This window comes from Kutzneria sp. NPDC052558 (assembly GCF_044547355.1).
Lineage (GTDB): Bacteria > Actinomycetota > Actinomycetes > Mycobacteriales > Pseudonocardiaceae > Kutzneria.
In genome coordinates this window covers 1-56329 of the sequence record NZ_JBIUAG010000018.1, presented here as the reverse complement: position 1 = coordinate 56329, position 56329 = coordinate 1, and the positions used below count along the sequence as shown (strand labels likewise).

The window sequence follows — 56329 nt, the reverse complement described above, 5'->3', positions numbered from 1 at the left end:
CCGACGGAAGTCGATCAGGCGGTAAGCCCGCTTGTGACCGCCGCCCTTGTGCCGAGTGGTGATCTTGCCGTGCGCGTTGCGGCCGCCACGACCGTGCAGCGGACGCACGAGCGACTTCTCCGGCGTCGACCGAGTGATCTCGGCGAAGTCGGACACGCTCGCACCGCGACGGCCTGGCGTCGTCGGCTTGTACTTGCGAATGCCCATGTCAGATCAGCAGTCCTCAGTCATCAGGCGGTCGGGCCGCCGAAGATCTCGATCGCCTTGCTCTCCGCGGAGAGGGTGACGATCGCGCGCTTCGTGTCCTTGCGCTTGCCGAAGCCGGACCGGGTCCGCTTCCGCTTGCCCTGGCGGTTGATCGTGTTGACGCTCAGGACCTTGACGCCGAAGACCTTCTCGACCGCGATCTTGATCTGCGTCTTGTTGGCGTCCGGGGCCACCAGGAAGGTGTACTTGTTCTCCTCGAGAAGGCCGTAGCTCTTCTCGGAGATCACCGGCGAGAGCAGGATGTCCCTGTGGTCGGGGATCATGGGTCAGACCTCCTCGGTCAGCTCGGACGAGCGGGCCGTGGCCTTGACCGAACGACCCTTGGCCGGGCCGGCGATGAACAGCTCGTACGCGTCCTTGGTGAACACGACGTCGTCGTTGACCAGCACGTCGTAGGTGTTCAACTGGTCCGGCGCGATCGGGTGCACGTTGGCCAGGTTGCGCACGCTCAGCCAGTCCTGCTCCTCGAAGCGGCCCAGCACGACCAGCGTGCGGCGCGACTCGGTGATCGCGGCCAGCGCGACGCGAGCGGACTTGGTGGACGGCTTGTCGCCCTCGACCAGCGAGCTGACCACGTGCAGCCGGCCGGCACGAGCCCGGTCGGACAGCGCGCCCCGCAGCGCGGCGGCCTTCATCTTCTTCGGCGTCCGCTGCGAGTAGTCCCGCGGCTGCGGGCCGTGCGCGGTGCCACCGCCGGCGAACTGCGGCGACCGGGTCGAACCCTGGCGGGCGCGGCCGGTGCCCTTCTGGCGGTACGGCTTCTTGCCACCGCCGCGGACGTCGCCGCGGGTCTTGGTGGCGTGCGTGCCCTGGCGGGCCGCGGCCAGCTGGGCCACGACGACCTGGTGCATCAGCGGGATGTTCGCCTGCACGTCGAAGATCTCGGCGGGCAGCTCGACGCTGCCGGCGGCCTCACCCGAGGCGTTGCGAATGTCCAGCGAGGTCATCTCAGGCACCGCCCTTCGCGGCCGTCTTGACGAACACCAGGCCGCCCTTGGGGCCGGGGATGGCGCCCTTGATGAGCAGCAGGCCGGACTCGGCCTCCACCTGGTGCACGGTCAGGTTCTGGGTGGTGACGCGGGCGTGGCCCATGCGGCCGGCCATGCGCACACCCTTGAACACGCGGCCCGGGGTGGCGCAGCCGCCGATGGAGCCCGGCGAGCGGTGCTTGCGCTGCACGCCGTGGCCGGCGCCCAACCCCTTGAAGCCGTGGCGCTTCATGACACCGGCGTAGCCCTTGCCCTTGCTGGTGCCGACCACGTCGACGACGGAGCCAGCCGGGAACACCTCGGCGGTGATCTCCTGGCCGACCTCGTAGCTGTCGGCGTCGGTGGTGCGCAGCTCGGCGATGTGGCGACGCGGGGTCACGCCGGCCTTGGCGAAGTGCCCGGCGCGCGGCTTGTTCACCTTGCGCGGGTCGATGGCGCCGAAGGCCAGCTGGACGGCGGTGTAGCCGTCCTTCTCGTCGGTCCGGATCTGGGTGACGACATTGGGCCCGGCCTTGACGACCGTGACCGGCACAACCCGGTTCTTGTCGTCGAAGACCTGGGTCATGCCGAGCTTGGTGCCCAGGATCCCCTTGATCTGCTTGTCAGACATGAGTTCGTTACTCTCCGCCGCCGCGCGCTTACTGGATGTTGACGTCGACGCTGGCCGGCAGGTCGATGCGCATGAGCGCGTCCACCGTCTTCGGCGTCGGGTCAAGGATGTCGATCAGGCGCTTGTGCGTGCGCATCTCGAAGTGCTCGCGCGAGTCCTTGTACTTGTGCGGCGAGCGGATGACGCAGTAGACGTTCTTCTCGGTCGGCAGCGGCACCGGCCCGACGACCCGAGCGCCGGTGCGCGTCACGGTCTCGACGATCTTGCGCGCGGACGCGTCGATCGCCTCGTGGTCGTAGGCCTTGAGCCGAATGCGGATCTTTTGTCCCGCCATGATGGCTTGCCGTTCCTCTTCTCGTACCGCTGCGGGCTGACTCGTGACGGGCCGGGGCCCAACTGCGCCGCTCCCCTATTCACGAGTCAAATGTCATCAGGTGCCGGGGCCCTCCGGTCCACGCGGTCGGGCGTGTCGCCGTTTCAGGGACACCGCGCCAACGCGCACACCAGCCCTACTGGTCCTTGCTCAGTCCTCAGTAGGCGGGGTCCGGTCAGACCCAGTACACCCAGGCCATCTCAGGCCCGTGTGGGTGCCGGCTTCTCGCAGCGGGGCGGCTGGTACGCGAACGAGCCAGCCGCCCCTGCAACGAGCAACCCGTTAAGGATGCCACACGTGCGTACGGCGTCCAAATCGGGGCCGACAAAGTGAGGGCCAGGTAACAAGTGAATGTCACCTGGCCCTCACCGGAAATTACTTGATGATCTTCTCGACGGTGCCGGCGCCGACGGTGCGGCCACCCTCGCGGATGGCGAACCGCAGGCCCTCGTCCATGGCGATCGGCTGGATCAGCTTGACGCTCATGTGCGTGGTGTCGCCCGGCATGACCATCTCGGTGCCCTCGGGGAGGGTCACGACGCCGGTCACGTCGGTGGTGCGGAAGTAGAACTGCGGCCGGTAGTTGTTGAAGAACGGCGTGTGGCGGCCGCCCTCGTCCTTGGACAGGATGTAGACGTTGCCCTCGAACTCGGTGTGCACCGTGGTGGTGCCCGGCTTGATCACGACCATGCCGCGCTCGACGTCCTCGCGCTTGACACCGCGCAGCAGCAGCGCGGCGTTGTCACCGGCGCGACCCTCGTCGAGGAACTTCTTGAACATCTCGATGCTGGTGCAGGTCGTCTTGAAGCCCTTCTCGCGAATGCCCACGACCTCCACCTCCTCGTTCACCTTGACCACACCGCGCTCGATGCGGCCGGTGACGACGGTGCCACGACCGGTGATGGTGAAGACGTCCTCGACCGGCATGAGGAACGGCTTGTCGGTCTCACGGACCGGCTCCGGGACGTTCTCGTCCACGGCGTCCATGAGCTCCAGCACCGACTGGGCCCACTTCTCGTCGCCCTCGAGGGCCTTGAGGCCGGACACGCGCACGACCGGAGCGTCGTCGCCGGGGAACTCCTGGTCCGAGAGCAGCTCACGGACCTCGAGCTCGACGAGCTCCAGGATCTCCTCGTCGTCCACCATGTCGGCCTTGTTCAGGGCCACCACGATGTAGGGCACGCCGACCTGACGGGCCAGCAGCACGTGCTCACGGGTCTGCGGCATCGGGCCGTCGGTCGCGGCGACCACCAGGATCGCGCCGTCCATCTGGGCGGCACCGGTGATCATGTTCTTGATGTAGTCCGCGTGACCGGGGGCGTCGACGTGCGCGTAGTGGCGCTTCTCGGTCTGGTACTCGACGTGCGAGATGTTGATCGTGATGCCGCGCTGCTTCTCTTCCGGCGCCTTGTCGATCTGGTCGAACGCGAACGCGGCGTTCAGGTCCGGGTACTTGTCGGCCAGAACCTTGGTGATCGCCGCCGTCAGCGTGGTCTTGCCGTGGTCGACGTGACCGATGGTGCCGATGTTGACGTGCGGCTTGGTCCGCTCGAACTTCGCCTTCGCCACTGGATTGTCCTCCTGGACTTGTGTTGCTTCCGCCGGGCCGGATTGTGGTTGGTCGTCCCGGCGGTTACGTCAGGGTCGGTTGGTCGGTGGCCCGGGACCGTACAGCCCCGGACAACCGGTGAAGACTTGCGGGGCTGACTACTCCCCGGTCGCCTTCGCGATGATTTCCTTCGCCACGTTGGTCGGAACCTCGGCGTAGGAGTCGAACAGCATCGTGTAGTTCGCCCGACCCTGGGTCTTGGACCGCAGGTCGCCGACATACCCGAACATCTCCGACAGCGGAACCAGTGCCTTCACGACACGGGCGCCGCTGCGCTCCTCCATCGCCTGGATCTGACCACGGCGGGAGTTCAAGTCGCCGATGACGTCGCCCATGTAGTCCTCGGGCGTGGTCACCTCGACAGCCATCACCGGTTCCAACAGCACCGGGCCGGCCTTCCGGGCGGCTTCCTTGAGCGCCATCGAACCGGCGATCTTGAAGGCCATTTCGGAGGAGTCGACCTCGTGGTAGGCACCGTCCAGCAGCGTGACCTTGATGCCGACCAGCGGGTAGCCGGCCAACACGCCGTACTGCATCGCGTCCTGGGCGCCGGCGTCGACCGAGGGGATGTACTCCCGCGGGATGCGGCCACCCGTGACCTTGTTGTCGAACTCGTAGAGCGCACCGTCGGTGCTCTCCAGCGGCTCGACGTCGATGAGCACCTTGGCGAACTGGCCAGAACCGCCGGTCTGCTTCTTGTGCGTGTAGGAGTACTTCTCGACCTTCTTGCGAATGGTCTCGCGGTAGGCCACCTGGGGCTTACCGATGTTCGCCTCGACCTTGTAGTCGGACTTCATCCGGTTGACGAGCACCTCGAGGTGCAGCTCGCCCATGCCGGCGATGATCGTCTGACCGGTCTCCTCGTCCAGCTTGACCTGGAAGGTGGGGTCCTCCTCGGCCAGCTTCTGGATCGCGGTGCCCAGCTTCTCCTGGTCGGCCTTCGTCTTCGGCTCGATGGCCACCGAGATGACCGGGTCCGGGAAGGTCATCGACTCCAGGACGATCGGGTTCTGCGGGTCGCACAGCGTGTCACCGGTCGTGGTGTCCTTCAGACCGATGGCGGCGTAGATGTGACCGGCGCTCGCGACCTCGACCGGGTTCTCCTTGTTGGAGTGCATCTGGAAGAGCTTGCCGATGCGCTCCTTGCGGTCCTTGGTCGAGTTGATGACCTGGGAACCGGCGTTGAGCTTGCCCGAGTAGACCCGGATGTAGGTCAGCTTGCCGAAGAACGGGTGCGCGGCGATCTTGAACGCCAGCGCCGCGAACGGCTCGTCGGCAGAGGGCTTGCGGGTGGCCGGCGTCTCGCCGTCCTGCAGCGTGCCCTCGACCGGCGGCACGTCCAGCGGGGACGGCAGGTAGTCGATGACGGCGTCGAGCATGGGCTGCACGCCCTTGTTCTTGAACGCCGAGCCACACAGCACCGGGTAGGCGATGCGGTCGGTCACGATCTTGCGGATGCCCCGCTTGATCTCCTCGACCGTCAGCTCCTCGCCGCCGAGGTAGCGCTCCATGAGCTCGTCGTCGGTCTCGGCGACGGCCTCGATCAGCGCCTCGCGGTACTCCGCCGCCTTCTCGGCCAGGTCGGCCGGGATCTCCTCGACGGTGTAGTCGTCGCCCTTCTGGACCTCGCCGTGCCAGGTCAGCGCGCGCATCTGCACCAGGTCGACGACGCCGATGAAGTCGTTCTCGGCGCCGATCGGCAGCTGGATGGGCAGCGGCTTGGCGCCAAGGCGCTCCTGGATGGTGCGGACGGTGAAGTAGAAGTCCGCGCCCAGCTTGTCCATCTTGTTGACGAAGCAGATACGCGGGACGTCGTACTTGGTCGCCTGCCGCCAGACCTGCTCGGACTGGGGCTCGACGCCCTCCTTGCCGTCGAAGACGGCCACCGCGCCGTCAAGGACCCGCAGCGAGCGCTCGACCTCGACGGTGAAGTCGACGTGCCCCGGCGTGTCGATGATGTTGATCTGGTGGTCGTTCCAGAAGCAGGTGGTCGCGGCGGACGTGATGGTGATGCCGCGCTTCTGCTCCTCCTCCATCCAGTCCATCGTCGCCGCGCCGTCGTGGACCTCACCGATCTTGTAGTTGATCCCGGTGTAGAACAGGATCCGCTCGGTGGTGGTGGTCTTTCCCGCGTCGATGTGGGCCATGATCCCGATGTTGCGGACCTTGGCCAGGTCAGTGAGCACTTCCTGTGCCACGGGTGTCTTCCTTGCTGTTCGTGCGGCTGTGGTCGGTGCGGGTGGCGCCGATCCGTTGCGGCCGGCTCACGAAGGGGCCGGCCGCGCCCGAATCACCAGCGGTAGTGCGCGAAGGCCTTGTTGGACTCGGCCATCTTGTGGGTGTCCTCACGGCGCTTGACGCTGGCGCCCAGGCCGTTGCTGGCGTCCAGCAGCTCGTTCATGAGGCGCTCGACCATGGTCTTCTCGCGGCGCTGCCGGGAGAAGGTGATCAGCCAGCGCAGCGCCAGGGTGGTGGAGCGGCCGGGCTTGACCTCGATCGGCACCTGGTAGGTGGCGCCACCGACGCGGCGGCTCTTCACCTCGATGGCCGGCTTCACGTTGTCCAGCGCGCGCTTGAGCGTCACGACCGGGTCGGTGCCGGTCTTCTCGCGAGCACCCTCGAGCGCCTTGTAGACGATCGCCTCGGCGACCGAGCGCTTGCCGTCCACGAGCACCTTGTTGATGAGCTGCGTCACCAGCGGGGAGCTGTAGACCGGGTCAGAGATCAGCGGCCGCTTCGGGGCCGGGCCCTTGCGGGGCATCAGCTCTTCTCCTTCTTCGCGCCGTAGCGGCTACGAGCCTGCTTGCGGTTCTTGACGCCCTGCGTGTCCAGCGAGCCGCGGATGATCTTGTAACGCACACCCGGCAGGTCCTTAACACGGCCACCGCGAACGAGCACCATCGAGTGCTCCTGCAGGTTGTGGCCCTCACCCGGGATGTAGGCCGTGACCTCGATGCCGCTGGTCAGCTTCACGCGGGCGACCTTGCGCAGCGCCGAGTTCGGCTTCTTGGGCGTAGTGGTGTAGACGCGGGTGCACACGCCGCGCCGCTGCGGGCTCCCCTTGAGAGCCGCGGTCTTGGTCTTCGCGACCTTGTCCTGGCGGCCCTTGCGGACCAGCTGCTGGATCGTGGGCATAGACCGGCTGCTTCTTCCGTTCGCGTCTTGGCGTCCTCGCGGGCGCCGTGGACTCTGTGTACTTGGCCCCTCCGTCCCCCGAGGTCGGGCGTGTCGCCCGCTCACGGGACCCGCGAGAGACCAACTAGCTGTCCCAACGGTTTCCGGAGGACTTCCGTCGCCCTGAGGTCGACGCAGCCAGAGACTGCCATCCACAGGCACGCGGAGCGGCCCGACATGGGTCGGGCACGGATAACAAAGATACCTTCCCCGTGCCCCGAGGGTCAAAACGGGGGCCGGGTACGCACCGGACACGCGTGTCGCACGTGGCGTGTCGCACTCCCGGCAAGATCAGGAAGTCGTCCCGGCGACCCCATGGGCAATCGTCGCGGACAGCATAGTCGACCGCGTGTTCGATCCCGTTCCGGGTCATTTCGCGCACGGTGACCACAGCGATGCGGTATGTGTTGTCGGACGATCGCCGACCATGGGGAGAACCGGGGTATGAATCAGGACACCGCCGCACGCCTGGCGGCGTTTCAGCGCAATGTGGCGCAGGCGGAAAAAGACGCCGACCGCTTCACGCTGATGCAGCAGGAGATCGTCGCGATCGAAACGACGGAGACCTCCAGGGACGGCGGGGTCACCGTGGTCGCCGGCCCGGCTGGGGCGGTGCGGTCGATCACCATCAGCCCGTCGGCGATGGGCCTGTCCGCGCAGGCCCTGTCCCGTCTGGTCACCACCACGTTCCAGCAGGCCGTGGCCAAGGCGGCCCGCCAGCAGGCCGAGATCGTGCAGCGCTACGCCGGCGACCGCACCGACATCGCCGCCCGGGTGAACAAGGTGCAGGAGGAGCTGGCCAACCCGCCGCAGCCGCCGGCCGACGCCTGGCACGACGCCCCGGCGCCGGCCCAGTCCCCGGCCCAGCCGCAGGTCCAGGCCCCGATCCAGCCCCAACACCAGCCCCCGGCGCACACCGCGCCCGCGCACCACGCGCGGCCCGAGCCCCGGGACCACCCCGACGACTCGATGCCCGACAGCATCCTGGCCGACGAGCGCCGGCCGGCCCCGCGACCGGCCCCGCCGGCCCGGCCCCGGCCGGCCGATGACGACGAGGAGTTCCGCTTCGGCTCGGAGGACTCGTTCTGATGGGCGAGGGATTCAGCGTCGTCACCGAGGAACTGGCCCAATGCGGCAAGCGCGTGTCGTCGATGTCCGGCCAGGCCCAGTCGCTGCACGGAAGGGCCACCGCGGCCGAGGTTCCGTCCCGGTCGTGGGGGCTGCTCGGTGAATTGACGACCCACGGCAAGTACGTGGAATTGCAGAACCAGCTCACCGACCACCTGTCGTCGATGACGACCGGGTTGGACAACGCCGGGCAGCGCATTTCCAACACCGCCGATCTGTACCGGGAGACCGACGAGCGGCACAAGAAGGAGATCACCGACGCCGGCGGCGACAAGGGCGATCCCGGCAAGGTCGATCCCGGTCAGTCGGGCGGCCCGCGCCAAGGCAGTCCGGTCGACGGGGGCCCGGGCGGTGGCGGCGGCCCCCGTGGTCGGGTGCCCGACATCCCCGACATGCACGGCGGCGACAGCCGCGGCCCCGGCGCGGGCGGCAGCGGCCCGGTCGGCGGTCCCGGCGGCGGCGCTCCGGTGGGCGGGGTGCAGCCCGGCTTGCCGCCGGAGAAGCCGTTGAAGCCGGTCGACCCGGGCATGACCAGCGGGGACGGCCACCAGAACGTGCACGGCAAGATCACCGTAGTGGTCGAGGGCGGCGGCCCCGTCACGGTCGAGGTGACCGGCGATGCCCAGGAGGACGTCGAGGTCAAGGGCGACATCCAGCAGGCCGACGGCCACACCGAGCACGTCGACGTGCACGCCCAGACCGACAACGCCGGCCACGCCAAGGTGGCGCTGAAGGACCCGGCCTACGAGCACATGAGCGGCACGCTGCTCCCCGACACCCCGCAGGAGCAGGCATGAGTTCGCTGCCGGTCGGCCAGACCGACGTCCTGGACGAGATCTACGGCACGGGCTCCGACGTGCACGCCACCGTCACCGAGATCGAGCAGTACTCCTCGGAGGCCGACGACTCCGGCGGCGGCGACCCGCTGAACGCGCTGATCAGCAAGGGCCTCGGCTTCGTCATCGACTACATCGAGCCGGTCAAGGAGGCGCTGGAGTTCGTCACCGGCAGCCCGGACGCGCTGAACGCGGCCGCCGACACGTACTCGCAGCTGTCGGCCGACATCGACCAGCTCGGCTCCCAGCTGCACGACGAGCTGATCAGCGGCTTCGCCAACTGGAAGGGTGACGCGTCCGACACCGCCCACCAGGAGATGGCCCACTTCCTGGACGGCATCCACGGCACCGCCACGTTGGCCGGCTACATCGTGCAGCTGCTCAAGGCCAGCGCGTCGATGATGCAGGCGGCCAAGGACATCATCATCGGCATCATCGCCGACTTCGTGGAGCAGATGCTGATCACCTGGGCCGCCGCCCTGGCCACCACCATCTTCACCCTCGGCCTGTCCGACGCCGCCGCCACCGCGGCCACCGTCACCGAGGCCGGCGTGGCCGTCAGCAAGGCCGGGGCCGAGGTGTCCAAGGTCAGCAAACTGATCGAGAAGGTCGGCAAGCTGATCGAGAAGATCATGCAGATGATCCGCAAGATCGCCGAGCTGCTGAAGAAGTTCGCCGCGAAGATCCAGTCCATGGGCGGCAAGCTGGCCAAGATCGGCGAGGACATGGCCGAGGGCGCCGGCAAGGTGGGCAAGATCGTCGGCAAGGGCATCGGCAAGGCCGGCGACAAGGTGACCGAGATCGGCTCGAACGTGGGCAAGGTCGGCTCGCGGGTGAACGAGGCCGGCACCACCGTCGGCCGCATGGGCGAGCACGTGGTCGCCCGCGACGGCAAGGGCCTGGTCGACGACGCCAAGCAGCTCGGCGAGGACTGGGACCGCATCACCGGCACCGGCAAGCAGGTCTTCGGCAGCAGCGAGAAGGCGGCCGAGGCCGGCTCGTCCGGTGAGAAGGAGGACGAGGGCTTCGACTGGAAGGGCGAGCTCAAGGATGGCGCCAAGGAGCTGTACGGCAAGGTCAAGGACACCATGGACGACCTGCCCGAGCCCGAGCAGTCCGCTCAGGACATCGACAACAACCTGACCGTCGGCAGCGGCCGCTCCAACTACGAGCGCGAGTCCTGGGAGAACCGCCCGGTCTACTGAGGACGGACAAGCGAATGGCCCGCCTCCCCGATGGGGAAGGCGGGCCATTGCTTTGCAGCTGGGGGTCCGGGGGCTTGCCCCCGGCGTGGGGGTCTGGAGGCTCGGCCCCCAGAAGGCGCTAAGGGCGATCCATGCCTGGGTTCTTCCCAGGCATGGATCGCCCCGATCGCACTTACCGGTAGTCGCGACCGAAGTCGTAGTCGTCCAGCGGAACCGCCGCACCCGTGCCGGTGCCGAAGACGTCCGGCGTGTAGTAGCCGTCGTCGTAGGACGGGATCGCGTAGGCCGCGGCCCGCGCCTCCTCCGTCGGCTGCACCTGGATGTTGCGGTAGCGGTTGATACCGGTGCCGGCCGGGATCAACTTACCGATGATGACGTTCTCCTTCAGGCCGATGAGCTTGTCGCTCTTGCCGTTGATGGCGGCGTCGGTGAGCACCCGGGTGGTCTCCTGGAAGGAGGCCGCCGAGAGCCACGACTCCGTCGCCAGCGAGGCCTTGGTGATACCCATCAGCACCGGACGGCCCGAGGCCGGCTCGTTGCCCTCGGCGACGACGCGACGGTTGGACGTCTCGAAGTCGCTGCGCTCGATCGGGGCTCCCGGCAGGAACTCCGTCGCGCCCGAGTCGATGATGATCACGCGGCGGAGCATCTGCCGCACGATCACCTCGATGTGCTTGTCGTGGATGGACACACCCTGCGACCGGTACACCTTCTGCACCTCGTTGACCAGGTGCAGCTGGGCCTCGCGGGGACCCATCACGCGCAGCACCTCGTGCGGGTCCGGGGTGCCCTCCAGCAGCTGCTGGCCGACGGCCACGTGGTCGCCGTCCTGCAGCGGGCCGTCCGGGGTGATCGCCAGGCGCTGGCGCTTGGACAGCTTGTCGAAGATGATCTCCTCGCTGCCGTCGTCCGGCACCAGGGTGATCTTCCAGAACCGGTCGCCGTCCTCGATCCGCACCCGGCCGTCGACGTCGGCGATCGGCGCCTTGCCCTTGGGCACGCGGGCCTCGAACAGCTCCTGCACACGCGGCAGACCCTGGGTGATGTCGTCCGCGCCGGTGGCGCCACCCTGGTGGAAGGTACGCATGGTCAGCTGGGTGCCGGGCTCACCGATCGACTGGGCGGCCACGATGCCCACCGCCTCGCCGACGTCCACCAGCTTGCCGGTGGCCATCGAGCGGCCGTAGCAGCTGGCGCACACGCCGACGGCCGACTCGCAGGTCAGCACCGAGCGGACCTTGACCCGGATGGTGCCCACCCGGATCAGCGTGTCCAGGGCGGGGTCGCCCAGGTCGGCGCCGCGGTTGAGCACCACGTTGCCGTCCGCGTCGGTGATGTCCTCGGCCAGCGAGCGCGCGTACACGCTGGTGCGCGCGTACTCGTGCATGACGACCTTGTCGCCGACCTTCTCGCCGACGGTCATCGTGACGCCGCGGTTGGTGCCGCAGTCGATCTCACGGATGATCACGTCCTGCGAGACGTCGACCAGACGACGGGTCAGGTAACCCGAGTCGGCCGTCTTCAGGGCGGTGTCGGCCAGACCCTTGCGGGCGCCGTGCGTGGCGATGAAGTACTCCAGCACCGACAGGCCCTCACGGAACGAGTTCTTGATCGGCCGCGGGATGTACTCGCCCTTCGGGTTGGTCACCAGACCACGCATGCCGGCCAGCGACCGGACCTGCGTCATGTTGCCGGCCGCGCCGGACTTGACGATGACCCGGATGGAGTTGTCCTCGGGGAAGGCCGTCTCCATCAGCTTGGCGACCTCGTCGGTCGCCGACTGCCACACCTTGACCAGCTCGTTGTTGCGCTCGGCGTGGGAGAGCTGACCGCGCTGGTAGCGCTTCTCCACGGCCTCGGCCTTGCCCTCGTACTCGTTGAGGATGGCCTTCTTCTCCTCGGGCACGAGCACGTCGGAGATGGCGACCGTCACGCCCGAGCGGGTGGCCCAGTAGAAGCCGGCGTCCTTGAGCTTGTCCAGCGTCCGCGCCACGGCGACCATCGGGTACCGCTCGGCGAGGTCGTTGACGATCTCACCCTGCCGCTTCTTGGGCATCTCCTCGTTCATGAACGGGTAGTCCGCCGGCAGCAGCTCGTTGAACAGCACCCGACCCAGGGTGGTCTCGGCCAGCCACGGCTGGCCGGGCTCCCACTCCTCCGGCTCCTGCCCGCGCGGCGGCACCTGGTCGTTCAGGCGCACCTTGATCGGCGCCTGCAGGCCGATCACCTTGCGGTCGAACGCCATGATCGCCTCGGCCACCGAGGAGAAGGCGCGGCCCGCGCCCTCGGCGTCCGGCTTGATCCGGGTCAGGTGGAACAGACCCGTGACCATGTCCAGACGCGGCATCGCCAGCGGCCGCCCGGAGGCGGGCGACAGGATGTTGTTGCTGGACAGCATCAGGATCCGGGCCTCGGCCTGGGCCTCGGCCGACAGCGGCAGGTGCACCGCCATCTGGTCGCCGTCGAAGTCGGCGTTGAAGGCCTCACAGACCAGCGGGTGCAGCTGGATGGCCTTGCCCTCGACCAGCTGCGGCTCGAAGGCCTGGATGCCGAGGCGGTGCAGCGTGGGCGCGCGGTTGAGCATCACCGGGTGCTCGGTGATGACCTCTTCCAGCACGTCCCACACGGCCGGCCGGGCCCGCTCCACCATGCGCTTGGCGGACTTGATGTTCTGCGCGTGGTTGAGGTCGACCAGCCGCTTCATCACGAACGGCTTGAACAGCTCCAGGGCCATCGCCTTGGGCAGGCCGCACTGGTGCAGCTTGAGCTGCGGGCCGACCACGATGACCGAACGGCCGGAGTAGTCGACGCGCTTGCCCAGCAGGTTCTGGCGGAACCGGCCCTGCTTGCCCTTGAGCAGGTCGGACAGCGACTTGAGCGGGCGGTTGCCCGGGCCGGTCACCGGCCGGCCGCGGCGGCCGTTGTCGAACAGCGCGTCGACGGCCTCCTGCAGCATCCGCTTCTCGTTGTTGACGATGATCTCGGGCGCGCCGAGGTCGATCAGTCGCTTCAACCGGTTGTTGCGGTTGATCACCCGGCGGTACAGGTCGTTCAGGTCGGAGGTGGCGAACCGGCCACCGTCGAGCTGGACCATCGGCCGCAGGTCCGGCGGGATCACCGGGATGCAGTCGAGCACCATGCCCATGGGCGAGTTGCGGGTCTGCTGGAACGCCGCCACGACCTTGAGCCGCTTGAGCGCGCGCAGCTTCTTCTGGCCCTTGCCGCTGCGGATGGTCTCCCGCAGGATGTCGGCCTCGGCGTCGACGTCGAAGTCCTTGGCCAGCTGCTGGATGGACTCCGCGCCCATCGAGCCGGTGAAGTAGTCGCCGTAGCGGTCGATCAGCTCGCGGTAGAGCAGCTCGTCGGCGATGAGCTGCTTGGTGTCGAGCTTGGTGAAGGTGCTCCAGATCTCGTCGAGCCGGTCCAGCTCGCGCTGGGCCCGGTCGCGGAGCTGGCGCATCTCTCGCTCGCCGCCCTCCTTGACCTTGCGGCGCACGTCGCTCTTGGCGCCCTCGGCCTCGAGCTCGGCCAGGTCGGCCTCGAGCTTCTGGGCGCGCGCCTCGACGTCGGCGTCGCGGCGGTTCTCCACGCGCTTGCGCTCGACCTGCATCTCGCTCTCGAGCGTGGGCAGGTCGTTGTGGCGCAGCTCGGTGTTCACCGCGGTGATCACGTACGCGGCGAAGTAGATGATCTTCTCGAGGTCCTTCGGCGCCAGGTCGAGCAGGTAGCCCAGCCGGCTGGGGACGCCCTTGAAGTACCAGATGTGGGTGACCGGAGCGGCCAGTTCGATGTGGCCCATCCGCTCCCGGCGCACCTCGGCGCGGGTCACCTCGACGCCGCAGCGCTCACAGATGATGCCCTTGAAGCGGACGCGCTTGTACTTGCCGCAGTAGCACTCCCAGTCCCGGGTCGGACCGAAGATCTTCTCGCAGAAGAGTCCGTCCTTCTCGGGCTTGAGGGTGCGGTAGTTGATGGTCTCGGGCTTCTTGACCTCGCCGTAGGACCACTGGCGGATGTCGTCGGCCGTGGCGAGGCCGATGCGGAGCTCATCGAAGAAGTTGACGTCGAGCACGTCGGCTCTTCTCCCCTTCGGGTTGATTGCTGCCTGGGGGTCGGGACGCTGACCGCGGCGTTTCGGGGACGGCCGCGGTCAGCGCGGGCGAGGTCAGTTGACGACGTCGTCGACGGACGGCGACTCGTTCCGGGACAGGTTGATGCCGAGGTTGGCAGCCGCCCTCTCCAGATCCTCGTCGTCGCCGTCGCGCATCTCGATCGCGGCGCCGTCGCTGGAGAGCACCTCCACGTTGAGGCAGAGGGACTGCAACTCCTTGAGCAGCACCTTGAACGACTCCGGCACCCCGGGCTCGGGGACGTTCTGGCCCTTGACGATGGCCTCGTACACCTTCACGCGGCCCAACTTGTCGTCGGACTTGATGGTGAGCAGCTCCTGCAGGGTGTAGGCGGCGCCATAGGCCTGCATCGCCCAGCACTCCATCTCACCGAAGCGCTGGCCACCGAACTGCGCCTTACCACCCAGCGGCTGCTGCGTGATCATCGAGTACGGGCCGGTCGACCGGGCGTGGATCTTGTCGTCGACCAGGTGGAGCAGCTTGAGGATGTACATGTAGCCGACCGCGACCGGGAACGGGTACGGCTCGCCGCTGCGGCCGTCGAGCAGCGTGGCCTTGCCGTTCTGGCCGACCATGCGCTCACCGTCGCGGTTCGGGGTGGTCGCCCCGAGCAGGCCGATGATCTCGTCCTCGCGGGCGCCGTCGAACACCGGCGTGGCGGTGTTCGTGTTCGGCGGCACGTTGTACAGCTCCTCGGGCAGCTTGGACGCCCAGTCCGGGTCGCCCTCGATGCTCCAGCCCTGCTTGGCGATCCACCCGAGGTGGGTCTCCAGCACCTGGCCGATGTTCATACGACGGGGCACGCCGTGCGTGTTCAGCACGATGTCGACCGGCGTGCCGTCCGGCATGAACGGCATGTCCTCGACCGGCAGGATCTTGCCGATGACGCCCTTGTTGCCGTGGCGGCCGGCGAGCTTGTCGCCGTCCTGGATCCGGCGCTTCTGGGCGACGTAGACGCGGACCAGCTCGTTCACGCCCGGGGGCAGCTCGTCGTCGTCCTCCCGGCTGAACACCCGGATGCCGATGACCTTGCCGGTCTCGCCGTGCGGCACCTTCAGCGAGGTGTCGCGGACCTCACGGGCCTTCTCGCCGAAGATCGCGCGCAGCAGCCGCTCCTCCGGGGTCAGCTCGGTCTCGCCCTTGGGCGTGACCTTGCCGACCAGGATGTCGCCGTCGCGGACCTCGGCGCCGATCCGGATGATGCCGCGCTCGTCGAGGTCGGCCAGGACCTCCTCGGAGACGTTCGGGATGTCCCGGGTGATCTCCTCGGCGCCGAGCTTGGTGTCCCGGGCGTCGATCTCGTGCTCTTCGATGTGGATCGAGGTCAGCACGTCGTCCTGCACCAGGCGCTGGCTCAGGATGATCGCGTCCTCGTAGTTGTGCCCCTCCCACGGCATGATCGCGACGAGCAGGTTCTTGCCCAGCGCCATCTCGCCGTTCTGGGTGCACGGGCCGTCGGCGATGACCTGGCCGTGCTCAACCCGGTCGCCCTCGTTGACGATGGGCTTCTGGTTGATGCAGGTGCCCTGGTTGGACCGGCGGAACTTGTGCATCGCGTAGGTCTGGCGGCTGCCGTCGTCGGCCATCACCGTGATGAAGTCGGCCGACAGCTCCTCGACCACGCCGGACTTCTTGGCGATCACCACGTCGCCCGCGTCCACCGCGGCGCGCAGCTCCATGCCGGTGCCGACCAGCGGGGACTCGCTGCGCAGCAGCGGCACCGCCTGGCGCTGCATGTTGGCGCCCATCAGCGCGCGGTTGGCGTCGTCGTGCTCGAGGAACGGCACCATGGCGGTCGCCACCGACACCATCTGGCGCGGCGAGACGTCCATGTAGTCGACGTCGGCGGTGTCGGCGAGGTCGGTCTCGCCGCCCTTGCGTCGCACCATCACGCGCGGCTCGAGGAAGTTGCCATCGTCGTCGATCGGCGTGTTGGCCTGGGCCTTGACGTACCGGTCCTCCTCGTCCGCGGTCAGGTAGTCGATCTGGTCGGTGACCCGGCCGTCGACGACCTTGCGGTAGGGGGACTCGATGAAGCCGAACGGGTTGACCCGCGCGAACGAGGACAGCGAGCCGATCAGGCCGATGTTCGGGCCTTCCGGCGTCTCGATCGGGCACATCCGGCCGTAGTGGGACGGGTGCACGTCGCGCACGTCCATGCTGGCGCGCTCACGGGAGATACCGCCCGGGCCGAGCGCGGACAGCCGGCGCTTGTGGGTCAGACCGGCCAGCGGGTTGGTCTGGTCCATGAACTGCGACAGCTGCGAGGTGCCGAAGAACTCCTTGATCGCGGCCACCACCGGCCGGATGTTGATCAGGGTCTGCGGCGTGATCGCCTCGACGTCCTGGGTGGTCATGCGCTCGCGCACGACCCGCTCCATGCGGGACAGGCCGACCCGGATCTGGTTCTGGATCAGCTCGCCCACGGTGCGCAGGCGGCGGTTGCCGAAGTGGTCGATGTCGTCGACCTCGACCGGCACCGTGGTGTCGTTGACCGTCATCTCGGTCTCGCCCGCGTGCAGGCGCACCAGGTACTCGATCGTGGTGACGATGTCGTCCTCGGTCAGCACGCCGGTGGACACCGGGAAGCCCAGGCCCAGCTTCTTGTTGACCTTGTACCGGCCGACCTTGGCCAGGTCGTAGCGCTTCTCCTTGAAGAACAGGTTCTCCAGCAGAGCCTGCGCGCTCTCCTTGGTCGGCGGCTCGCCCGGACGCAGCTTGCGGTAGATGTCCAGCAGCGCCTCGTCCGGCCCGGCGGTGTGGTCCTTCTCCAGCGTGGCCAGCAGCGTCTCGCTGAAGTGGAACCGCTCGCGGATCTGCTCCGTGGTCCAGCCGAGAGCCTTGAGCAGCACGGTGACCGGCTGGCGGCGCTTGCGGTCGATGCGCACGCCGACGGTGTCGCGCTTGTCGACGTCGAACTCCAGCCAGGCGCCCCGGCTCGGGATGATCTTGACGTTGAAGACGTCCTTGTCGGTCGTCTTGTCGATCGCGGTGTCGTAGTAGACGCCGGGCGAACGCACGAGCTGGGAGACCACCACCCGCTCGGTGCCGTTGATGATGAACGTGCCCTTGTCCGTCATCATCGGGAAGTCACCCATGAACACCGTCTGGCTCTTGATCTCGCCAGTGGTGTGGTTGGTGAACTCCGCGGTGACGAACAGCGGGGCCGCGTACGTCATGTCCTTGTCCTTGCAGTCCTCGACCGAGGCCTTGACCTCGTCGAAGCGCGGGTCGGAGAAGGACAACGACATGGAGCCCGAGAAGTCCTCGATCGGGGAGATCTCGTTGAGGACCTCTTCGAGACCACCGGTCGGGGCCTCGTCACCGGCGTCCACCCGGCGCTGGAACCACGCCTCATTGCCGGTGAGCCACTCGAACGAGTGAGTCTGAAGTTCGAGGAGGTTGGGAGCGGCCAGCGGCTCGCGGATCTTCGCGAACGAGACGCGCCGGGGTGCTCCGGGAATTCCGGTGGAGTTGGTCGCAGCAGTGGCCTTGGTCGCGCGGGAGACTGCCAAGATGCGTCCTTCCAGGGACTGATGTACTGGCGGCAGCCGCGTCAGCAGGGACTAACGCGTCTGTCAAGGGTGCGTGGCTCCCCGAATCCCGTGCTCTCGGCGAAGGGCATACGGACAGAGGGCAGCGCAAAGGGGCAGTCTAGCCCGGAGAATGGCGACTGTCGAGGGGTCCCTGGAAGGCCCACGGCGGTGCTCACCGACAGAGTGACCCCGCCCAGCCTCGCAGTCAAGGTGTCACCGGCCGATCACTCCAGTGGCGGACAGCAAATCCACCCGCCTGGACGGCGCTGACCAGCGGCGACGATCGCGGCGACTGATGATCACACTCGAAAGAGGTTGGCACACCCTGGCGACTCACCAGACTTACCACCGCCGAAACAGTGTGGCGAACGTCACTTCCGAACGGGGTGGTGAAGATCGTGCGCGGGGGTATCGCGAGCCGGTCGAGGACCTCGGCCAGCGCCCGGTCGAACAGCCGCTCCCCGTACCCGACCGGGGCGGCCGGCCGCACGTGCAGCACCGCCGCGTAGCCGGCCGCCGCGCCCGCCGCCGGGCCCTCCAGCCAGCCGCGGATCGACGCGTCGCAGTCCTCGCGGCGCAGCGCCAGGCCGACCCGGTAGCGCGCCAGCGCCCGCAGGGCGGCCCCGCTCACCAGCAGCACGCCCGCCGCCACCCGCGTGCGGGCGTGCCGCTCGCGGTCGCACGCCCCCAGCACGGTGTCGAACGCGGTCACCCAGTCCGCCCGGCGGAGCTGGGCCACGGTCGGGCTCCGGCCCGCCGTCGCGCCGCCGGGGCCTGGGTCGGCGAGTCCAAGGGAGTCGAGCCCAAGGGAGTCGAGCGCAGAGGAATCAACCACAGAGGAGTCGAGCACCGGGGGATCAAGCACCGGGTCGTCCGGCACCGGGACCGGGCGCAGGCCCGCGGCGGCGAGCCCGGCCGCCAGGATGCGCAGTGCCGCGGTGCGCTCGGTGGGGCGCACGCCGAGCACCGCGATGGTCTTCGTGGGCGAGATGTCGGTCATGGGACAAGCCTGGCGCTGGAAGCCCCCGCTCGACCCCGTATGGGTCTCCAATCTTTTCTTGGCCCGCTCTACCCCCTGTGAGCTGCGGATTCACCTCGAAAACGGGTCAGAAGTTCGGTTCAGGCTCCGGGTTTTCTGGCCGTGAGGGCGAATTGTCGGGGTGCGGGGCTAGCTTCGAACCGGAAAGGGGGTGTGTGCGCGGCGGTCGGCGAAGAAGGGGAACGTGGATGGTGAGCAAGGCGGAGCGGGACGAGGTGCGGGCGTGGATGCTCGAACTCGGCTGCCCGGTCGAGCGGATCGCCACCGAGATGGCCCAGCGCTTCGGCGCCCGGCCCCGGCTGGCCTGGCGGTACGCGCTCGGCTGGACGCAGGTGCAGCTCGCGCACCGCTACAACCGGGCCAATCCCGGCCGGGCGGTCAGCGCCGAGCGGGTCAGCGAGTGCGAGAACTGGCCCGCCTCCCGCGGCCGGCCCAGCCTCCAGTACCTGCTCGGGCTCGCGCGGGCGTACGGCAACGGGTGCAGCGCGCTCAAGCTCGCCGATCTCGCCGACCTGCGGGCCATGCCCGAGCACGAGCGCGAGCTGCTGCTGGCCGGGCCCGCGGGCGCGACGCCGCGGCGGCCGCCGCTGCCGCTCGGTCAGCCCCTGGACGCGCCCAGTCCGGTGAACTCGCCGAGCGTGTCCACCACCGCGCGCAGCCAGCAGGCCCGGTCGTACCGGCGGCGCTGGTCGGCGGGGGCGTCCTCGGGCAGCGGCGCGGACAGCGCCTCGGGCACCCAGGTGGCCAGGTAGGCGATGCGCAGGCTGAGCAGCACCCGGGTCCAGGCGCGCAGCCGCTGCGGATCGTCGGCCAGCCGCACCACGCCGCCCTCGGTCGGCAGGTTGCGCCATGCGTCGGCCACCGCGGCGCGCAGTCCGCCGATCAGCTCCGGCTCCCACCACAGGCGGACCTCGGCCGGCTCGCTGTCCGGCACGTGCATGCGCAGCACGGCCTGCAGCGGCGGGTGGTCGGTCGGCTCGGTGGGCAGCGCGATGCCGAGCACCTCGCCCAGCGGGTAGTCCGTCGTGTACTGGCTCAGCCGCCAGTCGAGCAGCGCGTGGAACTCCGCCAGCCTGCTGCGCAGCCAGGCCACGCGCTCGGGCTCCAGGGTGCCGACCACGACGCCGTCATCCCGATGCCACTTGATCACGGACCCGACCTCCCCAGCCACCCGAACGGTTGATCAATATTTACCAGCTCACCGAGTGTGCGGGTGTGAAAGGGAGGAGTAATGGCGACCCGCCGGCCGTACTCGTGGCATTTGCGAACACGCCACCCGCCCCCTCACCTCGGCGTGAGCTTGCTGATCAGCCATTTTCCACCCGACCGGGTGGCGTCGACGGTGTAGACGAGGCCGACCGAGTTGGACTGGTTGTTGTCGGCGCGTGTCGTGGTCTGGGTCAGGAACACCAGCAGCTCGGCGTTGTCGCCCTGCAGCTGCCGGACGCCGATCTTGGCGACCTGGCCGGTCACCACCGCCTTCTGGGCCGGGGCCTGGGCCTTGACCTGCTCGAACAGCTTGTTGTAGTCGCCGAGGAAGCTGCCGGTGCTCACCGCCTGGCCGGCCTTCTGGGCCCCGGCCAGGTCGGTGTACTTGTACGAGGACACCGTCTCCATGTCCCGGGTGACCTGCGTGATCACGTCCGTGGTGGCCCCCGTGTCGGTCAGCGCGGAGTTGGCCGCCGCGCCGCCGTCGAGCACCAGGCCGGCCTGGCCGCGGAACAGGAACCCGGCCGCCATCAGCACCGCGGCGATCAGGATCATCACGATCGGGCCAAGAATTGTTCGGGGCCGCAGCCGGTCCAGCGCGCGGCCGACCGGGGCCAGCCGCTCGCCGACCGGCTTGCGCTCCCGGGCCGGCGCCTCGGCCGGCTCGACGTCCGGGAAGACCCGCGCGAACTCGCGCTGCGCGACCCGCTCGTCCTCGACGGTCTCGGCGCCGATCACCTCGGGCGCGACGACCTCGACCGAGGCGGGGGTGTCGGCCGGGGCGGGGGTATCGGCCGGGGCGGGGGTGTCCGCCGGGGTGTCGTCGACCGGCAGCCGGCCGGACACGCGCTCGTCCGCCGGCGGCGTGGTCTCCGGCCGGGCCGGCCGGCGCAGGCCGGCGACCCGGGGCCGGCGGACCGGCGGCTGGGCGTTGGCGTTACGACGGGGAGGTGGCACCTGCTGGTCCTTCCGCGGCCGGCTACTGCGAGCCCAGGACGATGGAACCGGCCTGGCTGAGCTTCCAGCCCTGGTCCGTCCGGGACAGCTGGATCTGCATGGGCAGCCGGTTGGCCGGCTTGCCGTTGTCGGGGGTGACGTCGACCTCCACGATGGCCACCACTGTGGCGGTGCCGGCGCGGTCGTCCAGCTCGGTCACCGCGGCGTCCAGGACCTTCGCGGTCGAGCTGGTCTTCTGGTCGGTCAGCTGCTTCTTCCAGGTGGCCTCGCCCTGCTTGATCGCGGTGGCCAGGTCGCCGGTGGAGGACTGCACGAGCCGGTTGAACGAGGCGTCCGGGTCCTTGTAGTCCAGGGTGTAGAAGTTGACCAGCTCCCCCTTGCCGATCCTGAGCACCTCGTCCCGGGTGCCGGCGAACTTCACGGACTCGTCGCCCGACGCGCCGAGCCAGCTCGCCAGCGACACCCCGCAGAAGATCAGCGCCGCGAGCAGCACCACCGCCGCGACCGCGGACAGCGCGCCCTGCCACCGGCTGGTTCCGGTTGTCTGCTGGTTCGCCATGCCTCTCCAGGTTCGACTTCTCGGTCAGGGTAGGCCCGCGCCGGCCGGCCGTCAGCCCGGCAGGCCGAGCAGCTGGGCCAGGCCCGCCGGCCCGAGGCCCCCGCCACCCAGGCCGGGCAGCAGCCCGGCCAGCGGGTTGGCCGCCGTCGACTGCGCCTGCTGGCCCGAGCCGCCGGCCCCGGCCACCGGCGTGGCCGGCTTGCCGCCGTACGGGGCGTTCTGCGCGCCGCGCACGTCGATCGGGCTGCCCGTCGGCTCGGCGCAGTAGGCCTGTGTGTTCGGCGCGACCGGGGTAGTCACGTCGCCGGCCCGCCGCTGCGTGCCCTCGTAGCCCTTGGTGCACGGCGGCGGGTCGAACAGGTTCACCGCCAGCCCGAAGTGGGCCGTGCCGTCGCCGGGGATCACCGTGTACGAGCCGCCGATCACCGCCGGGTAGGTGACCAGGATCTGCTCGAGGCCGTCCCTGCGGGGCAGCAGGATCTGCGAGGTGGTCAGCAGGTTGGCGGTCAGGTTGCCCAGCGACACGCCGCTGTCGCGCAGCACGCCGTCGACCTGGTCGGCCGCCCCCGGCGTGGTGGCGATCAGCTTGCGCAGGTCCCCGTCCGAGCTCTTCAGCTGGGCGGCGAGCTGGGCCAGGCTGTGGCTGAACGACAGGATGTCCGAGGACTTGTCCAGCTGGGTTTGCAGCACCGTGTTGCCGTCGGCCAGCAGCCTGGTGGTCTGCGGCAGGTTCTGGGCCGCGGCCTGGGTGAAGCTGCTGGTGGTGTCGAGCAGGGTCTGCAGGTTCGGGCCGGCGCCCTGGAAGGCCGTGTCCAGCTCGTCGACGACGGTCTGCAGCGACTGCGTCGGCACCGAGCCGGCCAGGTCGTCCAGGTTGGTGAGCAGCCCCTGCACCGGCGGCGGGGTGGCGGTGCGGGCCTGCGGGATGGTCGCGCCGGCGGCCAGGTAGGGACCGCTGTCGGAGCTGGGCCTCAGGTCCATGTACTGCTCGCCGACCGCGGACCGGTCGGCCACGACCGCCTGGGAGCTGGCCGGGATCCGGGTGTCGTCGGAGTCGATGTCCAGCTCGACGCTGACGCCGTCCTTGGTCAGCGTGAGCGGCCCGACCCGGCCGATGGTCACGCCGCGGTAGGTCACCTCGCCGCCGGTGAAGATGCCGCCGGAGTCGGCCAGCGCCACGTTGATCGCGTAGCCACGTGGGCCGAACAGCCGGTCAAGGCCGGCGTAGCGGAAGCCGGCGTAGCTCACGCCGACCAGGGCGATCACCACGAACGCGATGATCTGGAGACGGACCCTGCGGGTCAGCATCAGTGCCCACCCCCACCCAGGAGTCCGCCGAGCAGGCCGCCGAGACCGCCGGAGTTGTTGGCGCCGGAGCCGGACGAGGAGCCGCCGGGCAGCGTGGGCAGCGGCAGCGGCACGCCGTTGCCGGAGCCGCCGGTCAGGCCGGGAATGCTGGGCAGGATGCTCTGCCGGGACCGGCCCAGGTTGGACACCACGTCGCCGAGGTTGAGGTCGAGGTCGGCGTACAGGTTGGTGTAGTCGCCCTTCACGCCGTTGAGCGTCGAGTCCGGGAACGGGAAGGTCAGCAGCAGCTGGAGCGACTTGGGCAGGTTCTGCCCGGTCGCGGCCAGCTGGGTCAGCGTGGGCTGCAGGTCCTTGAGGTCGGCGATCAGGTCGGCCTGGCTCTTGTTGACGGTGTCCACGGCCACGCCGGACAGCGTGCTCAGCGAGTTCAGCATGGTCACCAGCTGGTCGCGCTGCTGGGTCAGCACGGCCAGGCCGGGGCCGAGGTTGTCGATCGCCCCGGCCAGCTCGTCACGCTGGGTGTTGAGCGTGCCGGACAGCCGGTTGAGGCCGTCCAGGGCCTGGGTGATGTCGCCCTTGTGCGCGTCCAGGTTGGACACCAGCGTGTTGACGTTGGTCAGCAGCTGGCGGATCTGCGGCTCGTTGCCGGACAGCGCGCTGTTGAGCTCCTTGGAGATGTCCTGGAGCTGGCCGATGCCGCCGCCGTTGAGCAGCAGGGACAGCGCCCCGAACACCTCCTCGACCTCGGGGTTGCGGTTGGTGCGGTCCAGCGGGATGGTCGCCCCGTCGGCCAGCTGCCCGGTCGGGTTGGCCGGGGCAACCAGCTCCACGTACTTCTCGCCGAGCAGGCTGGACTGGCGCAGCTGGGCGGAGGCGTTGGCCGGCAGCTTCACGTCGCCGTTGACCTCGACGGTGACCTCGGCGGTCCAGCCGTCGCGGCCGAGGCCGATCGCGGCGACCTTGCCGATGGCCACGTCGTTGACCTTGACGCCGGCCTGCGGCACCAGGTCCAGCACGTCCTTGAACTCGACGTGCACGGTGTACGGGTGGCTGCCGAGGTCGGCGCCGCCGGGCAGCGGCAGGTCGTAGACGCCGCCGAACTCACCGCCGCCGCACCCGCCGGCGACGGTCGCGACGGTCACGGCGAGCACCGCCAGCGCGGGGACGCGGCGCTTCACTTCTCACCCCCGACGATGGACTGGCCCAGCAGCGGCACCGGCAGCGGCGGCAGCTTGCCCTGCTGGAGCGAGGAGATCACCTGCGCCACCGACGGCAGCGGCAGCGTCTGGTTGAGCACGCCGGCCAGCTGCCCGCACGCGTCGGTCAGCGCCGCCGGGATGTTCTTCGGGGCGAGCTGCTTGACCAGGTTGCACACCATGGTCAGCGGCGGCTGGGTCAGCTCGTTGATGTCGGCCCTGGTGTCCAGCGTGCCGGAGGCGGCGTTGTAGCTGTTCTGCAGGTTGCCCAGGGCCAGCGGGGCCACGTCGAGCGACTCGGCCAGGGCGTTGCGCTGGTCGACGAGCACCTTGGTCACCTCGGCAAGTTTGTCCACATTGGACTTGATCTCGGCCCGGTTGTCCTTGATGAAGCCCTGCACCTGGCCAAGGGCGGTGGCCAGCTGGCTCAGCGCGTCGGCCAGGTCGGTCCGCTCGCCGGCCAGATAGCCCGACACCTGCGACAGCTGGTCGTTGAAGGTCCGCACCTGCTGGTCGCTCTGGGCCAGCGTGGTGACGAACTTCTGCAGGTTGTCCACGGTGCCGAACAGGTCGTCCTTGGAGCCGGCCAGGGTCTGCGTGGCCTGCCCGAGCTGCTTGATGGTGTCGTTGATGTTCTGCCCGTTGCCGTCCAGGTTGGCCGCGGCGGTGTTGAGCAGATCCGACAGCGCGCCGTTCTTGTTGGCGCCGTTGGGTCCCAGCGTCGTGGTCAGCTTGTCCAGGCTCTGGTAGAGCTGGTCCAGCTCGACCGGGGTGGCCGTGCGCTCGCGGGGAATGCTGGCGTTGTCGGCCAGCTTCGCGCCGCCGGTGTAGACCGGAGTCAGCTGGACGTACCGGTCGCTGACCACGCTGGGCGCGACCACGACCGCCTGGGCGTCGGCCGGCACCGACACCGACTTGTCCACGGACATGTCGACCTTGACGGTCGCGCCCTGCGGCGTCACGGCGTCGATGCTGCCGACCCGCACGCCGAGCACCCGCACGTCGGAGCCCGGGTAGAGGCCGACCGCGGCCGAGAAGTACGCGGTGACCCGGTTCTGGTTGGTGGCCGACAGCAGCCACCACACGGCGGTCGCGACGACCAGCGCCAGCACGCACACGATGGCGATCGCCTGCGCCAGGCCGAGTCGGGTCCTGGTGGCCATCATGGCGAGCACCCCTCGGGATTGACCGGGCCGATGGACGGCGGCAGCAGCCCGCAGATGTAGGTGTCGAACCAGCGGCCGCTGCCCAGGGTGTTGGCGAACACCCGGTAGAACGGCGCCAGGTCGGCGATGCTCTTGGACAGGTTGGCCTGGTTGCGTTCCAGCACCGTGGTGACCTTGTCCAGCTGCTGCAGCGCCGGCTGGAGCTGGGCCTGGTTGTCGTTGACCAGGCCGGACAGCTGGGTCGACAGGCTCTTGGTGCCCGACAGCAGCTGGCTGATCGCGCTCTCCCGGCTCTTGAGCTCGCCCAGCAGCAGGTTGCCGTCCGAGAGCAGGGTCTGGAACTCCTTGTCCCGGTCGGAGATGGTCTTGGTGATCTGGTTGGTGTTGCTGAGCAGCTGGGCCAGCTGCTGGTCGCGGGAGGAGATCGTCTTGGACAGCGAGGACAGGCCGTCCAGCGCGGTCTTCACGTCCTGCGGGGTGTTGGCGAAGGTCTGCGACAGCACCTCGAAGCTCTGCGCCAGCTGGTTGGTGTCCACCTGGTCGACGGTGGCGGCCAGGCCGTTGAAGGCCTCGTTCACGTCGTAGGGGGCCAGCGTGTGGTTGCGCGGGATGGCGGTGCCGGGGTCGAGGGCCTTGCTGCCCTGCGGATCCAGCGACAGGTACTTCTGGCCCAGCAACGTCTTGATCTTGATGGCGGCCGTGGTCTGGTCGCCGACCCAGGCGTTGTCCACCCGGAAGTCGACCTTCACGTGGTCGCCGTCCAGGCCGACCGAGCGGACCTTGCCCACCTTCACGCCGGCGATGCGCACCTCGTTGCCCGGCACCAGCCCGGCGGCCTCGCTGAAGTCGGCCGAGTAGGTGGTGCCGCCGCCGATGATCGGCAGGTCGTCGGAGAAGAAGGCGGCCAGCATCAGCAGCGCGATGACGGTCAGCCCGACCGCGCCGATGACGATCGGGTTGCGCTCACGGAAGGGCTTCACGCCTTGCACCTCGCCTGGGTCACCGGCTCGACGGGCAGCGTCACCGGGGCGATGATCGGCGGCACCGCGACCGTTCCGCTGGCGCTGCACAGGAAGAAGTTGAACCAGGAGCCGTAGGTGGCGGTCCGGGTGATCGTCTCCACCTTGCCCGGCAGCCTCTGCAGGAACTGGTTGAGCAGGTCGTTGTCGCCCAGGTTCTTCGACAGCGTGCCCAGCTGGGCGATGTCGTCCTTGAGCGGGCCGCGCCCCTGCTGGAGCAGGCCCGCGGTGCTGTCGGCCAGGTCGCCCAGCGCGCTGATGGAGTCGCCGATCGGCTTGCGCTCGGCGGCGAAGCCGCTGACCAGCTGCTGGAGCTGGGTGATCAGCGTGGACAGCTGGTCGCCGTGCGCGTTGACCGTGCTCAGCACCGAGTTGAGATTGTCGATGACCTGCCCGATCACCTGGTCCTTGTCGGCGATGGTCGAGGTCAGCGAGGCGGTGTGCACGAGCAGGCTGTCGATGGTGCCGCCCTCGCCCTGCAACACCTGGATGATCTCGTAGGACAGCTTGTTCACGTCGTCCGGGGACAGCGCCTGGAACAGCGGCTTGAAGCCGTTGAACAGCACGGTCAGGTCCAGCGCCGGCTTGGTGTGGTCCAACGGGATGGTGGCGCCCGGGGACAGCACCGCGTTCGGGTCGCCGACGCCGGGCTCCAGCGCGATGTAGCGCTGGCCGACCAGGTTGCGGTACTTGATGGTGGCGGTCACCGAGGCCGGCAGCTTGCGCTGGCCGTCGAGCGAGAACGACACCTGGGCCTGTCGGCGGTCGACCACCTGGATGCTCTCCACCGAGCCGACCCGGACCCCGGCGATGCGCACGTCGTCGCCGACGTTGAGCGAGGTGACGTCGCTGAAGCGGGCCGAGTAGTCGGCGGCCGAGCGCAGGTCCACGTTGGCGATGGTGAGCGCGAGCAGGCTGGTGGCCAGCACGGTGATCACCATGAAGACGATCAGTTTGGTCAGCGGTCCGGCGAGGCCCCTCACTTGAGCGTCACCTCCGCGCCCCGGTAGAGCGGGCCGACCAGCAGGCCGCTGGCGCCGGGCACGTCGTTGGGGGGCAGCCCCAACGACGGTCCGAGCAGCAGGGAGAGCATGTCCAGCTCCTGGGGCGAGTTGGGCAGGCCGAGCGTGGCCGACTGGGTCAGGGTGGAGGTCGCCGTGCCGGCGGGCAGGATGCCGTCGTTGGTGCTGCGGGCCGGCGTCGGCGGCTTGGAGCCGTCCTTGATCGGGCCGTCCGGCGGGTACTGCGGGAACGGGTCCGGGCTCGGGTTCAGGTCGTAGCAGCGCGGGCCACGGGTGTCGGAGTAGCGCGGCTCGTCCTGGTTGGGCACGTACTTGCCGCGGTTGGCGGTGATCTCCAGCGTGATGTGCAGGCCGGGATTGTCGGTGCCCTTGCCGAAGGCCTGGTCCACGCGCGGCACGAAGCCGGCGATCTGCTTGAACAGGCACTGGTACTCGGGCGCGTACTTGGCCAACACGTCCAGCGTCGGCTTGGCCGTGGCGGCCAGGTTGATCAGGTTGTTCTTGTTGGCGTACAGGAAGTTCGTCAGGTCGCCGCTGGCCGTGGTCACCGACGCGTACAGGTTGGCCAGGTTCTGCTTCTGGTCGACCAGGGTCCTGCTGGTGGTGGTCAGGTCGGACAGCGCGTTGATCAGGTCCGGCGCGGCCTTGCTGTAGGTGTCCGACAGCGAGGCCAGCTTCTTGATGTCGGCGTCCAGGTTGGGCAGCGACGGATTGAGCTGACCCAGGTAGGAGTCCAGCTGCACCAGGGTCTGCCCCAGCTGCTCGCCCCGCCCGGACAGGGCCTGGTCGATCGCGGTCAGCGTGGTCGCCAGCTTCTCCGGCTGCACCGCCTGCAACACCGGCATCAGGTCGTCGAGCACCCGCTCCAGCTCGATCGCCGAACTGCTGCGGTCCTGCGGGATCACGTCGCCGGCGGCGATGGGCCGCGACGAGGGATCGCTGGGCAGCACCAGATCCACGTAGCGCTCGCCGAACAGCGTCTTGGGCAGCAGCTGCGCCGAGACGTTGGCGGGGATCAGGTTCACCTTGTCCGGCTGCAGCGCCAGGGCGAGCTGCGCGCCGTCGCCGGTGGAGGTGATCGACGAGACCTCGCCGACGATCAGCCCGCGCACCTTCACGTCCGACTGGGTCATCAGCTGGTTGCCGACGTGGTCGGTGCGCAGCAGCACGGTGACCGAGCGGGTGAAGGCCCCGGCGTAGGTGGCGATGCAGAACCACACGATCAACGCGATGACCGCGATGAACGCGACGCCCATGAGCCTGCGCCTGGCGACCCTCATCCGGCGATCCTCACCGTCGTGGTCGTGCCCCAGATGGCCAGGCTCAGGAAGAAGTCCAGCAGGCTGGTGGTGACGATCGCGGTCCGCACCGCGCGGCCGACCGCCACGCCCACGCCGGCCGGGCCGCCGCTGGCCCGATAGCCGTAGAAGCAGTGCACCAGGATGATCACCACGCTGAAGACGAGGACCTTGCCGAACGACCACAGCACGTCGACCGGTGGCAGGAACAGGTTGAAGTAGTGGTCGTAGGTGCCGGCGGACTGCCCGTACACCTCGACGGTGATCGTGCGAGCGGCCACATAGGACGTCAGCAGGCCGATCACGTACAGCGGGATGACCGCGATGAAGCCGGCGATGATCCGGGTGGTGACCAGGAACGGCAGGCTGGGCACGCCCATCACCTCGAGCGCGTCGATCTCCTCGGAGATGCGCATCGCGCCCAGCTGCGCGGTGAAACCGGAGCCGACCGTCGCCGACAGCGCCAGGCCGGCGACCAGCGGCGCGATCTCCCGGGTGTTGAAGTACGCGGAGACGAAGCCGGCGAAGGCCGAGGTGCCGATCTGGTTCAGCGCGGCGTAACCCTGAAGGCCGACAACGGTTCCGGTGAACACCGACAGGCCGACCATGACGCCGATGGTGCCGCCGATGACCGCCAGCGCGCCGCTGCCGAAGCTGACTTCGGCCAGCAGCCGCAGCAGTTCCTTGAAGTAGCGGGTGAGCGTGCGCGGCGTCCAGGCCAATGCCTTGAGGTAGAAGGCAAGTTGGTCCCCGAAGTTGTCGAGGATCTCAAGTGGACGGTTCACCGCGCGTCGCATCGAGGCCACGTCACATCCCCTTCGCCGGAACCAGCTGGAGATAGATCGTGGTGAGCACGAAGTTCACGAAGAACAGCAGCAGGAAGGTGATGACCACGGACTGGTTCACCGCGTCGCCGACGCCCTTGGGGCCGCTGCCCGGGTTCAGGCCGCGGTAGGCGGCCACGATGCCGGCCAGGAAACCGAAGATGACCGCCTTGATCTCGCTGATCCACAGGTCCGGCAGCTGGGCCAGCGCGGAGAAGCTGGCCAGGTAGGCGCCGGGCGTGCCGCCTTGCAGGATCACGTTGAAGAAGTAGCCGCCGAGCACGCCGACCACGCTGACCATTCCGTTGAGCAGCAAGGAGATCAGCATCGAGGCGAGCACCCGCGGCACCACGAGGCGCTGGATCGGCGAGACGCCAAGCACCTCCATCGCGTCGATCTCGTCGCGGATCTTGCGGGAGCCGAGGTCGGCGCAGATCGCCGAACCGCCGGCCCCGGCGATCAGCAGCGCCGTCACGATCGGGCTGGCCTGCTGGATGATCGCCAGCACCGATGCCGCGCCGGTGAACGACTGCGCGCCGATCTGGCGGGTCAGCGAACCGAGCTGGAGCGCGATCACCGCGCCGAACGGGATGGACACCAGCGCCGTGGGCAGGATGGTGACGCTGGCGATGAACCAGCACTGCTGGATGAACTCCCGCAGCTGGAACGGCCGGCGGAACACCATGCGGACGGTGTCCAGGCCGAGCGCGAACAGCTTGCCGGTCTCCCGCAGCGCCCCGGCGCCGGGGAAGTTGGCGGTTGGTGCGGTCACTTCTCACCGCCCCGGCGCAGCCAGCCCCGCTTGCGCCCCGGTTCGGGGGCGGGGCCCGGCGCGTCGTCGGAGGTCAGTGCGCCCGACTGGGGCTGCCACTCGCTCTGCGGCAGGTCCGCGGTGCGCGGGTACGGGGTGGGTCGCGGCGTCGGACTCGGCGCCTGGTTCGCGGTGGCGGTCTGCACCGGGGGCTGGACCTGGGTGGCGGCCGTCGCCCCGGCGAACACGCCGTAGTGCTGCTGCTCCTGCGGGGTCAGGCTGTTGACGATCGCGTCCTGGGCCGAGGGCGGCAGCGTGTGCAGGATCTGCATCACCCGGTCCTTGCGCCGCTCCACGGCCCGGCGGACCGGCAGGCCCGGGGTCGGCTCCAGCTGCGGCACGATGCCGGTGCCGCCACCGCCCTTGGGTCCGCCCAGCGTGCCGGAGGAGCCGCCGGCGCGCAGCGCGGCCAGCTCGGCCGCGGCCTGGCCGGCGTCCTTCTCCTCGCTCATGCCGATCGGGCCCTCGCGGCGGCCGAGCAGGAACTGCTCGACGGCCGGCTCGGTCGAGGTCAGCAGCACCTCGCGGGGGCCGAACATGACCAGCTCGCGGCGGAACAGCATGCCGATGTTGTCCGGCACGGTGCGGGCGGTGCCGATGTCGTGCGTGACGATCAGGAAGGTGGCGTCGATCTGCGCGTTCAGGTCGACGATGAGCTGGTTGAGGTAGGCCACGCGGACCGGGTCGAGCCCGGAGTCCGGCTCGTCGAACAGGATGATCTCCGGGTCCAGCACCAGCGCCCGGGCCAGGCCGGCCCGCTTGCGCATGCCGCCGGAGATCTCGCCGGGCAGCTTCTTCTCGGCCCCGATGAGGCCGACCATCTCCATCTTCTCCAGCACGATGCGCCGGATCTCCGCCTCGCCCTTCTTGGTGTGCTCGCGCAGCGGGAAGGCGATGTTGTCGAACAGGTTCATCGAGCCGAACAGCGCGCCGTCCTGGAACAGCACGCCGAAGAGCTTGCGGATGTCGTAGAGCTTGTGCTCCGAGCAGCGCACGATGTCGGTGCCGGTGATGACGATCTTGCCGTGCTCCGGCTTGAGCAGACCGACCAGCGACTTCAGGAAGACCGACTTGCCGGTGCCCGACGGACCGAGCAGGACGCTGATCTCGCCGGGAGGCAGGGTCAGCGTGACGTCCCGCCAGATGGTCTGCTTGCCGAAGGACTTCGACAGCCCGTCGACGACCACCTCGACGCCCATCCGCACCTCCTCGTGACCCGGGTTGCTCCGAGTGCGAATTGTGCACCCCATCGCGCGGCGACGCCGTGGGACGTCGTCTCCCTGGTGCAACGACCACGGACGGCGAAGGTTACTGGCGAGTTTCCTCCGATCGGGAACCCGTTGCCCAGCCGTTATGGTCCGGATGCAGCAGAGGCGGCCACCCTAACGGGTGACCGCCTCCGCGGGAACAGCTGTGGAGCTACGAGATCACTTGAGGGTGATCTTGGCGCCAGCGGCCTCGAGCTTCTCCTTGGCGGCCTCGGCGGCCTCCTTGGCGACCTTCTCCAGGACCGGCTTCGGGGCGGCCTCGACCAGCTCCTTGGCCTCCTTCAGGCCCAGGCCCGAGACGACCTCGCGGACAACCTTGATGACCTGGATCTTCTTGTCGCCGGCCGACTCCAGCACGACGTCGAACTCGTCCTGCTCCTCGGCGGCCTCGGCCGGAGCGGCGCCCGCGGCGCCACCGACGGCGGCAACGGCGACCGGCGCGGCGGCGGTGACCTCGAAGGTCTCCTCGAACTGCTTCACGAACGCGGACAGCTCCAGGAGGGTCATCTCCTTGAAGGCGTCGAGCAGCTCGTCGGTGGTGAGCTTAGCCATGATGGCGTTCCTTCCTTACTGAATACGTGGCCGCCATGCAGGCGGGGATAGGGCTTTGGTCAGGCCTCGACCGGGGCGTCGGCCGGAGCCTCGGCCTCGGCAGCCGGCGCACCGGCGGCCTTCTTCTCCTGCAACGCGGCGGCCAGCCGGGCGACCTGGGAGGCAGGCGCCTGGAACAGACCGGCGGCCTTGGACAGGTTGCCCTTCATGGCGCCGGCGAGCTTCGCCAGCAGCACCTCACGGGAGTCGAGGTCAGCGATCTTGCTGACCTCGTCCACCGAGAGGGCCTTGCCGTCCATGTAGCCGCCCTTGACGACAAGGGCCTTGTTGTCCTTCGCGAAGTCACGGATCGCCTTGGCCGCGTCGACCGGCTCGCCCTCGATGAAGGCGATGGCGGTCGGGCCGACCAGCAGGCTCTCGAGCCCCTCGATGCCAGCGTCCTCGGCGGCCCGCTTGACCAGGGTGTTCTTCGCGACGGTGTACGTGGTGCCCTTGCCGAGAGCGCGCCGCAGCACGGTGAGCTGCGTCATGGTCAGCCCGCGATACTCGGTGACAACCGCGGCCGAGCTGGCCCGGAACTTCTCCGAGATCTCAGCAACGGCGGTGACCTTGCCTGGCTTCGCCATGGTCGCCTCCTCTCTGCTTGGTAGCGGGGAACCCGCGACACGTCGCGGGCGACCGCTGGAGGAGGAACTGCGAAAAGAGAACGTCCCGGCGCAGAGTGGCACGGGCCAGATGGGATCGTGACCGTCAAGAGTCGACGCGCGGTGACCGCGCGGATCCACTGCCTCGTCCTCCTGCGCGGGCCGCCCGCTTTCGCGGGACCTTCGTCTGGGCAAGCCAGACACCAGCGGTCTTCGGTGGAACTGACATCAGGGTAGCAACCCGGTGCCGTGAACTCCAAAACGATAGCCTTGCCCGGTGGCGAAGGAGCGGCGGCGGCGCGCGTACCTCCCGGCCGGCATCGTGATCCTGGCGGTGCTCGGCGGCGGTCAGTACTACCTGTCCAACATCTTCGCCCCCGCCGACACCGGCAGCGGCGCCAACGGTTCCGGCGGCGGCGCCCCTGGCGCGGGAATCCCCCTGGCCGGCGCCGCCAATCCCTCGATCGCCGTCAGCTCGGTGTACGCCGCGATCGGCAACGACGACCCAGCCAAAATCTGCCCGGCCTTCTTCAGCGCCCACGGCGAGCTGAACTTCGCCGCCGCCTTCGCCGCCGCCAGCTGCGAGGACGCCGTGCACAAGGCCCACGCCAAGGTCACCGACGCCCAGGCCTACGCCGGCCTGACCGTGCCGATCACCGCCGTGCACCAGCAGGGCTCCACCGCCGCGACCGTCAACTCGTGCGCCATGTCGATCAGCGGCGGCGACCCGCTCGGCATGTTCACCCTGTCGCACAGCACCAACGGCTGGGTCGTCGAGGACCTCAAGCCCGACCCCACGCCCTGCCCGCCGGCACCCACCAACTGAACCAGGATCAGCTCAACACCTGCTGGTCAGGCCCCCGGTTCCCGCGCATCCCCGGTTCGCACCGCCCCTGAGTGCCCCACCGACGCCGCGGTTCGCACCCAACCCGAGTTCCCACTCAAACCCGATTCGTACCGAACCCCAGTTCCCACCCAACCCCAGTTCCCACCCAACCCCAGTTCCCACCCAACCCAAGGGGGCGTCCCCCGCTGCCAGTCTATCGAGAGGGGACCGGCGCGAAGCTGGGCGAAGATCCACATGTGGACAACTCAGGGCCTGTGGACAACTACGAAAGGGCCGCACCCCTCGCGGGATGCGGCCCTTGTCGTTCAGCTGATTCGCACTCAGGCGCTGGCCTCGTCGGTCAGCAGGTTGCGGGTGCGGTTCGGGTCGACCGGGATGCCCGGGCCCATGGTGGTGGAGAAGGTGACCTTCTTCAGGTAACGGCCCTTGGCCGCGGACGGCTTGGCCCGCAGCACCTCGTCCAGCGCGGCCGCGTAGTTCTCCACCAGCTTGTCGGTGTCGAACGAGGCCTTGCCGATCACCAGGTGCAGGTTGGCCTGCTTGTCCACCCGGAAGTTGATCTTGCCGCCCTTGATCTCGGTGATCGCCTTGGCGACCGCCGGGGTCACGGTGCCGGTCTTGGGGTTCGGCATCAGGCCACGGGGGCCGAGGATGCGGGCGATGCGACCGACCTTCGCCATCTGGTCGGGCGTCGCGATCGCGGCGTCGAAATCGAGCCAGCCACCCTGGATGCGCTCGATCAGGTCGTCGCTGCCGACGGCGTCCGCGCCGGCGGCCTCGGCCTCGGCGGCCTTGTCGCCGGTCGCGAACACGATCACCCGCGCGGTCTTGCCGGTGCCGTGGGGCAGGTTGACGGTGCCACGAACCATCTGGTCGGCCTTGCGGGGGTCGACACCGAGACGGATCGCGACCTCGACGGTGGCGTCCAGCTTGACCTTGGAGGTCTCCTTCGCCAGGTTGGCGGCCTCGAGCGGCGAGTACAGCCGCTCCCGGTCCACCAGCTCGGCGGCCTGGCGGTATGCCTTGCTGCGCTGCATGATTCCTGTCCTTCGTGGATCAGTAGTGGTTATGAGCTGCGCCCAGCTCTCCCACGCCTTCGGAAAGTGTGTGTCAGCCTTCGACCGTGATGCCCATGGAACGGGCGGTGCCGGCGATGATCTTCGCCGCCTGGTCCAGGTCGTCGGCGTTGAGGTCGGTCATCTTGGTCTGGGCGATCTCGCGCACCTGGTCCCAGCTGACCTTGGCGACCTTGGTCTTGTGCGGCTCGCCGCTGCCCTTCTCCACACCGGCGGCCTTGAGCAGCAGCTTCGCGGCCGGCGGGGTCTTGAGCTTGAAGTCGAACGAGCGGTCTTCGTACACGGAGATCTCGACCGGCACGACGGTGCCACGCTGCGACTCGGTCGCGGCGTTGTAGGCCTTGCAGAACTCCATGATGTTGACGCCGTGCTGGCCCAGCGCCGGGCCGACGGGCGGCGCCGGGTTGGCGAGACCGGCCTTGATCTGCAGCTTGATGATCGCTGCGAGCTTCTTCTTCTTGGGTGGCATTTCTTGTGTCCTGTATTCCGTGTGGTTCCGCGCGGGGGCCCTGCCCGCCACCCGCGTGGCTGCTCGGCTCCCTTCCGGGAACCGGTCAGATCTTGGAGACCTGGGTGAACGACAGCTCGACCGGCGTCTCGCGACCGAAGATCGACACGAGCACCTTCAGCTTCTGGCCGTCCGCGTTGACCTCACTGATGGTAGCCGGCAGCGTGGCGAACGGTCCGTCCATGACGGTGACGGACTCGCCGACCTCGAAGTCGACCTCGACGGTGGGCTTGGCCACGGCGGCGGCCTTCTTGCCGCCTTCCTGCTTGGCCGTGTCCTGCTCGACCTGCGGGAGCAGGAACTTGAGCACGTCGTCCAGGCTGAGCGGGGACGGCTTGGAGGTGGCGCCCACGAACCCGGTGACCCCGGGGGTGTTGCGCACGGCGCTCCAGGACGAGTCGTTCAGTTCCATCCGGACCAGGATGTAGCCGGGCAGCACCTTGCGCTGCACCTGCTTGCGCTGGCCGTTCTTGATCTCGGTGACTTCCTCGGTGGGCACCTCGACCTGGAAGATGAAGTCCTCCATGTCCAGGGTCTGGATGCGCGTCTCGAGGTTGGTCTTGACCTTGTTCTCGTAACCGGCGTACGAGTGCACGACGTACCAGTCGCCGGGGGCGTGCCGCAGCGCGGCCCGCATCTCCTCGGCCGGGTCCAGGTTCTCGTCGACGGCCTCGGCGGCCGGCTCCTCGTCGCCGTCCGCGGACTCGTCCTCGTTGGCGAGGTCGTCGTCCTCGGACTCGACCTGCTCGACCTCGCTGTCCTCGGCCACGTCCAGGTCGGCGTCGGACTCGACCTCGACGACGTCCTGCTCGTCGGCGCCCGTCAGCTCCTGGTCGGCGGCGGCGGCGCCGTTCTCGGAGGTCACAGCTGGGTCTCGCTTCCTCTCGTGCGTCAGTGTCCGGTCGCTCACGCCGGCGACCGGTGGCCCCGCATCCCCCGCTCGGCTACTTGCCGAACACGAAGGACACGCCCTGGAGGAAGGCGTAGTCCAGACCGAAGACCAACGCCACCATCACGGCCACGAACACCAGCACGACGATCGTGTACGTCACCAGCATCTTGCGCGTCGGCCAGATGACCTTGCGCAGTTCGGCGACGACCTCGCGAAGGAAGCGGACCAAGCGCTTGAAGACGTTGGGCCGCTTGACCTGTCGGTCGCGGGACGCCGTCTTCTCGCCGCGGTCTTCCTTCGACTCGGTTGTCTTACCGCCCTTGGTGCTGACGACCTTGGCCGAGTCGGCCTTGGCCGACTCAGTCTGGCCGCTGCCGCTGTCCGGCGCGACCTGGCGGGCGGAGGCACGACGCTCGCGTCGCGCAGCGGCGGTGACCGGACGGGCGGCGCTCTCGCGCTTGTCCGTCGGCTCCTGCTCGCGGTCCTCGCTCACGCCATCCTCCGCTCACCAAAGCTTCGATGCAGGGGCGACAGGACTTGAACCTGCAACCTGCGGTTTTGGAGACCGCTGCTCTGCCAGTTGAGCTACACCCCTTTGAGGCCGTCCTCTGCCGTCCCACGGACTCCGTGGGAACAGGCTTCATCACGACCCGGCTCGGCAGAGTCTACGGCACGAACGGGTGGTCACTGCAACCGCACTGGTCAACAGCGGTGTTCGGGGCCCCCGGACGCTAATTCGGTGGGTGGCGTCTGCCACCATGAAGGCCATGGCAGCCCCCGAAGCTCCCCCTGTCCACAGCCCCGCGGATCGCCGCCGGGTCTCCGCTCGCATCGGCGGCATCGCCGAGTCCGCCACCCTCGCGGTGGACGCGAAGGCGAAGGCGCTCAAGGCGGCGGGCCGGCCGGTGATCGGATTCGGCGCCGGCGAACCCGACTTCCCCACCCCCGAGGCGATCGTGGAGGTGGCCGCGGCCGCCGCCCTCGATCCCCGCAACCACCGCTACACGCCCGCGGCCGGCCTGCCCGAGCTGCGCGAGGCGGTGGCGGCCAAGACCGCCCGCGACTCCGGCTACCAGGTCCAGGCCAGCCAGGTGTTGATCACCAACGGCGGCAAGCAGGCCGTGTACCAGGCCTTCGCGACGTTGCTCGACCCGGGCGACGAGGTCCTCCTGCCGGCGCCGTACTGGACCACCTACCCCGAGGCGATCACCCTCGCCGGCGGCGTTCCGGTGCAGGTCACCGCGGACGAGTCGGCCGACTACCTGGTCACCGTCGAGCAGCTGGAGGCGGCCCGCACGCCGCGCACCAAGGTGCTGCTGTTCGTGTCGCCGTCCAACCCGACCGGCGCCGTCTACGACCGCGAGCAGACCGAGGCGATCGGCCGCTGGGCGCTGGAGCACGGGATCTGGGTGGTCACCGACGAGATCTACGAGCACCTGGTCTACGACGGCGCGCAGGCGCACTCGCTGCCGGTGCTGGTGCCGGAGCTGGCCGACACCACCGTCGTGCTCAACGGCGTGGCCAAGACGTACGCGATGACCGGCTGGCGGGTGGGCTGGATGATCTCCCCGGCCGATGTCACCAAGGCCGCCGCCAACCTCCAGTCGCACCTGACCTCGAACGTGGCCAACGTGTCGCAGCGGGCCGCGCTGGCCGCCGTGTCCGGCTCGCTGGACGCCGTCTACGCCATGCGCACCGCGTTCGACCGCCGCCGCAAGACCATGGTCGAGCTGCTGTCGGCCATCCCCGGCGTGCAGTGCCCGACCCCCAAGGGCGCGTTCTACTGCTACCCGTCGGTGAAGGGCCTGCTGGGCAAGGAGATCCGCGGCCAGCGCCCGCAGACCAGCGTCGAGCTGGCCGCCCTGGTGCTGGAGCACGCCGAGGTGGCCGTGGTGCCGGGCGAGGCCTTCGGCACCCCCGGCTACTTCCGGCTGTCCTACGCCCTCGGCGACGAGGACCTGGTCACCGGCGTCAACCGGATGGGCGACCTGCTCCGCGAGGCCAAGTAGCACTTCCTGTTCGTTCGGAAGGGGGCTTTCCTCCACTTGGAGTGAAGGAAAGCCCCCTTCCGAACATCACCGGAGCTAGCCGAGCTGGACGACGGCGGTGGGGCGGCCGAGCACGGTCTGCCCCTCGAAGGTGACGGTGATGGCCACCTTGGCCCGACCGTCCTCGGTGACTTCGGTCACCTTTCCGGAGATCTCCAGCAGCGCCCCGACGCCGTCGTTGGGCACCGGCACCGGCCGGGTGAACTTGGTGGTGGTCTCGACGATCGCGCCCGGGTCGCCGGCCCACTCGCTGACCAGCTCGTTGGCCAGCGCCATGGTCAGCATGCCGTGGGCGATGACGCCGGGCAGGCCGACCTCGGCGGCGAACTTCTCGTTCCAGTGGATCGGGTTGAAGTCCAGCGAGGCGCCCGCATAGCGGACCAGGTTGTCGCGGGTCACCCGGACCTGCTTGACGGGCAGTTCGTCGCCCTTGGTGACCTTGGAGGCCGGCAGCCGCCCCATCACGCGTCCTCTCCGCGGGCCACCAGCAGCCCCGTCGCCGTGCACACGGCCTCGCCGTCCTCGGTGCCGATCTCGGCCCGGACGGTGAGGAAGTCGTTGCCCATGCGGGTCTGCACGTCGTCCACGTGCACCGCGGTGACCAGCCGGTCGCCGGCGACCATGGGCCGGTGGTGGACGAAGGCCTGCGAGCCGTGCACCACCCGGCTGTAGTCCAGGCCCAGTTCGGGGTCGTCGACCACGATCGAGATGGACGTCATGGAGATGATCGTGGCGAAGGTCGGCGGCGCGATCACGTCGGCGTAGCCGGCGGCCCGCGCGGCGTCCGGGTCGCGGTGCAGCGGGCTGGTCGCGCCCACCGCGTCGGCGAACTCGCGGATCTTCGCGCGGCCTACCTCGTACACGTCACCCGGCGGGTAGCTGCGTCCTGTGAACGACTTGTCCAGTGGCACCCGGCCAGGTTAGAACGCGAAGAGCCCGCCACCGGCATGCGGGGCGGGCTCTTCGGGTGCTGCGGGGAAACGTCAGCGGGTTTCCTTGTGCGCACGGTGGGTCTTGCAGTTCGGGCAGAACTTCTTGATCTCCAGGCGGTCGGGGTCGTTCCGACGGTTCTTCCTGGTGATGTAGTTGCGGTGCTTGCACTCCTCGCACGCGAGGGTGATCTTCGGTCGCACGTCGGTCGCAGCCACGGGGCACCTCTCCTGTCACTAGTCCCCCGTGCCGGGGGTCAAGGGGGCGAAGCCCCCTTGCTCGGAGTCTGGGGCGAGAGCCCCAGTGTAATGGCGGAGCGATCAGGTCCGGCTCCGCCGGACACACGCCCTCCATCGAGTAGCGATGGCCGGACTTGAACCGGCGACACAGCGATTATGAGTCGCTTGCTCTACCAACTGAGCTACACCGCCTTACGCACCCCGGGGTCCGGGGCGAAGCCCCGGCGTGGGGCTTGGGGGCCGGGCCCCCAAATAGCATAGCGAGTGGCCATGATCGCGCTTTTTGCGATCATGGCCAACCCAGCCACGAGCCCCAATACGGAATCGAACCGTAGACCTTCTCCTTACCATGGAGACGCTCTGCCGACTGAGCTATTGGGGCCTTGCTCTTGCGGAGCGATTAGAACTCTAGCGCACCCACCCGCCGATCACGAAATCGGGGGGTGGGTCCCGACCTGCGTCAACTGACCAACGTGAGGACCGTCTCATCGCGCAGCCCGCGCGCCCGGATCGTGCGGGCCCGCAGCCAGGCCTCGAAGCGCTCCTCGGACAGCGGCCGCGAGATCAGGTAGCCCTGGGCCACATCGCAGCCCATGCTCACCAGCTGCTCGCGGGCCGAGTCCTCCTCGACGCCCTCGGCCACCACGGTCAGCCCGAGCGAGTGCCCCAGCTCGACGATGGCCCGCACCACGGCCATGTCCGACAGGTCGGTGCCCATGCCGAGCACGAACGACTTGTCGATCTTCACCTCGTCCACCGGCAGCTGCCGCAGGTAGGCCAGCGAGGAGTAGCCGGTGCCGAAGTCGTCCACGGCCAGCGTCACGCCCATCGCGTGCAGCCGCCGCAGGACCGGCAGCGCCCGCTCCGGGTCGGACATCACGCCGGACTCGGTGAGCTCGAAGGTGAGCAGCTGCGGCGGCACGTCGTAGCGGCGCAGCGCCTCCTCGACCAGGTCGGGGAAGTTGGCGTCGGCCAGGTTGCGCACGGACAGGTTGACGGCGGTGGACATCCGCAGCCCGCGGTCCAGCCACGACCGCACCCGTTGCAGCCCCTGCTCCATCACGAACGAGGTCAACGCGTCGACCAGGCCGGTGGCCTCGACGGCCGGCACGAACTCGTCCGGGTCGAGCTGCCCGAACTCGGGGTGCCGCCACCGCACCAGCGCCTCCACCCCGACGACCTGCCGGCTGGGCAGCGCGATCTTGGGCTGGTAGTGCACGCTGACCTGGCCGGTCTCCAGTGCCGAGCGGAACTGGGTGACCAGCTGGAAGCGGCGCAGGAAGATCTGACCCATGCTCGGCGCGTAGCCGCGCACCGGGTCGCTGCCGCTGTGCGCGGCCTGCACGGCCACATCGGCCCGCTGCAACAGCGTGTCGACGTCGATCGTGTCGTCGCTGTCCTCGCTGGTGTTGGACACGTAGCCGATCAGCGCGCTGGCCTCCACGGTCAGCTTGTCCACCGGGTACGGCATGGACAGCCCGGCCTTCAGCTTCTCGCCGATCTCCTGGGCCTGCTCGTGGGTGCGGTCGACCAGCAGCGCCGCGAACGAGCCGCCCTCCAGCCGGGCCAACGGCACCTCGTTGCCGAGGGCGTCGCGCAGCCGGCGGCTGGCGGCCAGCACCATACGGTCGCCCCACGCGTAGCCGAGGGCGTCGGCCACGCCGGACATCACGTCCAGGTCGATGCGCATCACCACGCAGGTGTCCTCGCCACGCACGGGGTCGCCCGCGACCTCACGGAAGCCCGTGCGGTTGAGCAGCCCGGTCAGCGGGTCGTGGTACGCGTGGTGACGCAGCCGCCCGACCAGCCGCCGGTTGTCCATGGCGGTGGCGAGGTGGCTGGACAGCGTGCGCAGCAGCCGCACGTCGGCGCTGCCGAAGCCACGCCAGCGGCTGAGCCGGTCGTGCACCTCCATGGCGCCCAGCGGCTGGCTCGCGCCGCGCAGCGGCACCACGAGCACCTCGTACACGCCACGGCGACGCAGGGCCTCCTGCACGTCGTCGGCGGCGTCCGAGAGCTTGAAGTAGCGCACGTGGTTGCCGGCCAGCTGCAGGATCGGGTCGTCCCGGTCCGCCTCGTCGCCGTCGGGCAGCGGCACGCCCGCGACCAGGCGGCGCACGTCGTCGGTGTCCATCTTCAGGTGTAGCACCACGCGCTTGGCGTTGAGCTGGTCGCGGATGCGTTCCACGATCGCCTGCCAGTCGGCGGGGTCCTCCGGCGGCAGCACGTTGGTCAGCACCGACGCCTTGTTCATCACGTCCTGGCCGGACCGCGCCACGTTGAGGCTGACGTCGGACAGCGTCTCCAGGTCGCGCTGCTCGCGCAGCAGCCCGGAGTAAGCGCGGTACAGCGCGACCATCGAGGCGGCGAGCAGGCCGGCCAGCAGCCAGCCCCACGGCGCGGTGGTGACCAGCACGTACGCGACCAGCCCGACCGTGACGTTGAGCAGGCACACGACCAGCGAGCGCAGGCCCAGCCGGGCCGCCGCGGGCAGCCGCAGCTCGCCGCCGAGCACGTTCATTGCTCCCAGGCCGAGCGCCGTGCTGACCAGCGGCGACGTCAGCATGCCGAGCGCGGCGGCGGTCCACACCGGCACCGCCGGGAAGTCGTTGCGCAGCACGTAGAAGACGGAGTAGGGGATCGCCACCTCGAGGCACATGATGCCGACGTGGTAGCTGAGGTGGCGCAGCTTGTGGCGGTAGATCTGCACGCCCAGGCCGGCCACCAGGTAGGCCGCCAGCACCACCTCGAACGGCACCGTGACCAGGCCGAGCACCAGGGGGATCTCGGCGAAGGAGATGGTCCAGCTGACCTGGCGGACGTCGAAGTCGATGGACATCTGCTCGGACAGCAGGAAGCCGACGGCCAGCAGCGGGCCGGCGATCAGCAGTTGACCGGGGTCGATGCGGTCGGCGTGGCCGAACAGCACGGCCGTCGCGACACCGAGGCCGGCCAGCAGGACCGCCGCGGAGAACAGGCGGTAGCGCCGGGTACGCTGCGGATCAAGATGCACGCGGACCGGCGGGCGGGGCACCTCGGGATGGACGGCACGGCGGTGGTCGGTCATCCACCCTCCTCGTCGGGCCACGCAGTCAGGGGCGCCTTCCCCCTGGTCGACACTCCTGCCGGTGGTGTCCTTGGCACGACCGAGGGGTCCCGAGTGCGCCGGAACCCCTCGAATCGCAGTTTACCCCGGTTGAGCGAGTGTGGCCCGTCCAGTTGACGAAGGCAACACTCCCAGTGAACAGTTTGGCGTCAGAAAGAGCAATTTGCAGGCCCAACCGGCCTCTTGAAACGATTAAGCGGACAAAACGCCGGCAAATCGGACACTCGAACGCGTAAGTCACACCCTGTATCGGTCACCCAAAGTAATGACCGCGACTTCGCCGAGTCGTCAGTGTTGGATGACTCGACGTGGACATCGATGTCGAGCGCCAACACGCCTCCCGACTGGCCCTGCTCGACGCCCTGCTGCCGGCCGATCCGCCCCTGTCCGGGTCCATGATCGCCACTGTCGGTGCCCTCGGCCTTCCCACATTCCAGGAAGTCGCTCCCGAGTCCCTGGACGCCACCTGGGCTCCCCTGCGCCGCCACGGCCTGTCCGTCCGCCTCGCCGGCGCCGACCTCGGTCCGCTGCTCGACCTGTGGGAGTCCCACCTGGCCCGGGCCGCCGTCCCCGGCGACCTCGACTGCGCCGCCCACATCACCTGGCCCAGCCGCGACACCGCCGCCGTGCCCGCCCTCGTCCATCACGGCTTCGCCCCGCTGATCGTCACCGCCGTCCGCCGCGCCGGCGTCTTCGGACCTACCACCACCTTCGTGCCCTCCCCTGCCAGGGCCTCCACCCAGGCGCCCACAACCGCGCCTTCCGGTCACCCCAACCCCGGCTCGTCCGCCCCGGCCGGCCATTCCGCCGCCGCGCCGTCGGCTCCGCCACTGCCCGGCTTCACCATCCGCGTGGCCACGAAGGCGGACTTGGCTGCGTGTGTCGCACTGAATCTCGACGTCGTTCGCTACGACTCCCAGTTCGGCGTGATCACCGAGCGGCCGTCCACCGAGGCCGGCCTCCGCCAGAACACGGCCGAGATGCTCGAGCGCGACCGGCCGTGCGTCTGGCTGGCCGAGGTCGCGGGTCGGCCCGCCGGCATCGTCACCGTCGACCTGCCGCCGCATTCGGACTGGATCGCCGGCCGCACCTCGGCCGGGCCCGTCGCCTACCTGGGTCTCGGCGGCGTGCGCGCGGACCTGCGCGGCAGCGGGGTCGGCAGCGCCCTCGTCAACCACGTCCACCGCGAGCTCGACGCCGCCGGCATCGCCGTCACCCTGCTGCACTACGCGCTTCCCAACCCGCGCTCGGCGCCTTTCTGGTCCACGCAGGGCTACCGTCCACTCTGGACCAGCTGGTATCGCCGCCCGGCCCTGCGCGACTGACCCGCTACCGGCCCGACAGTGCCCGCACCAGCGGGGCAGCCGCCTCGAGCTCCCGGTCCGACACGACCAGATAGGACAGTCCGAGGCGCTCGCGGCGCTGGTGGGCCAGCTCCACGACGTGGTCGAGCGGGCCCAGGAACTTCGCCGGCATGTCCTCGACGAGCTCCGCCGCGCCCGCGCCCCAACCATGCTCGACGGCGTACCGCTCGGCCGCGGCCCGCGGGTCGTCGGCCAGGTCCACCGACACCACCGAGCTGATCTCCACGTCTCGGCCTTCGGCGCGAACCAAGTCCGCCTTCGCTGCGAATGCGCTACTAAGTCGCTCCTCCATGGCGTCGGAAATGGTCCCGCCGGGCAAGGCCTTGGCCAGGATGCCGACCGTGTCCGCCTCTCGCCCGGCCAGCCGCAGCATTCGCGGACTGCCGGCCCCGATCAACAGCGGCGGCGGCACGTCCACGGCCGGAAAGCTGGTCACGCCGTCAACCCGGTAGTGCTCGCCCTCGAACCGGACTTCCTTGCCCGCGAACAGTTCCTTCAGCAGCCGCACCGACTCCGCCAGCCGGCCCACCCGCACGCCCGCCCGGTCGAACACCATGCCCGCGGCCTCGTACTCGACCCGCAGCCAGCCCGCGCCCAGGCCCAGCTCGAACCGCCCGCCGGACAGCTGGTGCAGCGTCGCAGCCTCCTTGGCCAGCAGCACCGGATGCCGGTAGTCGTTGTCCAGCACCAGAGTCGCGACCTTCAGGCGGCTCGTCGCCCATGGCCGCCGCGGCCAGCCCGATCAGCGGCGCCACCTGGTTCCCGAACGGCTCCGGCACGAAGTGGTCCCGCAGCAACACCGTGTCGTAGCCCAGTTCCTCGGCCCGCCGGGCCGTCGCCACCACTTCCGCGACGCCGCCCGCCGTCTCCGCCAACACCCCGAATCGAAATGCACCCACACGTCGATCGTGACGCCTTCCCCGCTACTCGCTGGCGGCTTTCGGCCATCTCGTTTCGACCCCCGCTTGACAGGTCTCCACCAGCGCAAACACCCGATTCCAAGATCGCCACGACCGGGCTTGGAGCGGCCGCACCCTCGATCGTTCTAGCGTGGCGACAGGAGGTCACGTATGCGCACAAGCGTCCAGATCAGGGGCGAGGAAGAGATCGGCGACCGGAGTTACGCCGTCCACGTCCAGATGGACACCGAGGTGTCCGTCACGGTCCAGCTCGAAGCCCAGTTGCCCGACGGCGCGGTTGTCGCCGAGGGCAGCTTCATCCTGCCGGTCACCGATCTCGTGCCGGCCGGCCAACTCATCGAGGCCACGCTGCGAGGCCTGGCCACCGTTCGCGGCGGGGGCCGCATGTCGTCGAAGTCACGCCCGGCCCCGGCCAATGCCGGCACCCCGTGGACTCCAGAACAGGACGAGGAGCTCCGTCGCTTGTGGACGATGGGCGACCGGGCCATTCCCCAGCTCGCCCTCGACTTCGCCCGCAGCCGCGCCGCGATCAAGGCCCGGTTGAGCCATCTCGGCCTCGACCCCGACACCCCTGGCCAGTCTCAACCAAAGATCACAAACCCATGACAACACTCGAACTCATGTTCGAACTCGTGGTACGCTTGCTCTCGTGGCCGGCGTCATTGGGAGGGGAAGCCCCAGGCGCCGGCCATCTCACTTCGGCGCCCCTGCTCACCCCCGCGCCCCTCTGCACTTCGGCGCCTTTCCCACCCCGCCGCCACCTTCACAGCCGCACCCCACCCCGCCGGCACTCCCCACCGCCGTCCAGCGCCGGTCCTGACCTCGCCGCCCCCTTCCCCCCGGCCCTCGACCCAGGCGGCTGACGCACATACCCCCGAGCCCCACCGGCGAGCCCACCCCAGACTCCACAGTGGACCCCAGCCCACAGCCGCCCTATCCCCACCACATCACAACAAGGCCACGCCCACCCTCGCCCCACACGGCCCGATCACACCCCAACACCACACGCTCCCCCCCACCCATCGACCTGGCCGCCTTCGAGCAGTCGGCAGCCAGCCAGCCAACTCGCCGTCGGTAACCGATTACGGGCCCCACCAATGCCACGACTGGACTCGCAGTCCTTCCGCAGCCCCATCACTGCGTCCAAGCGACAGGCCAAGCCGGTGCGGTTCCTCAGTCCCTTCCCCCGACCAAGAGACAAGGCAAGACACCACCCAGCGATGGCGAAGCCGAGAAACACACCCTCACCGTCACCCAGGAGACCGACCACACCAACGCACGACGGCGAAGCCGAGAAACAGAACCGCTTCGTCACCCACGCGAGAGAAGCCACCACCAGACCCAGCACCGACGAGCCCTCAGATCACCCTCGTCGCCACCTCAGCGGGTCCTGCACCCAACCACGGGGGTGCAGGGGGCGGAGCCCCCTGCCTTGGGGTCTGGGGCGAGAGCCCCAGAAAACACGACAAGCGGGCTATGTCTGTGCTTTACAACAGACATAGCCCGCCCATCCCGCGCGTGCCAGGTGAAGGATTTGAACCTCCGAAGCTTTCGCGGCTGATTTACAGTCAGCTCCCTTTGGCCGCTCGGGCAACCTGGCTCGGCTTCACGGACCGGTGGTGGCGTCCGCGGGGTGAACTATACATAACCCGTGGGGGCGGTCTCCAACGGGTATCCCTACGGGTAGCCTCCGTGGGTCTAGCGGACCGGTGTGCGGAGGTGCAGGACTCGTGGCGGACCCGTCGTTCGACGTGGTGAGCAAGGTCGACCGGCAGGAGGTCGACAACGCGGTGAACCAGGCCGGCAAGGAGCTGTCGACCCGCTTCGACTTCCGGGGCACCGGGGCGTCGGTGGCCTGGGCGGGCGAGGAGGCGATCACGATCCAGGCGGAGACCGAGGAGCGCTGCTCGGCGGCGGTCGAGGTCTTCAAGGAGAAGCTGATCAAGCGCAACATCTCGCTGAAGGCGTTCGAGGTGGGCGAGCCCGCGGTGTCCGGCAAGATCTACAAGGTCACCGGCAAGATCGTGCAGGGGATCGAGTCGGACAAGGCGAAGAAGATCTCCAAGGCGATCCGCGACGAGGGCCCGAAGGGCGTGCAGGCGCAGATCCAGGGCGACCAGCTGCGGGTGTCGGCCAAGAAGAAGGACGACCTCCAGACGGTGATCGCGCTGTTGAAGTCCAAGGACTTCGAGATCGCGCTCCAGTTCACGAACTACCGGTAGGGGGAACGGGGCATGAAGGGGATCGTGCTGGCCGGGGGCAGTGGCACCCGGTTGCATCCGATCACGCAGGCGGTGTCCAAGCAGCTGCTGCCGGTGTACGACAAACCGATGATCTTCTACCCGCTGTCGGTGCTGATGCTGGCCGGCATTCGCGAGGTGCTGATCATCTCCACGCCCACGGACCTCCCGAACTTCCGCCGGCTGCTGGGTGACGGCAGCCAGTTCGGGCTGTCGCTGAGCTACGCGGAGCAGCCGCAGCCCAACGGGCTGGCCGAGGCGTTCATCATCGGCGAGCAGTTCGTCGGCGACGACAGCGTCGCGCTGGTGCTGGGCGACAATATCTTCTACGGCCAGGGCTTCGCCTCGATGCTGCAGAAGCACGCCGCCGGCATCGACGGCTGTGTGCTGTTCGGCTACCCCGTGCGCGACCCGGAGCGCTACGGCGTCGGCGAGGTCGACGGCACCGGCAAGCTGGTGTCGATCGAGGAGAAGCCGGCCCAGCCGCGCTCGAACAAGGCGATCACCGGCCTGTACTTCTACGACAACGATGTGGTGGAGATCTCCAAGAACCTGAAGCCGTCGCCCCGCGGCGAGCTGGAGATCACCGACGTCAACCGCATCTACCTTGAGCAGGAGAAGGCCCGCCTGGTCGACCTGGGCCGCGGCTTCGCCTGGCTGGACACCGGCACCCACGACTCCCTGCTGGAGGCCGGCCAGTTCGTGCAGGTGCTGGAGCACCGGCAGGGGGTGCGGATCGCCTGTCTCGAGGAGATCTCCCTGCGCATGGGCTACATCGACGCCGACTCCTGCTACGCCCTGGGGCAGAAGCTGGCCAAGTCCGGCTACGGCCAGTACGTGATGGACGTCGCCGTGTCGGCGGGCGCCACCCCGGCCTGACCCGCACCGCCGCTCTCGACGGCCGCCGACCCCGCCGGGTCCGGCGGCCGTCGCTTTCCCGGGCCTGGCAGTGATCTCACGCCATCGGTGGTCCCCCACCGGCGGCCATCTCGCACCGGCGGCCAGTTCGGACCCAGCGGTGTTGTCGGCCCCAGCGGCGATCCGAGGCCGGTGACTGGTCCGAGGCCGGTGATGGACCAGTGGGGCGGGCCTGGCCTGCTGGCCGCTTCGGCGCAGCCATGGACCTGGCACGGGGCGTCGGATGGGCGATGGCCTGGCCTGGCGGTGGTCCTCGGCCGGCGGCTCAGCGGAAGTGGCCGCCGCGGGCCATCTCCTCCAGGCGGCGGATGCGCTCCTGGATCGGCGGGTGGGTGGAGAACAGGCGGGCGCCGGCCTCGCCGGCGCGGAAGGGGCTGGCGATCATCAGGTGGGACTGGGAGACGAGGGAGGGGTCGGGGGGCAGGGGGGCGGCCTGGGTGCCGCGTTCCAGTTTGCGCAGGGCGGCGGCCAGGCCGAGGGGGTCGCCGGTGAGCTGGGCGCCGGACTGGTCGGCCTGGAACTCGCGGGAGCGGCTGACCGACATCTGCACGATGCCGGCGGCCAGCGGCGCGACGAGGGCGATCAGCAGCAGGGCGACGGGGTTGGGGCGGTCATCGTCGTCGCCGCCGAAGATGCCGGCGAACATGGCCAGGTTGGCCAGCACGGTGACCACGCTGGCCAGGGCGCCGGCCACGCAGGAGATGAGGATGTCGCGGTTGTAGACGTGGGAAAGCTCGTGGCCGAGCACGGCGCGCAGCTCACGCTCGTCGAGCAGCTCCAGGATGCCGGTGGTGCAGCACACGGCGGCGTTGGCGGGGTTGCGGCCGGTGGCGAACGCGTTGGGGGCCAGGGTGGGGCTGATGTACAGCCGCGGCATGGGCTGCCGGGCGGAGGTCGCCAGCTCGCGCACGATCCGGTACATCACGGGCTGCTCGACCTGCGACACCGGGCGCGCGTGCATGGCGCGTAGCGCCAGCTTGTCGGAGTTGAAGTAGGCGTAGGCGTTCATGCCGAGGGCCACCACCAGCCCGATCAGCAGTCCGGTCCGGCCGAAGAACTGGCCGATCAGCAGGATCAGGCCGCTGAGCGCACCGAGCAGCAGCGCCGTCTTCAACCCGTTGACGTGCTTGTGCACCTTGTTCAGCCTCCGGGTCGTCGCGTCCTTCCTGACAACGTTCCCGGCCTGGTCGCAGTTCCGGGAGCGCCTCGCGCGGGGCGGCCCGGCGCGGCCTCGGGCGCGGCGTCGGCGGCCGCGTCCAGGGGTGGGGGCGGCGGCACCTGGGCGACCCATTTGCCCAGGTCGGACCGCTCGTGCACGAGTTCGGCGACGGCGTGCTCGCCGGTGCCGGGGTAGTCGTGCTCGGGCGCCCAGTGCAGCGCGTCGAAGGGGCAGACCTCGACGCAGATGCCGCAGTAGAGACACTGGCCGTAGTCGATGGCGAACCGGTCCAGCACGTTCTGCTGCCGCGGCCGGGCCGCGCCTTGCTGCTGCACGGTCTCGGTGTGCGAGTCGATGTGGATGCACCAGTCGGGGCACTCACGCGCGCAGATCATGCACACCGTGCAGTTGGCCTCCAGCAGGGCGATCACGCCACGGGTACGGGCCGGCAACGGCTCGGCATCCGCCGCCGGGAAAGGCTGGTCCGGCTCGGGGGGCTGGGTCATGACGGGTCCTCCTCTCGGCGCGGGCCCCAGGAGGGATCCGGCACGCCGGGGGGTGCGAGGCGACGGCGGCTGGGGGCGGCGGTGGACTCGCCGGGTTCGAGGGCGCCGGGCCAGGGGCGGACGACCCGGGAGGCGAGCACGAAGTCCTTGCGCAGCGGGTGGCCGGCGAAGGTCTCGGACAGCAGCAGATGCGCGGGCGGCGGGCCGGCGAGGGCGAGGCCGAACATCTCGGCGGCCTCGCGTTCGTGCCAGGCGGCCCCGGCCCACACGGGCGCGACGCTGGGCAACTGCTCGTCCGCACTCACTTCGGTACGCAGCAGCAGGCCGTTGCGGCTCAACGGTTCGACCACGTGCAGCAGCACGGTGTGCCGCTCGCCGACCGAGCCGGGGCGGCCGGCGTCCTCGGCGCCGAGCCAGTCGAACAGGGTGCAGCCGAGATCGTCGCGGGCCATCTGCGCGGCGCTCACCCAGTCGTCGAGCGGCACGGTGACGACGGACTGGGCGAAGGCGGCCTTGGTTGCGGCTGACGGCAGCAGGTCAGCCATTCGTGCCGCGAGTTCACCGGACGCGGCGGTCATGCGGTCACCATCCGGTGCAGGGCGCGCATGCCGTCCAACAGCGCCTCGGGCCGCGGCGGGCAGCCCGGCACGGCGACGTCGACCGGCAGCATCTGGTCGATTCCCTTGGTGACGCAGTAGGAATCCCAGTACGGCCCGCCGGTGTTGCTGCACGCGCCGACCGACAGCACGTACTTCGGCTCCGGCAGCTCCTCGTAGGTGGCGACCACGGCCGGCAGCATCACGTCGGTAACGGTTCCGGAAACCACAAGCACATGGGCGACCTCGGGAGCGTCGGCCGACACCGGTTCCGGGGCCTGGGCCCCGCGACCGTGCAGCGCGGCCATCACCTCGACGCCGCAGCAGGCCAGGCCCAGGTCGAGCACCGTCACCTCGTAGCGGGTGCCCCAGTTGAGCCGAACGGTCGACGTCGTCGTGGTCACGAAGGGCAAGCCTAGACGTGCCAATGGCAGGGCTTGTGCCGGTGGCGATGATGAGCCCGTGAGCTTCTGGGAGGAACTCGGGCCCGAAGAGTACTGGGTCATGATCAACACAATTGAGGAGGCCTACCTCAACGGGGTGATCTCCGATTTCCTCGGGCACTCCGAGCGGTGCGGCACGGTCTGGATCCCCGGCGCCGACGAGGAGGCGATCCGACGGCTGATCCCCCGGTTCCGCCGGGTGGTCCGCGACCTCATCGACCGGGACCTGGTGGAGATCAGGGAACCGTGCAACGCGATCTGGGAGGACGCCCCCGAGCTGGACGACGGCGAGGTCGACGAGGTGCTCGCCGACCCGGGCACCTGGATCAAGGCGCACGGCAGCGTGAACCGGATGGTGATGTTGATGCCGACCGCCCGGGCCGACCGCCTGATTTCGCGCTGAGGCCCCAATACCGTTGCCAGACCGTGCTTCTGGCCGCCTGGCGGCGGGCTCTATGCTTCGAAGCATCCGGCGCTCGCCGGCCTCAAGGCACCTCAGCTAAGTGAGTCCATGACTATGGATCATCAGTTTCGTGCGCTCTCCGAGCGCCTCCGTGGTCTGTTCGGCGGTCGGCGGATCGTCCTCGCCGGCGGCACCCGGCTGTCCAGGCGTGTGCAGGAACTGCACCACCTCGGCGCCGACCGCACGCTCGTGATCAGCACCGATGATGCCGCGCCGCTGTACGACCCGGAGGTGGCCACCTGGCTGCCGCTGGGCATCAGCGGTCTGATCGCCACGGAACAGATGGGCCTTGAGGAAGCGCTGAGTAGTCCCGCCCCGGAGCTGGCCGGGGCGCTGCGCGAGTTCGACCCGGCCGGGGACGCGCTGGTGATCGGCTCGCACTACATGACACTGCCCGAGGTCGGCGGCCGTCCCGTGCTCAACTCCCGTCGGCCCGAATGGGTGGCGCTGGAGAACAAGACCACGATCGACTCGCTGTGGCGGGACCTGTCGGCGCCGCACGCGCCGGCCGTGGTGTTCGACGCCACCGGCGACTCGTTCGACTCGCTGTGGGAGGCGTCCACGCTGCTGGACAGCGGCTGGGGCGTGGTGTGGTCGGGCGACGGGCCGGCGATCAACGGCGGAGCCAACTTCGTGCGCCGGGTGCGGACCCGGTCCGAGGCCAGGCGGGTGTTCCGGCACCTGGCCCCCAAGTGCGACTTCATCCGGGTGATGCCGTTCCTGGAGGGGATCCCGGTTTCCGTGCACGGCATCGTCTTCCCGGACGGCACCGCCGTGCTGCGTCCGATCGAGATGGTCGTGCCGCGCCGCACCGAGTCCGCCCGTTTCCTCTACGCCGGGTGCGCCAGCTTCTACGACCCGCCCGCGCACATCCGGGACGAGATGCGGTCGCTGGCCCGCCGGGTCGGCGAGCAGCTGCGCACCTCCGTCGGCTACCGCGGCACGTTCACCCTGGATGGCGTGGCCACCGAGGACGGCTTCCGGCCCACCGAGATCAACACCCGCTACGGCGGCGCGATGACGTGCTTCGAGGACGCGCTGCCGCAGGTGCCGATCGCGCTGGTCCAGGTCGCCCTGGTCGCCGGGCACGACATCGGCATGGGCTCCATGGAGTTCGAGGACATGCTGGTCGCCGCGGCCGACAACCACCGCATCACCTCCATCGGCGCGAACGTGAAGGCCGTCTCGCCCACGCACGAGGTCGAGCGGCCCGTGGTGTGGACCGAGTGGGCGTGCCGGTGGGCGCACGAGGACGAGGCTCCACATGGGACGCTGCGGCTGCGGCCCGGCCGCATCGGCGGCCGGCTGGAGCTGGACCTGTTCCAGGACATGGTGCGCCCCGGCCGGGCCGCCGCGCCCCTGGTGGTGTCCGCCTTCGCCCTCGCCGACCAGGACTGGTGCACCGGCCTCGGCCGCCTGGAGCCGGCCCTGGCCGTCGCCGAGACCGATGTGGACGAGCTGCTCGCGTCCGTGGAGCAGACCGCCGTCACCGCCTGACCCACTGTCCCGAGTGGATTCCCGACCGTCGGTCACTCGTCGAGTGGCCGACGGTCGTTCGGGTCCTGACGACAGTGGCAGTGTTCCCGTTGATCGTGCCGGCCCGGACGACCGGCTGGTCGGTCTTCGGTCCAGGCCATCCGCGCCGCCAGGTCGCCGTTTCGATCCCGGGCGCACCCGGCCCTGTGGTGCGCGCGATGGTGTCCGGTCGTCGTACGCCGGGTCGCTATGGCTGTTCGCCCGGCAACCGTTCCACCCCACCAAATGTCGATCACCAGGCTGCCGCCGGAGGGTCATACTCGGGGCGTGGGCAACGAGGCTGACCGACCGACCAATGACATCGCCAACGTCATCAACGGTGACCTGTCCGGAGTCCAAGCCGGCATCATTCACGGTGACGTGCACGTCCATGCGTCCGCCGAGCCGGGCGACGAGGTGCCGGCGGTCTTCGACCACGTGCCGGAGACGCAGGACGAGATCGCCTACGTCATCAGTCATCGACCGTGGGAATGGCCGTACGTGCTGTACGCGGGGGTGCTCCAGGTGGGGCTGCGCGACATCAAGCGGCGGCCGGAGGAACGGGGGAAATCACCGCTGACCTTCGCCGACAGACGCGCCGCGATCAGCCACGCGTCGCCCCTGCTGGACGAGCTCGATTCGATACTCGAGGACTTCAGGCGCACCTTCGACGTCCAGATCATGTCGAAGGCGTTCGGCGAACCCGGTCGGCCGGGCGAGTGGCGGCTGGTCACCGACATCGCTCGTCGGCAGGTCGCCGCCTACGAGAAGATGCGGGCCTGGGCGGTTTCCGTGCGTACGGCCAAGGTCCCGCGGCAGGTTCACCGCGCCTACGAGTTGACGAGCCACGTCGCCGACCAACCGATGGGCGATATCGAGATCTTCGTGGGACGGCTGGTCTCCGGCGTGAACGACATGCTGGGAGAGGCGGCGCGGGATCTGACTCGGTCGCACGTGCTGTCGATCACCTGCGATCTCACCGTCGACAACAAGCTCCTGGCGGAGCTGACCAAGGAGATCGCCAGGGCCGGCAAACGCTGGTGACAACGTGGGAGCGCCGGCGCCGGGGCTGGTCGGGGCAGCGCCGGCGCCGGCGTGGCTGTCAGTCGCGAAGCTCCATGGTGCAGCACTTGGGGCCGCCGCCGGATTTGCGGAGCTCGGAGATGTCGACGTACACGGGCTGGTAGCCGCGGGCGGCGAGGCGGGAGCCGAGGTCGGTGGCCTCGAGGGGGAGCACGACGTTGTGGCCGTCGGAGACGGCGTTGACGCCGAGGCACTCGGCGTCGGCGGCGGTGGCGATGACGGCGTCGGGGAACAGGCGCCGGAGCACGCGCTGGGAGCCGGGCGAGAAGGCCTCGGGGTAGTAGCAGATCTCGGGCCGGGCGGAGCGGTCGTCGAGGACGAACAGCGCGGTGTCGAGGTGGTAGTAGCGCGGGTCGACCAGGCGCAGGGAGACGAACGGCACGCCGAGGACTTCCTGGGCCTCGGCATGGGCGCCGGGGTCGGTGCGGAAGCCGGTGCCGGCGAGCATCACGGAGCCGGTCCAGGCGAAGTCGCCCTCGGCCTCGTTGACGCAGGTGGGCATCACGACATCGCGGTAGCCGTTGCGGAGGAACCAGCGGCGGAAGTGGTCGGCCTCGGCGGCCCGCTGCTCGGCGCGGAACCGGGAGCCGAGCACGACGCCGTCGACGACGGTGCCGGAGTTGGCGGCGAAGACCATGTCGGGCAGCCCGGGGGCGGGCTCGATGAGCTCGACCTTGTGCCCGAGGTCCTCGTAGACGTCCTTGATGGCGGTCCACTGCTCGATCGCCAGGGACGTGTCCACCGGACGCTCGGGATCCATCCAGGGGTTGATCGAGTACTCGACGGTGAAGTACTCCGGCGGGCACATCAGGTACCGACGGGTGGTGGGCACCCGGACCTGGGCGATCTGCTCCGAGGACGGGAGCGGCGCGTCGAGCGTGGCGGACATGGATCGAAATGTAAGTGGTGGGAGGACCATCGATCAACGCCGCTGCATTGCGTCTGATGGTGCAGAATGTTGCGCATGGACGCCATCGACCAGCGAATCGTTTCGTGCCTGGTGACCGACGCCCGGTCGAGCTATGCGGAGATCGGCAACACGGTTGGCCTGAGCGCCCCCGCGGTCAAGCGGCGGGTGGACAAGCTGCTCGATTCGGGAGTCCTGCGCGGCTTCACGGCGGTGGTGGATCCGGAGGCCCTGGGCTGGGGCACAGAGGCGTTCGTCGAGGTGCACTGCATGGGCAACGTCACGCCGTCGGAGATCCGCGGCCGGCTGGAGCCGCTGCCCGAGGTGGTGGCGGCCTACACGGTGTCGGGCGCGGCGGACGCGATCGTGCACCTGCGGGCGGCCAACATCCATCACCTGGAGACGGTGCTGGAGCGGTTGCGCGGCCTGGACATCATCGACCGGACCATCTCCACGGTGGTCCTTTCAACGCTCCTGGACCGACCCCCGGCCCCGGAGCACTAGGGGGTGTCCCGTGGATCAAGACCGCGATAGCCGCGCCGATGCGGCCCCTGACGACACCGCGGAAACGCCCGAATACGACCCGGTATGAGGGCGTTCCTGCAGCGCCACCAGGAACCACCTCGATCCCGACTCTCATCGCCCAGATCCACGGGACACCCCCTAGCCTTCGGCCATGAGCCAGATCCTTGTCGAGCGCCGTGACCGGGTCGCGGTGCTGACGGTGCACGACCCGGACCGCCGCAACGCCCTGAACCTGGCGCTGGCCGCCGAGCTGGCCGAGGCCGTCCGGGCATGCGAGGCGGACGAGCAGGTCGGCGCGATCGTCGTCACGGGCACGCCGCCGGCGTTCTGCGCGGGCGCGGACCTGACGGCGCTGGGCGAGGCCCGCGAGAAGGGCCTGCGCGACATCTACGCGGGTTTCCTGGCGGTGGCGAACTGTTCGCTGCCCACGGTCGCGGCGGTCAACGGCGCGGCGGTCGGGGCGGGCCTGAATCTGGCGCTGGCCTGCGACGTGCGGCTGGCCGGCGAGCGGGCGCGGTTCGACGCCCGGTTCCTCCAGCTGGGCATCCACCCGGGCGGCGGCATGACCTGGATGCTGCAACGGATCGTCGGCCCACAGCAGGCGGCCGCGATGACGCTGTTCAGCCAGGTGTACGACGCGAAGGCGGCCTTGGCAGCGGGGCTGGTGCTCGACGTGGCCGACGACGTGGTGGAGCGGTCGGTGCAGCTCGCGAGCCAGGCGGCGCAGGCCCCGCGGGAGCTGGTGATCGCGACCAAGCGCACGATGCGGGCGACGGCGGCGACATCCGCGCACGTCGACGCGGTGGAGTTGGAGATCGTGCCCCAGCTGGCCTCGATGGACTCGCCGGCGTTCACGGAGCGGTTGACGGCCCTGCGCCGGCGCATCAGCAGCAATTGATGGCGTTTCCCACATGTCGGACAGCGACACACATTACTGTGACGTGCGCCGCACATCCGCCTGTCTTCTTACCGGCGGTAAGTACCGTTAACACCAGGTTGGGAGCGCCACGCCGAGCCGACGGTGAACAGGGATCACCAGGATCTGGGACTACACCGGTTGCCCGACGACTACGCTCGTGAGATAGCGCCGGGCCGGCGCCGCCAGTCGGCCGCGGCGTGACGTGGCCGAGGAGAAAGGCACTGTCGAGCCCATGAGCATTGACGTGGGTAGGGGGACGCGCACCACGGACGTCCGCAAGGTTGATCGAGTTGTGATCCGTTTCGCCGGTGACTCCGGCGACGGCATGCAGCTCACCGGTGACCGGTTCACCTCCGAAGCAGCCGCCTTCGGCAACGACCTCGCCACCTTGCCGAA

54 protein-coding genes and 4 tRNA genes (1 of these 58 cut by a window edge) are annotated in these 56329 nt (G+C 69.3%); 14 read left to right on the top strand and 44 right to left on the bottom strand.

Annotated elements, in window-relative coordinates; translation table 11 throughout:
* The 9 genes from rplB to rpsL all read right to left on the bottom strand — a co-directional run.
* A protein-coding gene (gene rplB / locus ACIG5F_RS29255) for a 50S ribosomal protein L2 (protein ID WP_043721517.1) crosses the window boundary here: on the bottom strand, window positions 1–207 show its 5' end (the start). It extends 627 nt beyond the left edge of the window; 207 of the gene's 834 nt are visible here — the first part of the coding sequence; the start codon lies at window positions 205–207; its stop codon lies beyond the left edge, outside the window.
* Window positions 208–230: 23 nt separating this feature from the next.
* Window positions 231–530 carry a 50S ribosomal protein L23 gene (gene rplW / locus ACIG5F_RS29250; protein WP_396522904.1) on the bottom strand — a complete coding sequence of 100 codons (300 nt, stop codon included), beginning with the start codon at window positions 528–530 and terminating at the stop codon, window positions 231–233.
* Between the two features lie 3 nt (window positions 531–533).
* The gene (rplD, locus tag ACIG5F_RS29245) at window positions 534–1214 is read right to left on the bottom strand and encodes a 50S ribosomal protein L4 (RefSeq protein WP_396522903.1); all 681 of its coding nucleotides are present in this window, start codon (window positions 1212–1214) and stop codon (window positions 534–536) included.
* 1 nt (window position 1215) lies between these two features.
* Window positions 1216–1866: a 50S ribosomal protein L3 gene (rplC, locus tag ACIG5F_RS29240; RefSeq protein ID WP_211765012.1), complete on the bottom strand. Its 651-nt coding sequence runs from the start codon at window positions 1864–1866 to the stop codon at window positions 1216–1218.
* Between the two features lie 28 nt (window positions 1867–1894).
* Window positions 1895–2200 (bottom strand): 30S ribosomal protein S10, encoded by a 306-nt coding sequence (gene rpsJ / locus ACIG5F_RS29235; RefSeq protein ID WP_003938093.1) that lies wholly within the window; start codon window positions 2198–2200, stop codon window positions 1895–1897.
* Window positions 2201–2614: 414 nt separating this feature from the next.
* Complete coding sequence (gene tuf, locus ACIG5F_RS29230) at window positions 2615–3808, bottom strand: elongation factor Tu (protein ID WP_211765011.1); 1194 nt, start codon at window positions 3806–3808, stop codon at window positions 2615–2617.
* Between the two features lie 138 nt (window positions 3809–3946).
* The gene (fusA, locus tag ACIG5F_RS29225; RefSeq protein ID WP_396522902.1) at window positions 3947–6046 is read right to left on the bottom strand and encodes an elongation factor G; all 2100 of its coding nucleotides are present in this window, start codon (window positions 6044–6046) and stop codon (window positions 3947–3949) included.
* Window positions 6047–6138: 92 nt separating this feature from the next.
* On the bottom strand, window positions 6139–6609 hold the full coding sequence (rpsG, locus tag ACIG5F_RS29220) for a 30S ribosomal protein S7 (protein ID WP_273936045.1): 471 nt from the start codon (window positions 6607–6609) through the stop codon (window positions 6139–6141).
* On the bottom strand, window positions 6609–6983 hold the full coding sequence (rpsL, locus tag ACIG5F_RS29215; RefSeq protein WP_025361387.1) for a 30S ribosomal protein S12: 375 nt from the start codon (window positions 6981–6983) through the stop codon (window positions 6609–6611). The genes rpsG and rpsL overlap by 1 nt, the downstream gene beginning before the upstream one ends.
* A 483-nt stretch (window positions 6984–7466) precedes the next feature.
* Here rpsL and ACIG5F_RS29210 point away from each other — a divergent pair, with 483 nt between their 5' ends.
* From ACIG5F_RS29210 to ACIG5F_RS29200, 3 genes are read left to right on the top strand one after another with little or no spacing between them, the layout of a single operon-like run.
* Window positions 7467–8111: a YbaB/EbfC family nucleoid-associated protein gene (locus ACIG5F_RS29210; RefSeq protein WP_396522899.1), complete on the top strand. Its 645-nt coding sequence runs from the start codon at window positions 7467–7469 to the stop codon at window positions 8109–8111.
* The gene (locus ACIG5F_RS29205) at window positions 8111–8947 is read left to right on the top strand and encodes a WXG100 family type VII secretion target (RefSeq protein ID WP_396522897.1); all 837 of its coding nucleotides are present in this window, start codon (window positions 8111–8113) and stop codon (window positions 8945–8947) included. Before ACIG5F_RS29210 ends, ACIG5F_RS29205 begins: the two co-directional genes overlap by 1 nt.
* On the top strand, window positions 8944–10191 hold the full coding sequence (locus tag ACIG5F_RS29200) for a WXG100 family type VII secretion target (protein ID WP_396522895.1): 1248 nt from the start codon (window positions 8944–8946) through the stop codon (window positions 10189–10191). The genes ACIG5F_RS29205 and ACIG5F_RS29200 overlap by 4 nt, the downstream gene beginning before the upstream one ends.
* A gap of 172 nt (window positions 10192–10363) precedes the next feature.
* Here the strand turns inward: ACIG5F_RS29200 and ACIG5F_RS29195 are convergent, their stop codons facing one another.
* The 17 genes from ACIG5F_RS29195 to rplJ form a co-directional block, all read right to left on the bottom strand.
* Entirely contained in the window at window positions 10364–14263 is a 3900-nt protein-coding gene (locus ACIG5F_RS29195; protein ID WP_396522893.1) for a DNA-directed RNA polymerase subunit beta', read from the bottom strand.
* A 93-nt stretch (window positions 14264–14356) separates the two neighbouring features.
* Window positions 14357–17836: a DNA-directed RNA polymerase subunit beta gene (locus ACIG5F_RS29190; RefSeq protein WP_396522891.1), complete on the bottom strand. Its 3480-nt coding sequence runs from the start codon at window positions 17834–17836 to the stop codon at window positions 14357–14359.
* Between the two features lie 226 nt (window positions 17837–18062).
* On the bottom strand, window positions 18063–18857 hold the full coding sequence (locus ACIG5F_RS29185) for a hypothetical protein (RefSeq protein ID WP_396522889.1): 795 nt from the start codon (window positions 18855–18857) through the stop codon (window positions 18063–18065).
* Between the two features lie 637 nt (window positions 18858–19494).
* Window positions 19495–20046, bottom strand: a complete 552-nt coding sequence (locus ACIG5F_RS29180; protein ID WP_184864429.1) for a DUF2017 family protein — start codon at window positions 20044–20046, stop codon at window positions 19495–19497.
* A 134-nt stretch (window positions 20047–20180) separates the two neighbouring features.
* Complete coding sequence (locus tag ACIG5F_RS29175) at window positions 20181–21062, bottom strand: hypothetical protein (RefSeq protein WP_396522887.1); 882 nt, start codon at window positions 21060–21062, stop codon at window positions 20181–20183.
* Window positions 21063–21084: 22 nt separating this feature from the next.
* Window positions 21085–21621 carry a hypothetical protein gene (locus tag ACIG5F_RS29170; RefSeq protein ID WP_396522885.1) on the bottom strand — a complete coding sequence of 179 codons (537 nt, stop codon included), beginning with the start codon at window positions 21619–21621 and terminating at the stop codon, window positions 21085–21087.
* A gap of 51 nt (window positions 21622–21672) precedes the next feature.
* Window positions 21673–22929, bottom strand: coding sequence for an MCE family protein (locus ACIG5F_RS29165; protein ID WP_396522883.1), 1257 nt, complete (start codon window positions 22927–22929; stop codon window positions 21673–21675).
* Window positions 22929–24107: an MCE family protein gene (locus tag ACIG5F_RS29160; protein WP_396522881.1), complete on the bottom strand. Its 1179-nt coding sequence runs from the start codon at window positions 24105–24107 to the stop codon at window positions 22929–22931. Before ACIG5F_RS29160 ends, ACIG5F_RS29165 begins: the two co-directional genes overlap by 1 nt.
* Complete coding sequence (locus tag ACIG5F_RS29155) at window positions 24104–25291, bottom strand: MCE family protein (RefSeq protein WP_396522879.1); 1188 nt, start codon at window positions 25289–25291, stop codon at window positions 24104–24106. The genes ACIG5F_RS29160 and ACIG5F_RS29155 overlap by 4 nt, the downstream gene beginning before the upstream one ends.
* A complete protein-coding gene (locus ACIG5F_RS29150; protein ID WP_396522877.1) occupies window positions 25288–26271 on the bottom strand; it encodes an MCE family protein in 984 nt (327 codons plus the stop codon). The genes ACIG5F_RS29155 and ACIG5F_RS29150 overlap by 4 nt, the downstream gene beginning before the upstream one ends.
* Window positions 26268–27293: an MCE family protein gene (locus tag ACIG5F_RS29145; RefSeq protein WP_396522875.1), complete on the bottom strand. Its 1026-nt coding sequence runs from the start codon at window positions 27291–27293 to the stop codon at window positions 26268–26270. Before ACIG5F_RS29145 ends, ACIG5F_RS29150 begins: the two co-directional genes overlap by 4 nt.
* Entirely contained in the window at window positions 27290–28612 is a 1323-nt protein-coding gene (locus ACIG5F_RS29140; RefSeq protein ID WP_396522873.1) for an MCE family protein, read from the bottom strand. The genes ACIG5F_RS29145 and ACIG5F_RS29140 overlap by 4 nt, the downstream gene beginning before the upstream one ends.
* Window positions 28609–29427: an MlaE family ABC transporter permease gene (locus ACIG5F_RS29135; RefSeq protein ID WP_396522871.1), complete on the bottom strand. Its 819-nt coding sequence runs from the start codon at window positions 29425–29427 to the stop codon at window positions 28609–28611. Before ACIG5F_RS29135 ends, ACIG5F_RS29140 begins: the two co-directional genes overlap by 4 nt.
* Window positions 29428–29437: 10 nt before the next feature.
* The gene (locus tag ACIG5F_RS29130) at window positions 29438–30226 is read right to left on the bottom strand and encodes an ABC transporter permease (RefSeq protein WP_211764994.1); all 789 of its coding nucleotides are present in this window, start codon (window positions 30224–30226) and stop codon (window positions 29438–29440) included.
* Entirely contained in the window at window positions 30223–31464 is a 1242-nt protein-coding gene (locus tag ACIG5F_RS29125; RefSeq protein ID WP_396522869.1) for an ABC transporter ATP-binding protein, read from the bottom strand. The genes ACIG5F_RS29130 and ACIG5F_RS29125 overlap by 4 nt, the downstream gene beginning before the upstream one ends.
* 228 nt (window positions 31465–31692) lie before the next feature.
* A complete protein-coding gene (rplL, locus tag ACIG5F_RS29120) occupies window positions 31693–32085 on the bottom strand; it encodes a 50S ribosomal protein L7/L12 (protein WP_396522867.1) in 393 nt (130 codons plus the stop codon).
* 59 nt (window positions 32086–32144) lie between these two features.
* Window positions 32145–32711: a 50S ribosomal protein L10 gene (gene rplJ, locus ACIG5F_RS29115; RefSeq protein ID WP_396522865.1), complete on the bottom strand. Its 567-nt coding sequence runs from the start codon at window positions 32709–32711 to the stop codon at window positions 32145–32147.
* Between the two features lie 295 nt (window positions 32712–33006).
* Between rplJ and ACIG5F_RS29110 the strand changes: the two genes are divergently transcribed.
* On the top strand, window positions 33007–33555 hold the full coding sequence (locus ACIG5F_RS29110; RefSeq protein WP_396522863.1) for a hypothetical protein: 549 nt from the start codon (window positions 33007–33009) through the stop codon (window positions 33553–33555).
* A 341-nt stretch (window positions 33556–33896) separates the two neighbouring features.
* Here the strand turns inward: ACIG5F_RS29110 and rplA are convergent, their stop codons facing one another.
* The 5 genes from rplA to ACIG5F_RS29085 form a co-directional block, all read right to left on the bottom strand.
* Window positions 33897–34616, bottom strand: a complete 720-nt coding sequence (gene rplA / locus ACIG5F_RS29105) for a 50S ribosomal protein L1 (protein WP_396523122.1) — start codon at window positions 34614–34616, stop codon at window positions 33897–33899.
* A gap of 70 nt (window positions 34617–34686) precedes the next feature.
* Window positions 34687–35121: a 50S ribosomal protein L11 gene (gene rplK, locus ACIG5F_RS29100; protein WP_116172377.1), complete on the bottom strand. Its 435-nt coding sequence runs from the start codon at window positions 35119–35121 to the stop codon at window positions 34687–34689.
* A gap of 85 nt (window positions 35122–35206) precedes the next feature.
* Window positions 35207–36025 (bottom strand): transcription termination/antitermination protein NusG, encoded by an 819-nt coding sequence (gene nusG, locus ACIG5F_RS29095; RefSeq protein ID WP_396522860.1) that lies wholly within the window; start codon window positions 36023–36025, stop codon window positions 35207–35209.
* A gap of 79 nt (window positions 36026–36104) precedes the next feature.
* Complete coding sequence (gene secE, locus ACIG5F_RS29090) at window positions 36105–36545, bottom strand: preprotein translocase subunit SecE (RefSeq protein WP_396522858.1); 441 nt, start codon at window positions 36543–36545, stop codon at window positions 36105–36107.
* 29 nt (window positions 36546–36574) lie between these two features.
* Window positions 36575–36647: transfer RNA gene (locus ACIG5F_RS29085), tRNA-Trp, on the bottom strand.
* Between the two features lie 172 nt (window positions 36648–36819).
* On the opposite strand from ACIG5F_RS29085, the gene ACIG5F_RS29080 reads away from it, so the two are divergent.
* Window positions 36820–38061, top strand: coding sequence for a pyridoxal phosphate-dependent aminotransferase (locus tag ACIG5F_RS29080; protein ID WP_396522856.1), 1242 nt, complete (start codon window positions 36820–36822; stop codon window positions 38059–38061).
* Window positions 38062–38136: 75 nt separating this feature from the next.
* On the opposite strand, the gene ACIG5F_RS29075 is transcribed toward ACIG5F_RS29080, so the two are convergent.
* The 6 genes from ACIG5F_RS29075 to ACIG5F_RS29050 all read right to left on the bottom strand — a co-directional run bounded on the left by ACIG5F_RS29075 (window position 38137) and on the right by ACIG5F_RS29050 (window position 42336).
* A complete protein-coding gene (locus ACIG5F_RS29075; RefSeq protein WP_396522855.1) occupies window positions 38137–38562 on the bottom strand; it encodes a MaoC family dehydratase in 426 nt (141 codons plus the stop codon).
* Window positions 38562–39011, bottom strand: a complete 450-nt coding sequence (locus ACIG5F_RS29070; protein ID WP_396522853.1) for a MaoC family dehydratase N-terminal domain-containing protein — start codon at window positions 39009–39011, stop codon at window positions 38562–38564. Before ACIG5F_RS29070 ends, ACIG5F_RS29075 begins: the two co-directional genes overlap by 1 nt.
* 72 nt (window positions 39012–39083) lie before the next feature.
* The gene (rpmG, locus tag ACIG5F_RS29065) at window positions 39084–39248 is read right to left on the bottom strand and encodes a 50S ribosomal protein L33 (protein ID WP_015105301.1); all 165 of its coding nucleotides are present in this window, start codon (window positions 39246–39248) and stop codon (window positions 39084–39086) included.
* Between the two features lie 140 nt (window positions 39249–39388).
* Window positions 39389–39461 (bottom strand) — tRNA-Met (locus ACIG5F_RS29060).
* A 117-nt stretch (window positions 39462–39578) separates the two neighbouring features.
* Window positions 39579–39651, bottom strand: a tRNA-Thr gene (locus tag ACIG5F_RS29055).
* A gap of 78 nt (window positions 39652–39729) precedes the next feature.
* Window positions 39730–42336, bottom strand: coding sequence for a putative bifunctional diguanylate cyclase/phosphodiesterase (locus ACIG5F_RS29050; protein ID WP_396522851.1), 2607 nt, complete (start codon window positions 42334–42336; stop codon window positions 39730–39732).
* Between the two features lie 347 nt (window positions 42337–42683).
* On the opposite strand from ACIG5F_RS29050, the gene ACIG5F_RS29045 reads away from it, so the two are divergent.
* On the top strand, window positions 42684–43700 hold the full coding sequence (locus ACIG5F_RS29045) for a GNAT family N-acetyltransferase (protein WP_396522850.1): 1017 nt from the start codon (window positions 42684–42686) through the stop codon (window positions 43698–43700).
* A gap of 4 nt (window positions 43701–43704) precedes the next feature.
* On the opposite strand, the gene ACIG5F_RS29040 is transcribed toward ACIG5F_RS29045, so the two are convergent.
* The gene (locus tag ACIG5F_RS29040) at window positions 43705–44445 is read right to left on the bottom strand and encodes an LLM class flavin-dependent oxidoreductase (RefSeq protein WP_396523120.1); all 741 of its coding nucleotides are present in this window, start codon (window positions 44443–44445) and stop codon (window positions 43705–43707) included.
* A 364-nt stretch (window positions 44446–44809) separates the two neighbouring features.
* Between ACIG5F_RS29040 and ACIG5F_RS29035 the strand changes: the two genes are divergently transcribed.
* Window positions 44810–45265, top strand: coding sequence for a hypothetical protein (locus ACIG5F_RS29035; protein WP_396522848.1), 456 nt, complete (start codon window positions 44810–44812; stop codon window positions 45263–45265).
* Between the two features lie 913 nt (window positions 45266–46178).
* Here ACIG5F_RS29035 and ACIG5F_RS29030 read toward each other — a convergent pair.
* A tRNA-Tyr gene (locus ACIG5F_RS29030) sits at window positions 46179–46259 on the bottom strand.
* A gap of 130 nt (window positions 46260–46389) precedes the next feature.
* Between ACIG5F_RS29030 and ACIG5F_RS29025 the strand changes: the two genes are divergently transcribed.
* The gene (locus ACIG5F_RS29025; protein ID WP_396522846.1) at window positions 46390–46881 is read left to right on the top strand and encodes a YajQ family cyclic di-GMP-binding protein; all 492 of its coding nucleotides are present in this window, start codon (window positions 46390–46392) and stop codon (window positions 46879–46881) included.
* Window positions 46882–46893: 12 nt separating this feature from the next.
* Window positions 46894–47778 carry a glucose-1-phosphate thymidylyltransferase RfbA gene (gene rfbA, locus ACIG5F_RS29020; protein WP_396522844.1) on the top strand — a complete coding sequence of 295 codons (885 nt, stop codon included), beginning with the start codon at window positions 46894–46896 and terminating at the stop codon, window positions 47776–47778.
* 304 nt (window positions 47779–48082) lie between these two features.
* Here rfbA and htpX read toward each other — a convergent pair whose 3' ends face one another.
* From htpX to ACIG5F_RS29000, 4 genes are read right to left on the bottom strand one after another with little or no spacing between them, the layout of a single operon-like run.
* Window positions 48083–48952 (bottom strand): zinc metalloprotease HtpX, encoded by an 870-nt coding sequence (htpX, locus tag ACIG5F_RS29015; RefSeq protein ID WP_396522842.1) that lies wholly within the window; start codon window positions 48950–48952, stop codon window positions 48083–48085.
* Window positions 48953–48957: 5 nt separating this feature from the next.
* Window positions 48958–49482, bottom strand: a complete 525-nt coding sequence (locus ACIG5F_RS29010) for a 4Fe-4S binding protein (protein WP_396522840.1) — start codon at window positions 49480–49482, stop codon at window positions 48958–48960.
* Window positions 49479–50060 (bottom strand): NADH-quinone oxidoreductase subunit C, encoded by a 582-nt coding sequence (locus ACIG5F_RS29005; RefSeq protein WP_396522838.1) that lies wholly within the window; start codon window positions 50058–50060, stop codon window positions 49479–49481. The genes ACIG5F_RS29010 and ACIG5F_RS29005 overlap by 4 nt, the downstream gene beginning before the upstream one ends.
* Entirely contained in the window at window positions 50057–50482 is a 426-nt protein-coding gene (locus tag ACIG5F_RS29000; protein ID WP_396522836.1) for an NADH-quinone oxidoreductase subunit B, read from the bottom strand. Before ACIG5F_RS29000 ends, ACIG5F_RS29005 begins: the two co-directional genes overlap by 4 nt.
* 100 nt (window positions 50483–50582) lie before the next feature.
* Between ACIG5F_RS29000 and ACIG5F_RS28995 the strand changes: the two genes are divergently transcribed.
* The 3 genes from ACIG5F_RS28995 to ACIG5F_RS28985 all read left to right on the top strand — a co-directional run bounded on the left by ACIG5F_RS28995 (window position 50583) and on the right by ACIG5F_RS28985 (window position 53543).
* The gene (locus tag ACIG5F_RS28995) at window positions 50583–50924 is read left to right on the top strand and encodes a hypothetical protein (RefSeq protein WP_396522834.1); all 342 of its coding nucleotides are present in this window, start codon (window positions 50583–50585) and stop codon (window positions 50922–50924) included.
* A gap of 108 nt (window positions 50925–51032) precedes the next feature.
* Window positions 51033–52481, top strand: a complete 1449-nt coding sequence (locus ACIG5F_RS28990) for a hypothetical protein (protein ID WP_396522832.1) — start codon at window positions 51033–51035, stop codon at window positions 52479–52481.
* 306 nt (window positions 52482–52787) lie between these two features.
* A complete protein-coding gene (locus tag ACIG5F_RS28985) occupies window positions 52788–53543 on the top strand; it encodes a hypothetical protein (protein ID WP_396522830.1) in 756 nt (251 codons plus the stop codon).
* A 58-nt stretch (window positions 53544–53601) separates the two neighbouring features.
* Here the strand turns inward: ACIG5F_RS28985 and ddaH are convergent, their stop codons facing one another.
* Window positions 53602–54471, bottom strand: coding sequence for a dimethylargininase (ddaH, locus tag ACIG5F_RS28980; protein WP_396522828.1), 870 nt, complete (start codon window positions 54469–54471; stop codon window positions 53602–53604).
* Between the two features lie 75 nt (window positions 54472–54546).
* Between ddaH and ACIG5F_RS28975 the strand changes: the two genes are divergently transcribed.
* Both ACIG5F_RS28975 and ACIG5F_RS28970 read left to right on the top strand, forming a co-directional pair.
* A complete protein-coding gene (locus ACIG5F_RS28975) occupies window positions 54547–54993 on the top strand; it encodes an Lrp/AsnC family transcriptional regulator (protein WP_396522826.1) in 447 nt (148 codons plus the stop codon).
* Between the two features lie 172 nt (window positions 54994–55165).
* Complete coding sequence (locus ACIG5F_RS28970; RefSeq protein WP_396522824.1) at window positions 55166–55912, top strand: enoyl-CoA hydratase; 747 nt, start codon at window positions 55166–55168, stop codon at window positions 55910–55912.
* The last annotated feature ends 417 nt before the right edge of the window (window positions 55913–56329 follow it).

Excerpts from the sequence above, each read along its gene's own strand:
- rpsJ (WP_003938093.1), bottom strand. The coding sequence starts at position 2,200 with ATGGCGGGACAAAAGATCCGCATTCGGCTCAAGGCCTACGACCACGAG.
- rplD (WP_396522903.1), bottom strand. The coding sequence starts at position 1,214 with ATGACCTCGCTGGACATTCGCAACGCCTCGGGTGAGGCCGCCGGCAGC.
- ACIG5F_RS28990 (WP_396522832.1), top strand. The coding sequence starts at position 51,033 with ATGACTATGGATCATCAGTTTCGTGCGCTCTCCGAGCGCCTCCGTGGT.
- ACIG5F_RS29050 (WP_396522851.1), bottom strand. The coding sequence starts at position 42,336 with ATGACCGACCACCGCCGTGCCGTCCATCCCGAGGTGCCCCGCCCGCCG.
- ACIG5F_RS29080 (WP_396522856.1), top strand. The coding sequence starts at position 36,820 with ATGGCAGCCCCCGAAGCTCCCCCTGTCCACAGCCCCGCGGATCGCCGC.
- ACIG5F_RS29075 (WP_396522855.1), bottom strand. The coding sequence starts at position 38,562 with ATGGGGCGGCTGCCGGCCTCCAAGGTCACCAAGGGCGACGAACTGCCC.
- ACIG5F_RS29135 (WP_396522871.1), bottom strand. The coding sequence starts at position 29,427 with ATGCGACGCGCGGTGAACCGTCCACTTGAGATCCTCGACAACTTCGGG.
- ACIG5F_RS29035 (WP_396522848.1), top strand. The coding sequence starts at position 44,810 with ATGCGCACAAGCGTCCAGATCAGGGGCGAGGAAGAGATCGGCGACCGG.
- ACIG5F_RS28995 (WP_396522834.1), top strand. The coding sequence starts at position 50,583 with ATGATCAACACAATTGAGGAGGCCTACCTCAACGGGGTGATCTCCGAT.
- ACIG5F_RS29170 (WP_396522885.1), bottom strand. The coding sequence starts at position 21,621 with ATGGCGAACCAGCAGACAACCGGAACCAGCCGGTGGCAGGGCGCGCTG.
- ACIG5F_RS29140 (WP_396522873.1), bottom strand. The coding sequence starts at position 28,612 with ATGAGGGTCGCCAGGCGCAGGCTCATGGGCGTCGCGTTCATCGCGGTC.
- ACIG5F_RS29205 (WP_396522897.1), top strand. The coding sequence starts at position 8,111 with ATGGGCGAGGGATTCAGCGTCGTCACCGAGGAACTGGCCCAATGCGGC.
- rplK (WP_116172377.1), bottom strand. The coding sequence starts at position 35,121 with ATGCCACCCAAGAAGAAGAAGCTCGCAGCGATCATCAAGCTGCAGATC.
- rplL (WP_396522867.1), bottom strand. The coding sequence starts at position 32,085 with ATGGCTAAGCTCACCACCGACGAGCTGCTCGACGCCTTCAAGGAGATG.
- rplW (WP_396522904.1), bottom strand. The coding sequence starts at position 530 with ATGATCCCCGACCACAGGGACATCCTGCTCTCGCCGGTGATCTCCGAG.
- ACIG5F_RS29125 (WP_396522869.1), bottom strand. The coding sequence starts at position 31,464 with ATGGGCGTCGAGGTGGTCGTCGACGGGCTGTCGAAGTCCTTCGGCAAG.
- ACIG5F_RS29010 (WP_396522840.1), bottom strand. The coding sequence starts at position 49,482 with ATGACCCAGCCCCCCGAGCCGGACCAGCCTTTCCCGGCGGCGGATGCC.
- ACIG5F_RS29200 (WP_396522895.1), top strand. The coding sequence starts at position 8,944 with ATGAGTTCGCTGCCGGTCGGCCAGACCGACGTCCTGGACGAGATCTAC.
- rplJ (WP_396522865.1), bottom strand. The coding sequence starts at position 32,711 with ATGGCGAAGCCAGGCAAGGTCACCGCCGTTGCTGAGATCTCGGAGAAG.
- rplC (WP_211765012.1), bottom strand. The coding sequence starts at position 1,866 with ATGTCTGACAAGCAGATCAAGGGGATCCTGGGCACCAAGCTCGGCATG.
- rpsG (WP_273936045.1), bottom strand. The coding sequence starts at position 6,609 with ATGCCCCGCAAGGGCCCGGCCCCGAAGCGGCCGCTGATCTCTGACCCG.
- ACIG5F_RS29005 (WP_396522838.1), bottom strand. The coding sequence starts at position 50,060 with ATGACCGCCGCGTCCGGTGAACTCGCGGCACGAATGGCTGACCTGCTG.
- ddaH (WP_396522828.1), bottom strand. The coding sequence starts at position 54,471 with ATGTCCGCCACGCTCGACGCGCCGCTCCCGTCCTCGGAGCAGATCGCC.
- ACIG5F_RS29185 (WP_396522889.1), bottom strand. The coding sequence starts at position 18,857 with ATGACCGACATCTCGCCCACGAAGACCATCGCGGTGCTCGGCGTGCGC.
- ACIG5F_RS29210 (WP_396522899.1), top strand. The coding sequence starts at position 7,467 with ATGAATCAGGACACCGCCGCACGCCTGGCGGCGTTTCAGCGCAATGTG.
- rfbA (WP_396522844.1), top strand. The coding sequence starts at position 46,894 with ATGAAGGGGATCGTGCTGGCCGGGGGCAGTGGCACCCGGTTGCATCCG.
- ACIG5F_RS28970 (WP_396522824.1), top strand. The coding sequence starts at position 55,166 with ATGAGCCAGATCCTTGTCGAGCGCCGTGACCGGGTCGCGGTGCTGACG.
- ACIG5F_RS29155 (WP_396522879.1), bottom strand. The coding sequence starts at position 25,291 with ATGATGGCCACCAGGACCCGACTCGGCCTGGCGCAGGCGATCGCCATC.
- rpsL (WP_025361387.1), bottom strand. The coding sequence starts at position 6,983 with ATGCCCACGATCCAGCAGCTGGTCCGCAAGGGCCGCCAGGACAAGGTC.
- ACIG5F_RS28975 (WP_396522826.1), top strand. The coding sequence starts at position 54,547 with ATGGACGCCATCGACCAGCGAATCGTTTCGTGCCTGGTGACCGACGCC.
- ACIG5F_RS29165 (WP_396522883.1), bottom strand. The coding sequence starts at position 22,929 with ATGCTGACCCGCAGGGTCCGTCTCCAGATCATCGCGTTCGTGGTGATC.